40 protein-coding genes (1 of these 40 only partly in view) are annotated in these 43,078 nt (G+C 67.3%); 25 read left to right on the top strand and 15 right to left on the bottom strand.

All coding sequences use genetic code 11. The annotated features are described in order from the left end of the window. Positions 1-204: 204 nt before the first annotated feature. Both SLW55_RS17085 and SLW55_RS17080 read right to left on the bottom strand, forming a co-directional pair. Positions 205-1,308, bottom strand: coding sequence for a dipeptide epimerase (locus tag SLW55_RS17085; protein ID WP_267100224.1), 1,104 nt, complete (start codon positions 1,306-1,308; stop codon positions 205-207). Continuing rightward, positions 1,305-2,699 (bottom strand): SH3 domain-containing protein, encoded by a 1,395-nt coding sequence (locus SLW55_RS17080; RefSeq protein WP_267100223.1) that lies wholly within the window; start codon positions 2,697-2,699, stop codon positions 1,305-1,307. Before SLW55_RS17080 ends, SLW55_RS17085 begins: the two co-directional genes overlap by 4 nt. Positions 2,700-3,041: 342 nt before the next feature. Between SLW55_RS17080 and SLW55_RS17075 the strand changes: the two genes are divergently transcribed. From SLW55_RS17075 to SLW55_RS17005, 15 genes are all read left to right on the top strand, one after another. Continuing rightward, the gene (locus SLW55_RS17075; RefSeq protein WP_295968848.1) at positions 3,042-5,828 is read left to right on the top strand and encodes a TonB-dependent receptor; all 2,787 of its coding nucleotides are present in this window, start codon (positions 3,042-3,044) and stop codon (positions 5,826-5,828) included. An 87-nt stretch (positions 5,829-5,915) separates the two neighbouring features. Then, positions 5,916-6,716: an N-acetylmuramoyl-L-alanine amidase gene (locus SLW55_RS17070; RefSeq protein WP_267105216.1), complete on the top strand. Its 801-nt coding sequence runs from the start codon at positions 5,916-5,918 to the stop codon at positions 6,714-6,716. Between the two features lie 113 nt (positions 6,717-6,829). After that, positions 6,830-7,759, top strand: coding sequence for a hypothetical protein (locus tag SLW55_RS17065; protein WP_295966381.1), 930 nt, complete (start codon positions 6,830-6,832; stop codon positions 7,757-7,759). Between the two features lie 384 nt (positions 7,760-8,143). Then, a complete protein-coding gene (locus SLW55_RS17060; RefSeq protein ID WP_017916394.1) occupies positions 8,144-8,926 on the top strand; it encodes a hypothetical protein in 783 nt (260 codons plus the stop codon). Between the two features lie 154 nt (positions 8,927-9,080). Next, positions 9,081-10,991: a peptidoglycan-binding protein gene (locus SLW55_RS17055; RefSeq protein WP_320745462.1), complete on the top strand. Its 1,911-nt coding sequence runs from the start codon at positions 9,081-9,083 to the stop codon at positions 10,989-10,991. 222 nt (positions 10,992-11,213) lie between these two features. After that, positions 11,214-11,765: a lysozyme inhibitor LprI family protein gene (locus tag SLW55_RS17050; RefSeq protein WP_295961649.1), complete on the top strand. Its 552-nt coding sequence runs from the start codon at positions 11,214-11,216 to the stop codon at positions 11,763-11,765. Between the two features lie 65 nt (positions 11,766-11,830). Beyond that, on the top strand, positions 11,831-13,195 hold the full coding sequence (locus tag SLW55_RS17045; protein WP_320745460.1) for an XVIPCD domain-containing protein: 1,365 nt from the start codon (positions 11,831-11,833) through the stop codon (positions 13,193-13,195). A gap of 196 nt (positions 13,196-13,391) precedes the next feature. After that, positions 13,392-14,081, top strand: coding sequence for a M15 family metallopeptidase (locus tag SLW55_RS17040; RefSeq protein ID WP_152238222.1), 690 nt, complete (start codon positions 13,392-13,394; stop codon positions 14,079-14,081). Between the two features lie 29 nt (positions 14,082-14,110). Then, complete coding sequence (locus SLW55_RS17035) at positions 14,111-14,308, top strand: CPXCG motif-containing cysteine-rich protein (protein WP_010340161.1); 198 nt, start codon at positions 14,111-14,113, stop codon at positions 14,306-14,308. A 79-nt stretch (positions 14,309-14,387) separates the two neighbouring features. Continuing rightward, positions 14,388-14,777 (top strand): membrane protein, encoded by a 390-nt coding sequence (locus SLW55_RS17030; protein WP_017916398.1) that lies wholly within the window; start codon positions 14,388-14,390, stop codon positions 14,775-14,777. A gap of 226 nt (positions 14,778-15,003) precedes the next feature. Further along, positions 15,004-15,381, top strand: coding sequence for a hypothetical protein (locus SLW55_RS17025; RefSeq protein WP_017910738.1), 378 nt, complete (start codon positions 15,004-15,006; stop codon positions 15,379-15,381). Between the two features lie 201 nt (positions 15,382-15,582). Continuing rightward, on the top strand, positions 15,583-16,341 hold the full coding sequence (locus SLW55_RS17020; RefSeq protein WP_320745459.1) for an HAD family hydrolase: 759 nt from the start codon (positions 15,583-15,585) through the stop codon (positions 16,339-16,341). Between the two features lie 147 nt (positions 16,342-16,488). Next, complete coding sequence (locus SLW55_RS17015; RefSeq protein ID WP_320745458.1) at positions 16,489-17,079, top strand: hypothetical protein; 591 nt, start codon at positions 16,489-16,491, stop codon at positions 17,077-17,079. A gap of 391 nt (positions 17,080-17,470) precedes the next feature. Then, entirely contained in the window at positions 17,471-18,832 is a 1,362-nt protein-coding gene (locus SLW55_RS17010; protein WP_320745457.1) for a VOC family protein, read from the top strand. A 265-nt stretch (positions 18,833-19,097) separates the two neighbouring features. Further along, positions 19,098-19,760, top strand: a complete 663-nt coding sequence (locus tag SLW55_RS17005) for an NYN domain-containing protein (protein WP_320745456.1) — start codon at positions 19,098-19,100, stop codon at positions 19,758-19,760. 87 nt (positions 19,761-19,847) lie between these two features. Here the strand turns inward: SLW55_RS17005 and SLW55_RS17000 are convergent, their stop codons facing one another. The 6 genes from SLW55_RS17000 to SLW55_RS16975 all read right to left on the bottom strand — a co-directional run bounded on the left by SLW55_RS17000 (position 19,848) and on the right by SLW55_RS16975 (position 24,727). After that, a complete protein-coding gene (locus SLW55_RS17000) occupies positions 19,848-21,218 on the bottom strand; it encodes a leucyl aminopeptidase family protein (protein WP_148829544.1) in 1,371 nt (456 codons plus the stop codon). 49 nt (positions 21,219-21,267) lie between these two features. Beyond that, a complete protein-coding gene (locus SLW55_RS16995) occupies positions 21,268-21,984 on the bottom strand; it encodes an HAD family hydrolase (RefSeq protein WP_152180542.1) in 717 nt (238 codons plus the stop codon). A 112-nt stretch (positions 21,985-22,096) separates the two neighbouring features. Beyond that, entirely contained in the window at positions 22,097-23,209 is a 1,113-nt protein-coding gene (locus SLW55_RS16990; protein ID WP_267093426.1) for an AI-2E family transporter, read from the bottom strand. A gap of 171 nt (positions 23,210-23,380) precedes the next feature. Beyond that, positions 23,381-23,875, bottom strand: a complete 495-nt coding sequence (locus SLW55_RS16985; protein WP_267082693.1) for a hypothetical protein — start codon at positions 23,873-23,875, stop codon at positions 23,381-23,383. Then, on the bottom strand, positions 23,872-24,348 hold the full coding sequence (locus tag SLW55_RS16980) for a hypothetical protein (RefSeq protein WP_017908931.1): 477 nt from the start codon (positions 24,346-24,348) through the stop codon (positions 23,872-23,874). Before SLW55_RS16980 ends, SLW55_RS16985 begins: the two co-directional genes overlap by 4 nt. 7 nt (positions 24,349-24,355) lie before the next feature. Then, positions 24,356-24,727 (bottom strand): hypothetical protein, encoded by a 372-nt coding sequence (locus tag SLW55_RS16975; protein WP_010340149.1) that lies wholly within the window; start codon positions 24,725-24,727, stop codon positions 24,356-24,358. Positions 24,728-24,900: 173 nt separating this feature from the next. Here SLW55_RS16975 and SLW55_RS16970 point away from each other — a divergent pair, with 173 nt between their 5' ends. Further along, positions 24,901-25,128: a hypothetical protein gene (locus SLW55_RS16970; protein ID WP_043094420.1), complete on the top strand. Its 228-nt coding sequence runs from the start codon at positions 24,901-24,903 to the stop codon at positions 25,126-25,128. Between the two features lie 10 nt (positions 25,129-25,138). Here SLW55_RS16970 and SLW55_RS16965 read toward each other — a convergent pair whose 3' ends face one another. Continuing rightward, entirely contained in the window at positions 25,139-26,572 is a 1,434-nt protein-coding gene (locus SLW55_RS16965; protein WP_267085014.1) for a Do family serine endopeptidase, read from the bottom strand. Positions 26,573-27,066: 494 nt separating this feature from the next. Between SLW55_RS16965 and SLW55_RS16960 the strand changes: the two genes are divergently transcribed. The 3 genes from SLW55_RS16960 to SLW55_RS16950 all read left to right on the top strand — a co-directional run bounded on the left by SLW55_RS16960 (position 27,067) and on the right by SLW55_RS16950 (position 32,134). Next, on the top strand, positions 27,067-30,339 hold the full coding sequence (locus SLW55_RS16960) for an LAGLIDADG family homing endonuclease (protein WP_320745454.1): 3,273 nt from the start codon (positions 27,067-27,069) through the stop codon (positions 30,337-30,339). 190 nt (positions 30,340-30,529) lie between these two features. After that, positions 30,530-31,207 (top strand): hypothetical protein, encoded by a 678-nt coding sequence (locus SLW55_RS16955; RefSeq protein ID WP_148829550.1) that lies wholly within the window; start codon positions 30,530-30,532, stop codon positions 31,205-31,207. Positions 31,208-31,294: 87 nt separating this feature from the next. Beyond that, positions 31,295-32,134 carry an NrdJb gene (locus tag SLW55_RS16950; RefSeq protein ID WP_267097802.1) on the top strand — a complete coding sequence of 280 codons (840 nt, stop codon included), beginning with the start codon at positions 31,295-31,297 and terminating at the stop codon, positions 32,132-32,134. Between the two features lie 45 nt (positions 32,135-32,179). On the opposite strand, the gene SLW55_RS16945 is transcribed toward SLW55_RS16950, so the two are convergent. From SLW55_RS16945 to SLW55_RS16935, 3 genes are read right to left on the bottom strand one after another with little or no spacing between them, the layout of a single operon-like run. Beyond that, the gene (locus SLW55_RS16945; protein ID WP_320745452.1) at positions 32,180-34,171 is read right to left on the bottom strand and encodes a hypothetical protein; all 1,992 of its coding nucleotides are present in this window, start codon (positions 34,169-34,171) and stop codon (positions 32,180-32,182) included. A 59-nt stretch (positions 34,172-34,230) separates the two neighbouring features. After that, positions 34,231-34,623: a hypothetical protein gene (locus SLW55_RS16940; RefSeq protein WP_267095834.1), complete on the bottom strand. Its 393-nt coding sequence runs from the start codon at positions 34,621-34,623 to the stop codon at positions 34,231-34,233. A 58-nt stretch (positions 34,624-34,681) separates the two neighbouring features. Further along, positions 34,682-35,605 carry a hypothetical protein gene (locus tag SLW55_RS16935; protein ID WP_320745450.1) on the bottom strand — a complete coding sequence of 308 codons (924 nt, stop codon included), beginning with the start codon at positions 35,603-35,605 and terminating at the stop codon, positions 34,682-34,684. Between the two features lie 491 nt (positions 35,606-36,096). Between SLW55_RS16935 and SLW55_RS16930 the strand changes: the two genes are divergently transcribed. The 3 genes from SLW55_RS16930 to SLW55_RS16920 all read left to right on the top strand — a co-directional run bounded on the left by SLW55_RS16930 (position 36,097) and on the right by SLW55_RS16920 (position 39,175). Beyond that, positions 36,097-36,711, top strand: a complete 615-nt coding sequence (locus SLW55_RS16930) for a pyridoxamine 5'-phosphate oxidase family protein (protein WP_320745448.1) — start codon at positions 36,097-36,099, stop codon at positions 36,709-36,711. A gap of 236 nt (positions 36,712-36,947) precedes the next feature. After that, positions 36,948-37,553, top strand: a complete 606-nt coding sequence (locus tag SLW55_RS16925) for a CPBP family intramembrane glutamic endopeptidase (protein WP_226978583.1) — start codon at positions 36,948-36,950, stop codon at positions 37,551-37,553. 383 nt (positions 37,554-37,936) lie between these two features. Further along, on the top strand, positions 37,937-39,175 hold the full coding sequence (locus SLW55_RS16920) for an EAL domain-containing protein (protein WP_320745446.1): 1,239 nt from the start codon (positions 37,937-37,939) through the stop codon (positions 39,173-39,175). 82 nt (positions 39,176-39,257) lie between these two features. Here SLW55_RS16920 and SLW55_RS16915 read toward each other — a convergent pair whose 3' ends face one another. Next, the gene (locus SLW55_RS16915) at positions 39,258-39,446 is read right to left on the bottom strand and encodes a hypothetical protein (protein WP_320745445.1); all 189 of its coding nucleotides are present in this window, start codon (positions 39,444-39,446) and stop codon (positions 39,258-39,260) included. Between SLW55_RS16915 and SLW55_RS16910 the strand changes: the two genes are divergently transcribed. From SLW55_RS16910 to SLW55_RS16900, 3 genes are all read left to right on the top strand, one after another. Beyond that, positions 39,445-39,621, top strand: a complete 177-nt coding sequence (locus SLW55_RS16910) for a hypothetical protein (protein ID WP_017916390.1) — start codon at positions 39,445-39,447, stop codon at positions 39,619-39,621. The two genes, SLW55_RS16915 and SLW55_RS16910, sit on opposite strands and share 2 nt — an antisense overlap. Positions 39,622-39,721: 100 nt before the next feature. Beyond that, positions 39,722-40,456: a hypothetical protein gene (locus tag SLW55_RS16905; RefSeq protein ID WP_320745443.1), complete on the top strand. Its 735-nt coding sequence runs from the start codon at positions 39,722-39,724 to the stop codon at positions 40,454-40,456. 245 nt (positions 40,457-40,701) lie between these two features. Continuing rightward, on the top strand, positions 40,702-41,538 hold the full coding sequence (locus tag SLW55_RS16900) for a DUF6348 family protein (RefSeq protein ID WP_320745442.1): 837 nt from the start codon (positions 40,702-40,704) through the stop codon (positions 41,536-41,538). Positions 41,539-41,589: 51 nt separating this feature from the next. Here SLW55_RS16900 and SLW55_RS16895 read toward each other — a convergent pair whose 3' ends face one another. Both SLW55_RS16895 and SLW55_RS16890 read right to left on the bottom strand, forming a co-directional pair. Then, the gene (locus tag SLW55_RS16895) at positions 41,590-42,375 is read right to left on the bottom strand and encodes a lysophospholipid acyltransferase family protein (RefSeq protein ID WP_295930049.1); all 786 of its coding nucleotides are present in this window, start codon (positions 42,373-42,375) and stop codon (positions 41,590-41,592) included. A gap of 344 nt (positions 42,376-42,719) precedes the next feature. Then, positions 42,720-43,078, bottom strand: partial view of a hypothetical protein gene (locus SLW55_RS16890; protein ID WP_267102775.1) — the 3' portion only. The gene runs 187 nt beyond the window's last position; only the last 359 of its 546 coding nucleotides appear in the window; the start codon falls outside the window, past its right edge; its stop codon occupies positions 42,720-42,722.

Genomic DNA, 43,078 nt, shown 5'->3' with positions numbered 1-43,078 from the left:
TCAGTCGCGACGAGTGAAGCCATGACCGATTGCTACAGCAGTCGGGACTGCAGTCCTTCCCACCGTGCACCCGGCAGGCTTCCCGCAAGCCACTGTGGGAGCGACTTCAGTCGCGACGAGTGAAGCCATCCAATGACCGATTGCGACAGCAGTCGGGAATGAAGTCCCTCCCACAATTGCGACAGCCAGCCATGCGCGGCGCCATTACACCGACCGCGGCAACAGCTCCAACCCCTGGATCTCGCGAATCCCCAGTCCCGGCGCATCGCCAATCCGGATCTGCGCCTCGTCGAATTGCACCCCGCCCACCACCGGATCGAACGCCCCCAGCGACGGGCCGTCCAGGTCGACCTTGGTGATGACGTCCGCGCGCGCCACCGCCAGGTGCGCCGCCGCGGCCACGCCGATGCTCGATTCGAGCATGCAGCCGATCATGCATGGCACCCCGCACACCGCGGCGATGTCGGCGATGCGCAGCGCGTTGGACAGGCCGCCGGCCTTGACCAGCTTGATGTTGACGATGTCCGCCGCACGCCGCTGCAGTAGCGCGATCGCCTGCGCCGGCGAGAACACGCTTTCGTCGGCCATCACCGGGGTCTGTACGCGCTCGGTCACGTACTGCAGGCCGTCCACGTCGCCGGCCTTGACCGGCTGCTCCAGCAGTTCCAGCATGACCCCGGCATGTTCCAGTGCGTGCATCGCCTGCACCGCCTGCTTCGGCGTCCAGCCCTGGTTGGCGTCCAGCCGCAATTGCGCGCGATCGCCGACCGCGGCATGGATCGCCTTGACCCTTGCGATGTCCTCGGCGAGATCGGTGCCGATCTTGATCTTCAGCGCCACGAACCCGCGCGCCAGCGCCGACAGCGCGTCGGCCACCATCGTGTCCACGGCATTCACGCTGATGGTGAGGTCGGTGGTCAGCTGCGGTGTGCCACCGCCAAGCAGCTGGTACAGCGGCGCACCATGCAGTTGCGCCCACAGGTCGTGCACGGCGATCTCCATGGCCGCCTTGGCGCTGCTGTTGTGTTCCAGCGCGCCCTGGATCAGGCCGCGCAGGCGCTGCAGGTCGGCGATGTCCTCGCCGATCAGGCGCGGTGCCAGGCAGCGCTCGATCGCCGCGATGATCGCTCCATGGGTGTCGCCGGTGATCGGCGGCGTGGCCGGGGCGCTGCCATGCCCGATCCGGCCATCGTCGGTGTGGACCATGACCACCACGTCCTCGATCGCCTGCACGGTGCGCAGCGCGGTCTTGAACGGGGTCTTCAGCGGCACGCGCAGCATGCCCAGGCGGATCTCGGTGATCTTCATTCGGCGGTCGGCGCGCGCAGGCGCTGGATGCGGGTGATGCGGTCGATGAACGGCGTGCCGTCGCCGAGCAGCAGCGGTTCCAGTGGCGTCACCGACACGCCGTTGAGGCGCACGCGCTGCAGCTGGCCGACGGCGTTGCGGTAGCTGGCGCCGGCCACGTCGTGGATCACCCAGGTCTGGCCGTCTTCGTGGCCGATCACCAGCATCACGTGGCCGGGGATATAGACCAGGTCGCCGACGCGCAGTTGCGCCAGCGCCTGCCGCCGCTGCGGCAGCGGGTCGCTGGCGGTGTAGGGCACCGACATCAGTGCGGGGCTGCGCGCCTGGTCGCCGGTGTTGCGCGGCAACTCGATGCCGAGGCTGCGATGCAGGTCGACGACGAAGCCGCTGCAGTCGCGCGCGTCGTAACTGTTGCCCCAGCCGTAGCGTTCGCCGAGGAACTTGAACGCCTGCTGCAGCAGCATCTGCGGCGTGGCCGGCAGCGGCGCCTCGGCGACGTCGGCGCTGCGCGGTATCAGCGCCGGCACCAGTTGCAGGCGTCCGTCGCGGTCGCGCAGCGGCAGCTGCACCACGTAGGCGGCCAGCGGCGACTGGCCGTTGACCACGTTCTGCGGCGGCCAGTCGCGCAGCAACGGCAGCGCGCTGCCCATGTCCAGTGCCACCTGCGAGGCCGCCGGCAGGTCCGGGGTGAACACGGTGGCCACGCGGGCACCGGTGACCAGCAACCGCGGCGTGCGCTGCGCGTACGCCAGCACGCTGGCGCGGTCGCTCTCGGCCACGCGGTTGCGGGCGATCCAGGCAGCGTAGTTGTTCGCCAGCACGAACAGCCACTGCCCATCGGCGCTGGCATGCAGGATTGCCACCGGGCTGCCTGGATACAGCGCCGATTCCTGGAAGCGGTCGATGTCGCGATCGTCGCGGTCGCTGAACACGCGCTCGGCGGTCGGGAAGCGCCGCAGGTCGGCGCGTTGCACCACCAGCGCGTAACGCGGCTGCACCTGCGCCGGCAGCGCGTCCAGCGCCAGCGCGCTCTGCAGCGCCTGCAATCGCGCGGCGTCCAGTACGCCGCCCTGGCTGTCGTAGAGCGTGCGCGACGGTGGCGCCGACAGCGCCAGGATCTGCGCGCGCACCTGCGCGGCGGGCAGTTGCGTCGGCAGCGCCGTCAGGTCGTGCATCGACGGGTCGTCGCGCAGCAGCCGGGCGTTGAACGCGGCGCGCTGCGTCGCCTCCAGCAGCGGTGCCGACGCCGCCGGCAGCCGCGCGATCCAGTGCGCGGCCTGCAACTGCACCGGCTGTGCCTGCAGCGGCATGGCCTCGGTGGCGCGTGCCGTGGCGATGGCGCCGCTCGCCGCCGCGGCGAGCAACAGGCACAGGCCGCGCATCGTGATCATGGGAACCCACTGTCTGGAAAGAAGGTCGGCGTGTACTACACGCCGACGCCAGGATCTTCGATTCCCGGTTTTTTTCTGTCAAGGCGCTGCGTTGACAGGTTTTGCGAGCGCGTGTTACATCCGACTGCACAGGGGGCGCGTGGCGATGGCGCTGGGGAACGTGCAGGCAGCGCACGGCAGCGCCGCGTCCGCTCGGCAAGATGCAGGAACCCGCAACACGATGGCCGCGTGCCGCGCACGCGCCATCGCCGTGTGCGTGGACGCCAGGGACAGGCGCTCGGCCGTGGCCGCGCCCGCGGCGTTCGCGCCATCCACCCACGCCAGCAGGAGAGCCGCGTGCCCATGCGAATCGTTCGTCGTCCTTTTCCCTTGCGGTCCGTGCGCGTGGCGCTGGCTTCGCTGACGACGCTGGTCGCGGCCTTGCCGGCCGCGGCGCAGGAACAGGCGGCGACGCCGCGCGATCTCGATGCGGTGCTGGTCACCGGCTCGCGCATCGCCCGCGCGCAGGTGGAAGGCCCGGCGCCGGTCACCGTCATCACCGCCGAGGACATCCGCAAGCAGGGCTTCGCCACGGTGTGGGAATCGCTGGGCACGCTGACCCAGTTCAGCGGCAGCACCTTCAACGAGAGCGACCAGACCGGCAGTTCGCCCAACGGCCAGTACCTCAACCTGCGCGGGCTGGGGCCGGGCTACCAGCTGATCCTGCTCAACGGCAAGCGCATGGCCGACTACCCGCAGCCCTACGGCGCCAACGGCACCGCGGTCAGCCTGGGCAGCATTCCGGCGGCGGCGGTGGAACGCATCGAGGTGATGAGCGGCGGCGCCTCGGCCATCTACGGCTCCGATGCGGTCGCCGGCGTGGTCAACATCATCACCAAGCGCGATTTCCAGGGCGACAGCCTGCGCGTGCGCGCCGGCACCACCACCCGCGGTGGCGGCGACAGTGGGCAACTGCAGTGGAGCGGCGGGCGCCGCGGCGACGGCTGGAGCGTCACCTACGCCTTCGAGCGGCTGGATCGCGAACCCATCGTCGCCCGCCAGCGCGACTTCATGGATTCCTACGACGACCATCCGGCCAACAAGGCCGATCCCAGCTCGCCCAACGTGTCGATCTCCGGCGTGTATCTGCGCCGCGGCACCACCTATCTGTGGCCGCAGGCGGGCGCGCTGTCGACCTCGCCGCAGGCGCTGGCCGCGGCCTGCGCCGCCACCAATCCGGCGTTCCGTCCTTACCGCACCAGCGACAGCCTAGCCGCGCCCAACCGCTGCGGCGCGTTCGACTACTACGCCGGGCGCTCGGTGCAGAACGGCTACGGCAAGACCTCGGCCTACCTGGCCGGCGATGCCGAACTCGGCCACGACGTCACCGCCTACGCGCAACTGCTGGCCAACCGCTCGCAGGACAAAAGTTCCAGCCAGACCCACTACTACATCGGCGAAGGCGCGTTCACCGCCTACGATCCGGACCTGGGGCTGGTCACCGCGCAGCGCATCTTCCTGCCGGACGAGGTCGGCGGCATCAAGACCATCGACTACGACGAGCGCACCTGGAACCTCAACGCCGGCGTGCGCGGCAAGGCCTTCGATGGGCGCTTCGACTGGGATGCCAGCGTGTCTCTGTCGCGCTACGACATCACCACGCGGCGCCCGCGCTTCCTCACCAACGCGGTGCGCGATTACTACTTCGGGCCGGTGCTGGGCTATCGGCCGGACGGCACCGAAATCCGCCGTGTGCGCCCGGACCGGTTGTTCGCGCCCGGCAGCCCGGCGTTGTACCAGCAGCTCACCACCGAGGTGACCAGCCGCGGCGAATCGGCCACCGACCAGGCGCAGTTGGTGGTCAGTGGCGACCTGTTCGAGCTGCCGGCGGGCATGGTGCAGATCGCCACCGTGCTGGAAGCCGCGCGGCAGACCTACGACCTGCAGCCCGATCCGCGCACCACTGTCGACTACACCGGCAGCGAGCGCATCTACAACCTTACCCAGACGCCGGGTGGCGGCCCGCGCAAGCGCTACGCCGCCGGCCTGGAACTGCGCGTGCCGATCGCCAGCCGGCTCAGCGCCACCCTGGCCGCGCGCTACGACGCCTACGACGACATCACCGCGGTCGATGGCGCAGCGACCTGGCAGGCCGGACTGGAGTGGCGCCCGTTCGACACGCTGCTGCTGCGCGGCAGCCACGCCACCAGCTTCCGCGCGCCAGACCTGCTGTGGATCTACGCCGGCACCAGCGCCAACAATCCCACCGTGGTCGACGAATACCTGTGCCGCCGCGACGGTCTGGATCCGTTGTCGGCGGCCTGCGCGAGCGCGCACGAATACCAGACCTTCTCCACCCAGGCCTCCAATCCGCTGCTGCGCGAGGAGACCGGCAAGTCGACCACGCTCGGCGCGGTGTGGGATGCGCTGCCGACGCTGTCGCTGAGCGTCGATTACTACCGCATCGAACTCAAGGGCCGGGTCGAAGCCATCTCCAGCGAAACCCTGTTGGAGAACAACGCCAACTGCCTGCTCGGCCGCGACCGCGCCGGCGCCGCGGTGGACACCGCCTCGGCGGCCTGCCGCTTCTACCTGGATGCGGTGACGCGCAGTCCCGGCACCGACCTGACCAGCGAAGGCCAGATCACCGCGTTCAAGACCTTCCCCATCAACCAGTCGCTGATGCGCACCGACGGCATCGACGCCAGCCTGCGCTACGACCTCGATCTCGGTGGCTGGGGCACGCTCGGCCTGCAGGGCGGGCTGACCCGGGTGCTGCGGATGGAGGTGGCGCAGTTCGCCGGCGCGCGCCCGATGGACGTGATGAACGACGTCGACTACCTGGCGTTCCGCACGCGCAGCAACTGGCGTGCGAACTGGAACCGCGGCGACTGGTCGGCCAGCGTGTACGGCTACCGCTACGGCTCGCGGCCCGACTATGCCGAGCGCGGCCGTGTCGCGCCCTACCTGGTGTGGAACCTCGACCTCGCCAAGCAGATCACCGACAAGGCGACCATCGGCCTGAGCGTGCTCAACGTGTTCGACGCGCTGCACCCGCGCGACGACACCTACACCACCTGGCCGTACTTCCCGCGGGTGTACAGCGCGATCGGCCGGCAGTGGTACGTCAACTTCAACTACCGCTTCTGAGGGCGCGCCGGTGAGCGTCGGCGCGTCCCTGCACGACGTCGCCGCGCCGATTGCGTACGCTTGTGCGTCGCCGACCAGGAAGTGTCCATGACCCGTGTTCCCGTGCCGTCCCTGTCCGCCGTGCGCCGGCTGTTGCTGCTGGCCACGCTCGCGTTGCTCGGGGCCTGCGCGCACGCGCCGCAGCGCAATCCGCTGGCCACCTGGGTGCCGTCGCCGAACTACGACGCGCGCCGGCCGATCCTGATCGTCATCCATTACACCGACCAGCACTCGGTGCAGCAGAGCCTGGACACGCTGCGCTCGCACAACAGCAAGGGCAAGGTCAGCGCCCACTACCTGATCGGCCGCGACGGCACGCGCTACCAACTGGTCGCCGACCAGGACCGCGCCTGGCACGGCGGCGCCGGGCGCTGGGGCACCATCACCGACATCAACTCCGCCTCGATCGGCATCGAACTGGACAACGATGGCAAGACCCCGTTCGCACCGCAACAGATCGACAGCCTGCTGGTGCTGCTCGAGGACCTGTGCACGCGCCTGCGCATCCCGCGCACCCAGGTGGTCGGCCACGAGGACTTCGCGCCCTCGCGCAAGGTCGACCCGGGCCCGCTGTTTCCGTGGAAGCGACTGGCCGACGCCGGCTTCGGCCGCTGGCCGGCCGCCGACACGCCGCCGGCGCCCCCCGGCTTCGATCCGTGGCAGGCGCTGGCGCTGATCGGCTATCCGGTCGACGACCGGGCGGCGACCCTGCGCGCCTTCCACCACCACTACCGCGGCAACGACGCCAGCGCCTTCGACGCCGAAGACCTGCGCATCCTGTACGCGCTGACCCAGCCGCTGCTGGCGCGCCCGCAGCCGGTGCCGGCGATGGAGCCGGACGCGCCCTGAGCCGGGGCGCTGCGGCCTGGGCGCCGGTCCCTGCGGCGTGCACGCCTGTCACTTGGCGTCGCCGCGGTTCTTGGTAGCATCGCGCGCCAACGGACTCCAAAGGACGCAGTGCGATGAGGCGAGGAACCACGGCCCTGTGGGCGGCAACCTTCCTGCTGTTGGGCGGGTGCAAGGACAAGGCCGCCGATGCGCCGGCCGCGGCGCAGACCCCGGCGACGGCGAGCGCGCCCGCATCCGCCGCGCCCGCCGACGCGAGCGCCGCGGCGCAGCCGGCCGCCGCCGAGGTGCCGGCGCCGGGCCAGGTGCTGGCCGACATCTACGGCGCCAAGGGCGACGGCTCGGCGTCCTACGCCATCGACAACGGCGCGGTGGCCAGCTTCTGGTACGGCTACCGCTTCGACCTCGGCGGCAAGCAGTACTACACCGGTTTCGCCAACGCCACCGGCGGCAAGTACGCCAAGCCCGGGGACCCGGCCGGCGACCAGGACCTGCCCGACCCGGCCGCGACCGTCAGCATCAGCCAGGCCACCTACGTGCTCGACAGCGCCGGCGGCAAGCCGGCCTGGACCCTGTTCCACGCGCAGCGCTGGGCCGGCGACTTCGGCTCCGACGGCAAGGCCGACACTCTGGACGAGCAGCGCAAGCCGCAGAGCACCGAGACCAAGGATGGCCACCTGCTGCTGGCGCTGCCGACCACCCGCTTTGCCGACGGCATCACCAGTGCCGGCTTCGCGGTGTTCACCTTCGACCCGAACAAGAACGATCTCGGCGACTACAAGGGCTGGGTCTACCTGGGCACGGTCGCCGCCGGCGAGGACAACAGTGCCGCGTGCGACGACCAGGGCACCATGAAATGCGCCACCAGCACCGGCACGCTGAGCTTCGTGCCGCCGGCCAGCGGCAATGTGCCGTCGCTGCGGATCGCCCTGCAGGGCACGGCGGTGGAAGGGCCGGGCAAGGTGCGCACGCTGGGCCCCGCCGACGCCGTCACCTACACCTACGACGCCGCCAAGCAGCACTACACCCCGCCGCTGGACCGCTGAACGGACGGCGCGCGGATGTGACGCGGCGCGCGCGGCAGCGGTGGTTTCGGGCGTAGGACCTGGTTTAAGATGCGCCCCACGGGGCCTGATGATCAGGCGAGTCATTCGCGAGCGGCATGGGATGCTGCACTCGCCCGAAATGCCGGCGTGGATTGCCGGCGTGCGGTTCGCCATGCGCGACCGCCATCACCGCCCCTGCTCGGGGCCGGCGTGCACGTCACCTTGTTCCGTCCGAAGCTGCGCCTGCGGGGAGTGTGCTCTCCGTGCAGCGCGCCGCGTCCGCGTCGTGCGCCGCCTGCGTCACGCCGGCCGCGGTAGCGGGGCGCATCGGAATGTGCAGGTGGGTTCTTCCGGCTTCTTCACCGAATACAGGATGTTCTGGACATGTCGAACGACAACAAGCGCGCCGCTCCCGAAGTGCCACCCGATGCGGGCAGCGTGCTGTACCTGATCTACGGCTGGGACGGCGATGGCGCCGTGTCCTACGAGATCGACAACGGTGCCGTGGTGAATTTCTGGGGCGGCCGGCATTTTGAGCTGGACGGCAAGCAGTACTACACCGGTTTCAGCTACGCCACGCCGGGCCGGTACGGCATCGACGATGCGGAAACCTTCCCGAACCCCGGCGAGGGCGTCTCGCTCGGTGCCGCCACCTTCCAGCTGACCACGCCCGGCGGCGAGCGGCCGTGGATGGTGCTGCATGCGCAGCGTTACGTCGGCAGCTTCGGCGCCTATGCGCGCGCCGATGCGTTCGATACCACCCGCGCGCCGCAGCAGCATGCGCTGGGCGATGGCCGGTTGCTGCTGGCCGTGCCGACCACCCGCTTCGAAAACGGCATCACCGAAGCCGGTTTCGCCATGTTCGTGTTCGATCCGAACCGGCACGACCTCGGCGATTACCGCAGCTGGGTCTACTGCGGCACGGTGGCGGCCGGCGAGGACAACGAAGCGGCCAGCGACCCGGACGGCGTGGTGCCGCACGTGTCCAGCACCGGCGCTCTGGAATTCCAGGCGGTGCCCGGCCAGCCCATGCCGGCGCTGCGGGTGGCGCTGCACGGCACCGCGATCGCCGGTCCCGGCCGCGCGCGCCTGCTCGATGGCAGCGACGTCCTGCAGTACGCCTACGACCCGGACAGCGGCCAGTATCAGCCGACGCCCGTCGCATGACTCCACGGCGCGCGGCGGCGCGCCGGTGACGCAGCACCCGATGTTCCGCAGTACGCAATCGTTCTGTTGACCGCGCACTAACAAGCTCATGGACGAGCTCGGTTGACCCAGGCGGCCGCGATGGCCGTACCTCAACCTCAAGGAGTTACACGAGATGGCACGCGATACCAGCAAGGCAGAGAATCTCGACATCATCGAGCGGGAAGCCAGGCAGCGGCAGATTCCGGTCGACGATTTCATGCGTTTCGCCTACATCGAAACCGGCGGCCGCTTCGACGAGCAGGCCAGCCGCGGTCCCAACAGCGCCAAGGGCCTGTTCCAGTTCACGCCCGGCGCCGCCAGCGCCTACGGCATCCGCGGTCGCGAGCTCGACGCGGTGGCCAACACCGATGCCGCCGCGCGCATGTACCAGGACAACCGCAACAGCCTGACCCGCCAGCACGAGCGCGACGGCCGCGCCTACCTGTCCGGCAACGCGCAGCCCGACGGCCTGGACATGTACATGGCGCACCAGCAGGGCGCCGGCGGCTATCGCTCGATCCAGGCCGCGATCGCCACCGGCCACTTCGAGCTGAAGGGCACCCGCGCCAACATCCTCAACAACGTCCCCGGCGAAAGGGATGCGCAGGGCGCGCGCCAGTTCCAGGCCTACACCGGCACCCCGCTGGCCGACTTCAAGAAGCTGTCCGATCAGGACATGGCCAAGGCCTTCGTGAAGTACTGGGACGCCAAGTACGACCACATCGCGATCCCGGAAAAGGGCATCAAGCCGCTCGCCGAGGGCCAGGCCACCCAGGCGCCCGCGCGCACGCCGGCACCGGCCGGCGGCAAGCAGGGCGGCCACGACGGCATCGCGCTGACCGCCGCCTACGACCTGGGCGTCAAGCACGACGACGTCAAGTACGCGATCAACGTCAAGAGCAGCAAGTACTACCACCCCGGCGTGGACGGCAAGCATCTGTCGCAGGGCTACATCGACTGTTCCGGCTGGGTCACCGAGCTGCAGAACGCGACGATGAACGAGATCAACCGCAAGGCCGGTCGCGACGTGTTCACCCAGAAGGACATGCTGGTGCAGGGCATGACCGGCTCCGGCGAGATCGTCAAGAAGGCCTACGACAGCTCCGGCGTGCTGCTGGAGGGCAAGGACGTGTTCAAGCCCGGCGCGCTGAAGGAAGGCATGGTCATCGGCGTGGATTCGGGCAAGACCGCGCACGAGCACTGGAAGGGCATCGACCACATCATGATGGTCGTGCGCGATCCCAAGAGCGGCGAACTGCTGGTCAGCCAGTCCACCGGCAGCAAGGGCGTCAACACCATGCCGCTGGACGACTACCTGGCCACGCATCAGAACGCCAAGCTGTTCGCCTCCGATCCGCTGGCCAAGGGCCGCGACCTGCTGCAGGACCGCCAGCAGACCCAGGCGCAGACGCAGGGTGCGCAGGAGCCGCGCACGGCGCTGAAGCCGGGCGAGCAGGGCGCCGACGTCAAGGCGATGCAGCAGCGCCTGATCGAACTGGGCGTCAAGGACGACCAGGGCAAGCTGCTCAGCGGCACCGGCTACTACGGCGATCGCACCAAGGAAGTGGTCGCCAACCTGCAACGCGAGAAGGGCCTGGCGGCGACCGGCATCGCCGACAAGGCCACCCTGGAGGCGATCGCCAAGCAGCCGGCGCAGGCCAAGTCCGACGCGGCGGCGCTGGCCGACAACCCGCTGTACAAGCAGGCCATGGACCACCTGCAGAAGCAGGGACCCAACGGCGGCTTCAAGAGCGCCGAAGAGATGCAGCGCGCCGCCGGCCAGGTCGCGTTCGAGGCCAAGGTCAGCGGCATGAACCGCATCGACGACCTGGTGCTCAGCGGCGACCGCCGCGGCCTGATCGCCGTGCAGCGCAATCCCGACAATCCGCACGACGTCAATCGTGCCTACGTGGACAGGCAGCAGGCCGCGGCGGTGCCGCTGGAGCGCAGCCAGCAGCAGCTGGCCGCCGAAACCCAGCGGCAGACGCAGGAGCAGGCGCAGCAGCCGGATCCGCAGCGCGAAAAGACCCAGGCGCCGCGCTGATCGGTCTCGCGGCAACGGCCGCCGTCGCGCGTTGCGCGGCGGTGGTCGTGCGTGGAGATGTCGAGCGCTGCGCAAGACCGCCGCGCATGCGCCGACGCGACATTGCCCAACGCCGGCCAAACACGATCGCCTGCCATCGCGGCGTGCGATGGACAGTGTGCACGACGATCGATTAGAACCTCGCCTTCCCGCTCGCGCAAACGACAAGGACGCATTCCGACCATGGCCATCGCCAAGGCGTTCCAACGCTCTTCCCTGCTGCTGTTGTGCGTGGCCGCCGCCGCGTGCAACGCGCCGTCTTCCACCCCCGGCCAGACGCAGGCACCGGCCGCTCCGGTGGCGGACACTGCGGCCGCCGCGTCCCCTGCCGCCGCGCACGATGCCGGTACCCAGGCCGATGCGGGCGCGGCCACGCCGGCTGCACCGGCTGCGGCGCCCACCCCTTCCACCGCTTCAGGAGATTCCCCCGTGCTGCGACCGTCCTACGACACCTGCATCACCGCCGCCGGCGGCGCGACCCCGGCGATGCTGGACTGCATTTCCGACGAACACGCCTACCAGGACCAGCGCCTCAACACCGCCTACAAGGCGGCGATGGCCAAACTGAGCGAGGCCGAGCAGCACGCGCTGCGCGAGCGGCAGCGCAAGTGGATCGCCGAGCGCGACGAGAAGTGCGTCGCCGATCCGGATGGTGGCCAGGCCGAGCGCGTGGATGCGGCCGAATGCCGGCTGGAAATGACCGCGCACCGCGCCGACGAACTCGAAGCGCACTGACCACCCCTGTATCGAACCCGACGCGCGGCGCTTTCCACGCCGCGCGTCCTGCCAAGGAGAACGCGATGAGCGACAAGGATTGGGAACTGGGCCAGACCTCCAAACACTACGAGACCGGCGGCCGCGGCGCGTCGACCGTGTCCTCCGGCGTCGACGACCCGGGCGGCGTGTCCTACGGCTCGTACCAGATGACCTCGCAGACGACGACCCGTGAGGGCAAGGTCATCAACGGCGGCACCGTCGCCGCGTTCGTCAAGGACAGCAAGTACAGCGACGACTTCGCCGGCCTCAAGCCGGGTTCGGACGCGTTCAGCGCCAAGTGGAAGGAACTGGCCAAGACCGACCCCGGCTTCGGCCAGGAACAGCACGACTACATCAAGCGCACCCACTTCGACAAACTGGTCGACCGGCTCAAGGACAAGGGCATGGACCTGTCCGACCGCGGCCCGGCGGTGCAGGACGCGATGTGGAGCACCGCGGTCCAGTACGGTCCGGGCAGCGACAAGAAGCCGGGCGGGTCCGGCGTGTTCCTGCGCGCCATGGAAGAGAAGTTCGGCAAGCAGGCGGATCTGTCCAAGATTTCCGACAAGGAGATCGTCAGCGCGGTGCAGGACTACAAGGCCGAGCACGTCAAGGAGCTGTTCCCGCGCGTGCACAAGCAGAAGACCCTGGACTCGCTGGAGAACCGCGCCGAGAACGAGAAGGCCGACCTGCTCAAGCTGGCCGACCTCGGCAAGACCGTGGCCAAGCCCGGCGAGCAGCGCGACGGGCACACCGCGCCGAAGCCGCACGACGGCCATCGCGAGCCGGCCGCGCACAATGGCGTGCTGGCGCGCAATGCGCAGGGCGAGGCGGTGAAAGGCCTGCAGGAGAAACTGGCCACGCTCGGCTACCTGGAGGCCAAGGATGCGATCGGCACCTACGGCCCGAAGACCGAAGCGGCGGTGGAGAAGTTCCAGCAGGACCAGCACCTGAAGGGCGTGGACGGCAAGGCCGGCCCGGAGACGCTGGGCGCGATTGACCGCAGCGTGCAGCGGCAGCAGGGCGTGGAGCAGTTGCGGCGCGACAGTCCGCTGTTCGACCAGGCGGTCGCGCAGCTGGAAAAGCAGGGGCGCAACGGTGGCTACGGCGACCGCGAGTCCATGCAGCGTGCGGCCGGGCAGCTGGCGTTCGAGGCCAAGGTCAGCGGCATGTCGCGCATCGACGACCTGGTCGCCAGTACCGATGGCCGCGGCATGATCGCGGTGCAGCGCAATCCGGAGAACGCGCACGACGTGCATCGCGCGTATGTCGACCGTCAGCAGGCGGCGACCGTGCCGCTGGAGCAGAGCCAGCAGCAACTGGCGGCCGAGACCCAGCGCCAGGCGCAGGAGCGGCAGGTGCAGGACCAGCAGCGCACCCAGACCCAGTCGCAAGCCCCCGGGCCCTGAGTCGCGCCGCGCAGGGCGGTCATCGGCACGCGCCGGTGGCTGCCCTGCATTGCGCAGTTCGCATCGCGCGTCGTGGCAGGCGCGCGGCAGGACAGCGGCCGCGGCCATGGCCTATGCTGCACACATGTCGCATGACCGCTTCTGCCGCCACCTTTCTTCGTCGCGCCCCGGGCGCCGGGCTGGCGCACTGCGCGCAGTGGGCCTGACGCTCGCGTTCGCCGTCGTGCCTGCTACGTTCGCGGTGGAACCGACCACCTCGCCGGCGACCACGCCGGAACAGGCGGGACTGGTCGACGTGCACACCCTGGCGCCGGACATCGCGATGGACATCCGCTACGCCGGCCACGACAACTTCACCGGTCGCCCGGTGCCCGGCTACCACGCGCCCAAGTGCTATCTGCTGGCGCCGGTGGCCAAGGCCCTGGCGCAGGTGCAACGCGACCTGCAGGCCAAGGGCTACCGCCTGCAGGTGTTCGACTGCTATCGGCCGCAGCGCTCGGTCCGCGCCTTCGTCGCCTGGGCGCGCGATCCGCAGGATCAGGTCGCCAAGGCGCGCTACTACCCCAAGCTCGACAAGGGCGTGCTGCTCGGCGACTACATCGCCGAACACTCCGGCCACAGCCGTGGCGCCACCGTCGATCTGGGTCTGCTGGACTGCCGCCAGGGCGCTTGCCGCGCAGTGGACATGGGCACCGGCTTCGACTTCTTCGACCCCAGCGCGCACACCGACACGCCGGCCATCGACGCCACCCAGCGCGGGCATCGTCAGCAGCTCCTGAAGGCGATGGCCGCGCGCGGCTTCGTCAACTATCCGATGGAATGGTGGCACTACACCTTCCAGCCCGAGCCCAGCCCCGGCGTCGCCTTCGACGTGCCGGTGCGCTAGCGCCTCCTCGTCTTCGCCACGGACCACCCATGACCGGCACGCACCAGTTCGTCGACCTGCAATGCCCTTACTGCGGCGAATGGATCGACGTCGCCCTGGATCCGTCGGTGGACGTGCAGCAGTACGTGGAGGACTGCCAGGTGTGCTGCAAGCCGATGCTGATGACGGTGCGCTGGGACGAGGACGGCGCGCCGGTGGTGAGCGCGATCGCCGAAAACGCCAGTTGATCCGCGCGCCGGCGCGGTGCCTCGTACGCCGATGCGCGACACCCTCTAGACTTGCGGCCTTGCCGACCGAGGACACCCGATGAACCTGCCGCTGCACTTCGGCCTGCTGGGCTCGCTGGAAGCCGGGCTGATCGCCTTGGCGGTCGGCTTCCTGGTGTATGCGCTGTGGCAATGGCTGGGCCGGCGGCTGGGCTGGTCCGAGGGCCAGCAACTCGGCGGCGCCTGCCTGATCGCGGTGGCGGTGTCGGCCGGGATCGACTGCTGGAACCTGTTCTACACCAGCATCGTGCGCCTGGAGTCGCCGCTGTACGCGCGCATCGCCCTGGCCAGCATCCACGATCCGGACGAACTGGGCTCGCGGGTGGTGCTGGAAGTGGCCGGCGCCCTCTCCGGCGTGGCCCTGGCGTGGGTTGTATTCAGGGCGCGTTCAAGCGAAAACGCCGGCGACGGCGGTCACGAAACGCGCTGAAACAGACGTTTTCTTTCTGCAATCCAAACGTCTTGAATGGTCGCCTTACCGCGTGCTCACCGATCCCTAACCAGCGCGGTAGCGTGCTGCGCGCACGCCGTGGTTAACGAAGCGTTTTGCGGCGAATTTCGACAGGGAATGGATTCAGTCTGAGACCGGCACGGTAGCGCCGTGTTCCGGAATCGACCGGACATGCCACACCGAGAGAGCCAAGGAGAATCCACCCATGAACATTCGCACCCGCACCCCGCTGATCGGTACCGCCGCCCTTCTCGCCGCCGCGCTGGCCCTGCCGGCGTTCGCCCAGGACGCGCAGGCCGATGCCGCCGCGCAGGCGCAGACGCAGTCGTCCACCAGCGCCACCGGCCAGAGCGGGCAGGCCGGCGCGGCCTCCGGCGGCGCCCAGACCTGGGCCGACGTGGACGCCGACAAGGACGGCGCCATCAGCAAGCAGGAGGCGCAGGTCAACGCCGGCCTCAGCCAGATCTTCGCGCAGGCCGACGCCAACCACGACGGCAAGCTGACCCCGGACGAGTACAAGGCCTACGTCGCCAAGCAGCAGGGCGGCGCGGCGACCGGCAGCGACAGCAACGGCGGCCAGTAACCGGAGCGGTACCGACACGGCGGTCGCGCGGCGATGAGGACGCGCGCCGCCTGGCCGGGGCCGACCCTGGTGTACCACGAGCCTCGTGGTGCACGCTGACGCTTCACCACGACGGCGGCCTTGGGCCGCCGTCGCGCGTTGTGCTGCAGGACAGTGCCTGTCGTCTATCGGTCGGCGACCCGCTGCTATGCTTGGCGGATGATGCCGACACCTACCGCCTTGCGTTCCTCTCCCATCGCCCTGGTCGGCTTCGACGGCGACGACACCCTGTGGAAGAGCGAGGACTATTACCGCGACGCCGAGGCCGCGTTCGAAGCCATCCTCGGCCAGTACCTGGACCTGCAGGACGCCGGCACCCTGCAGCATCTGCTGGCGGTGGAGCGCCGCAATCTCAAGGTCTTCGGGTATGGCGTGAAGGGCATGACCCTGTCGATGATCGAGGCGGCGATCGAGCTGACCGAGGCGCGCATTTCCGCGCACGACATCGGGCGCATCGTCGAGATCGGCCGCGCCACCCTGCAGCATCCGGTGGAGGTGATCGCCGGCGTGCGCGAGGCGGTGGCGGCGATCGCCGCCGAGTTCGAGATCGTGCTGATCACCAAGGGCGACCTGTTCCATCAGGAAGCCAAGATCGCGCAGTCCGGCCTGGGCGAGCTGTTCCCGCGTATCGAGGTGGTGTCGGAGAAGGATCCCAAGACCTACGCCAAGGTGCTGTCCGAGTTCGGTATCGGCGCCGAGCGCTTCGTGATGATCGGCAACTCGCTGCGTTCGGACGTGGAGCCGGTGATCGCGCTCGGCGGCTGGGGCATCCACACGCCGTACACCACCACCTGGGCGCACGAGGCCGAGCACGGGCTGTCGGCCGACGAACCGCGCCTGCGCGAAGTGGCCGCGGCCGCGGACTGGCCGCAGGCGGTGGCCGATCTCAACCGGCATGCGCCGAGCCTGCAGCGGGGCTGAGCCGCTCCGCGTCAGGCGGCGTGGCGTACCGGCCTCTGGCCTTGTCGCGTAGGAGGGACTTCAGCCGCGACACCGCCGAGCCTGCGGTGCACATCCCTGCCAGCTTGCCGCGCTGACAGCGCCCACTGCCTCCGGCAGAATCGACGCATGCCTCCGCTTCCGTCTCCTGCCGGTCTGTTCCTGTGCGCTGCTCTGTTGGCTGCCGGCCCGGCGCTGGCGCAGGGGACGGTAGCGCCCGCGCGCGCCCCTGCCTCCGAGAGCGGAGAAACGGTACCGGCGGAGGTGCCCGGCACCGACGATGCCTGGATCGATCGGCAGTTGCTGGACATCGACCGCTACGCCGCGCGCTACCCCGACAGCTTCCTCGACGAGGTCGCGCGCTACGCGCAGATGCCGCGCGGCTATGCCGAGGTGCTGCTGCGCGATCGGCGGTGGCCGCCGCGCGATGTCTATGTCGCCGCGTTCCTGGCCAAGGCCGCGGGACGGCCTTACCGCGAGGTGGTGCGCGCACGCACCGCGGCCGGCGTTCCGGCCGGCTGGGCGGCGGTGGCGAGCGACATGGACGCGCCGCCCGGCTCGCTGGCCTACCGCGCGCTGCGCCATGCCATCGTCGCCAGCTACGACCACTGGGATCGACCGATCGTGCTGGACGCGCTGCTGCGCCGGCAACTGGGCGACCGCGCCGCCCGCGACCGCGCTGCGGCACAGCCCCAGGACGGATCCAAGCGCACGCAATAAGCGCGGGGGAGCACAACGACACAGAGCGGCCGCCTGCACGTTCGCCCATGTCGTTGCGCGAACCTCCCGTGGCCCTGCACGGCATGCAGGCACCGGTATGCACCAACGTCAGCACACACAAGCCCCTCTCCCCCCCGGGAGAGGGGTTGGGGTGAGGGTACGTGCGCGCAGCGCCCCAGGCAGTTTGGTGCACGAGACTGCGCCCGGACCCTCATCCGCCCCTGCGGGGCTCCTTCTCCCGGCGGGAGAAGGAGACAGCGGTGCCGGCCACGCCCGCGCCGCACCGATACGCGCCGCGCATTCATCCGCACTGGCCGCGCCGCCGCCACAGCGCGAGAATAGGCGTTCTGCCGGTCCTGCCGCCGGCGCCACCGCCGTCCCGGACCGCCCGATGACCAATGCCTTCGTTTCGCCCGACGCTATCCGCAGCCTGTTCGCGCAGGCCATGTCCGACATGTACCGCACCGAGGTGCCGCTGTACGGCACGCTGATGGAGCTGGTGGCGCAGGTCAATGCGCAGACCCTGGCCGCGGACCCGGCACTGGAGGCGCAGCTGCAGCGCAACGACGAACGCGCGCGCCTGGACCAGGAGCGGCACGGCGCGATCCGCGTCGGCACCGCCGAGGAACTGGCCACGCTGCGCCGCCTGTTCGCGGTGATGGGCATGGCGCCGGTCGGCTATTACGACCTGTCGGTGGCCGGCGTGCCGGTGCACTCCACCGCGTTCCGCCCGCTGGAGGCGGCGGCGCTGGCGCGCAATCCGTTCCGCGTGTTCACCTCGCTGCTGCGGCTGGAGCTGATCGAAGACCCGGCGCTGCGCGAGCAGGCGGCGCAGATCCTCGCCAAGCGGCGCATCTTCACCGACGGCGCGCTCGCGTTGATCGCGCAGTGCGAACGCGACGGCGGCCTGGCCGACGCCGACGCGCAGCGCTTCGTCGCCGAGGCGCTGGAAACCTTCCGCTGGCACAGCGACGCGACCGTGAGCCTGCCGACCTACCGCGCGCTGAGCGAGGCGCACAAGTTGATCGCCGACGTGGTCAGCTTCCATGGCCCGCACATCAACCACCTGACCCCGCGCACCCTGGACATCGACGCGGCGCAGGCGGAAATGCTGCGCCGGGGCATCGATGCCAAGGCGGTGATCGAAGGCCCGCCGCGTCGCGCCTGCCCGATCCTGCTGCGCCAGACCAGCTTCAAGGCACTGGAGGAAACCGTGCGCTTCCCCGCGGGCGTGGACGGCGCCGAGGCCGGCACCCACACCGCGCGGTTCGGCGAGATCGAGCAGCGCGGCCTGGCCCTGACGCCGAAGGGCCGCGCGCTGTACGACGCGCTGCTGGAACGCGCACGCGCAGCGGACGGCAGCGCCGGTGCCGATTACGCCACGCGCCTGCAGGCGGCCTTCGCCGACTTCCCCGACGACTACGCCACCCTGCGTCGCGAGGGCCTGGGCTACTTCCGCTACGCACTGACCGACGCCGGTCGCGCCGCCGGCGCCGCGGCCCTGGCCGGCAAGCCGGCCGAAGCGCTGATCGCCGACGGCCTGGCCAGCGCCGACCCGATCGTCTATGAGGACTTCCTGCCGGTCAGCGCCGCCGGCATCTTCCAGTCCAACCTCGGCGGCGGCGAACAGCGCGCCTACGCCGCGCACGCCAACCGCGCCGCGTTCGAGCAGGCGCTGGGCGCGACGGTGCACGACGAGTTCGCCATCTACGCCGGTATCGAGCGCGATTCGCTGGAGGCGTTGGCGGGTTGACAGCTGTGTTCCTGTTGTCAACGGCGGTAAGACAAGGACGATGTCCGACGTCGTGGCTACTTGTCTCTGGATGTCCGAGGTTTGGTTGCACCACCAATGATGTCGCCTGATTTGAAACTGCCGGCGTCACTGGTAGGGGTTTCACTTGACGGTACCGTCGATTGGTATCAGTATTTGAACCGAAAACTGGCCGTTTGCAGGTGACATATAAGCGGGGCTTGACCCCCACCTGCATCCGGCCATCTTATTGCCTAGGGAGATGGGCATGCATCGGCGCTTTGCCGTCCTGCTGGATGCGGGATTCGTCAAAAGAAAATTGAAGTCGAGCGGTGAAGTTTCCGCCAACCGCATACAGCAACTTGTAGAGGCAATTCGCAAGCACGAATGCCTTCAGGATTGCCTTCTGCATCGCGTCTACTACTACGACGCTGCGCCACTTGGAAGATCGGTTGAGCAGCCTGTCACTGGCGAGGTCATCGAGTACGACAAGACGCCTGTGTTCCAATCCAACGTGGCCTTGGTGAGGGATGTTGCCAAGCTTCCCCATTTTGCGCTTTGTCAGGGCGAATGCAGCCACGATGGTTGGATGGCAAAGTTCAAGTGGCTGAAGAGCGCGGGGAACTACGATGCCGGGTCTGACACGTTGAAGCTGAAAAGCTCGGACCTGAAACCGGTCATCAAGCAAAAAGGCGTGGACATGCGTATCGGCATGGATATCGCTGCCCTGACTCTAAAAAAGCATGTGGAAGTCATCGTACTTGTCACGGCAGACAGTGACTTCATTCCTGCAATGAAGTTTGCGCGTCGGGAAGGCGCGCAACTCTATTTGTTCAGTCTCGGCCATGGAACAAAAGAGGATGTGGTCGAGAACGCAGATCTTATGATTGTGTCGACAGCTAAATCTCTGATGGACGCGCTGGCGGCATGACCGGTTCCGCGCCTCGGAATTCGAAACGAATGGCGCGAGGTGCTGTCCTCGACAAGATCTAGGTCGCGCGCCGCGCTCCTGCCGGATTTACCCCGCGTAACGCGCCTTCAGCATGGCATACGCCGAACGCAGCGCCAGTGCTTCGCCACCCGCCGGGCGGCCGGGGCGGTCGCTGTCGTTCCAGGCGTACACGTCCAGGTGCGCCCAGGCCTGCCGCGCCGGCACGAAGCGCTCCAGGTACAGGGCGGCGGTGACTGCACCGGCCATGCGCGAGCCGGCGTTGGCCAGGTCGGCGACCGAGCTGGTGAGATAGCGCAGGTAAGGACGCCACAGCGGCATGCGCCAGACCGGGTCGCGGGTGCGCTCGCCGGCGGCGATCCAGGCCTGCGCCAGCGTGTCGTCGTTGCAGAACAATGCCGGCAGATCCGGACCCAGGGCGATGCGCGCCGCGCCGGTCAGCGTGGCGAAATCCAGGATCGCGTCGGGGCGCTGCTCGCCGGCGTAGGCCAGCGCATCGCACAGCACCAGGCGGCCTTCGGCGTCGGTGTTGTCGATCTCCACGCTGGTGCCCTGACGGGTGGCGATCACCTCGCCCGGGCGGAAGGCGTTCGGGCCGACGGCGTTTTCCACCGCCGGCAACAGCACGGTCAGCCGCAGCGGCAGGCGCTGCGCCATCACCAGCCCGGCCAGCGCCAGCGCGTGTGCGGCGCCGCCCATGTCCTTCTTCATGTTGCGCATGCCGTCGGCCGGCTTCAGGTCCAGGCCGCCGGTGTCGAAGCACACGCCCTTGCCGACCAGCGCCACGTGCGGATGCGCCTCTTCGCCCCAGCGCAGCACCAGCAGGCGCGGCGCGCGGTGCGAGGCGCGGCCGACCGCGTGGATCGCCGGGAAGTTCTGCTCCAGCAGCGCGTCGCCGACGATGCTCTCGAACTGTGCGCCGTGTTCCTGCGCGATCGCGCGTGCGGCCTCTTCCAGTTGCTCCGGCCCCATGTGCTCGGTCGGCGTGTTGACCCAGTCGCGCACGCGCAGGCTGGCCGCGATCAGGTCGCACACTTCGGCCTGCGGCGTGGCCAGCAACTGTGCCGGCAGCCGCGGCGGTTGCTTGTAGCGGGCGAAGCGGTAGCTGCCCAGGCCCCAGCCCAGGTGCAGGGTCGCCAGCGTGTCGGCGTCCAGCGCGCTGTCCACGCGCCAGGTGCTGCCGGCCGGCAGCGCGAACGGCGCATGCGCGTAGGCATACGCATCGCCGCGATCGCCAACGCCCAGCACCGCGGCCGCCACGCCGTCGGCACCCGGCAGCAGCAGCACGCTGCCCGGCGCGGCCATGAACTGCTGGGTGTCCATCCACGCCACCCACGCGGGCGATTGCGCCGCGCGCCATTCGGCCAGGTGCTCGCGGTCGAGCACGTACAGCGGCAGCGCATGGGTGGAGGCGTCGGTGAAGCCGGTCGGCAGGGACATCAGCGGATCCTTGGAAGAGGGAGAAGACCGGTGGGCGAGAGGGCGCGGATCAGGCGCGCGCCGCGTCGGCCGGCTGGGTCGCGTCCAGCCAGTCGGCCAGGCCGGTGAGGGTGTCGAAGTGCAGATCGGGTGGGGTCGGCGGATGCCAGGCCTGCGCCTCGCGGTTGATCCAGCAACCGCGCAGGCCGGCCTGCATCGCACCGACCACGTCGATCTCGATGTGGTCGCCCACGTGCAGCACCTGTGCACAGGGCAGGCCCAGGCGCGCGCAGGCGGCGCGGAAGATGCCCGGGTCCGGCTTGGCCGCGCCGTGTTCGCGGGCACTGAGCTGGAAGGCGAAATGGTGGTCCAGGCCGATCGTGGCCAGGTCGGCGTTGCCGTTGCTCAGCGCCACCACCGGCACGCGCGCGGCGATGCGCTCCAGCGCGGCGATGCTGTCCGGGTAGCACTCCACCTGATTGCGCGCGGCATGGAACACCGCATACGCAGGTTCCAGCAACGCTTCATCGGCGCCGCTGTCCTGCAGCGCACGGCGCAGGGTCAGTCGGCGCAGTTCGCTGAGGTCGTGATGCAGGTGCGGATGCGCGGCGAACACTTCTTCGCGCAACTGCCGCATCGCCGCGACCGGGAAGCGCGCGGCGGTGGCCGGGCTGTGCTGCAGCAGCCAGTCGTGCAGCACCTGCTCGATGCGCGCGCCGATCGGCGCGAACGGCCACAGGGTGTCGTCCAGATCCAGCGTGATCGCGCGGACGGGGAAGGAGGGCATGGAAGTCACCGGCGCATTTTACGCCAAGCGCCGCCGCCGCCGCGGGCCGGGCCCGGTAGACAGCACTCGCGCGCTTCCGCCAATCCCCAATCCCGACTCCCCAATCCCGGCCTCACTCCAGCAGCCGCGCCCAACGCTGCATGCCTTCGACCCGCGCCAGCACCATTTTGATGCACACCAGCAGCGGCACCGCCAGCAGCAGGCCGATCATGCCCCACAGCCAGCCGAACAGCATCAGCGCCAGGATCAGCATCAGCGGCGAGATCGCCATGCGCCGGCCGAGCACGATCGGCGTCACCACCTGGCCTTCCAGGGTGTGCAGCGCCAGGTACAGGATCGCCGGCAGCGCCGCGCTCAGCGGTTCGCGGAAGGCGACGAAGCCCATCAGCAGCATCAGCACCGCGCCGATCAGCGGCCCCACGTAGGGCGCGAAATTCAGCAGCGCCACCACCGTGCCCCACAGCAGCGCTTCCTGTGGCGGAATGCCCAGCAGGATCAGAATGCCGGCGAAGATCAGGCCGACCAGCGTATTGATCACGGTGATGGTCAGGACGTAGCGCGAGACCTCGCGTTCGATCGAGCGCAGGATCTCGGTAGTGAATTTCTGTTGCTGGCGGCTGGGCAGCAGCGCGATCGCATGACGCTGCAGGTTCTCGCCGAACACCATGAAGAAGAACGTCAGCAACACCACCGCCAGCGCCGAGGCGGCCACCCGCGGGGTCCGCACCAGTGCCTTGTACGGGTCGTCCATCTGCGTGCGGATCACCTGCACGCGGCGGCCGCTCTCGCCGCCGGCGGCGCGGGCGAAGTTCTCCGCGGCCTGGTTGGCCTGCTGCATCGGCTTGGTCAGGTCGCGCACCTGGGTGGCGAGGTGGCGCAGCTGCGCCGGGGCCTGCTGCGCCCACTCGGCGGCGGGACCGGCCAGTTGCACGGTCAGCGTCGTCGCCACCGCCATGCCCGACAGCAGCACCAGCAGCGCGGCCAGAAAACGCGGCAGGTACAGCCGTTGCAGCATGCGCAGGATCGGGTTGCCGACCAGGGCGAAGAAGGCGGCGAGCAGGATCGGCAGGATCACGTCCTGCGCGGCCCACAGCGTGTAGCAGACTGCCAGGGTGGCCAGCACCACCAGAGAGACCGGTCCGCGCGGGCGCGGAGCGGGCGGCGGCGGCAGGGGGCCGTGCGGAGCGTCGTCGGCGACGACCGCGGGATCGGGAACTGAGCTCATCGGACCTGCGATGCGGTGGCCGCGGCGCGCGCCGCAGTGCACGCGCCGAACGGCGTCGAAAAGGAAGCGAAGTGTAGGCCGGATCGTGGCCGGCGCGATATCAAGGCGGCGTGGCCGCCGCGTGCGCGCGGCGTGGCGGCCCAGGCCAGCCACGCGCCGATCCCAGGAACGTCAGTCCTTGCCCTGGCGCTCGGACAGGTCGGTGGCCGCTTCGGCCGCGGCGGGTTGCCCGGGGCGCGAGGCCATCGGCGGCCGCGGCGGCTGCGGGCGGACAGCGGATGGGGGAACGGGTGCAACGGGAGGCGGGGCCTGGGTGGCGGCATCCACGGCCGCATCCTGTGCGGTGTCCGCCGCTTCCTCGGCATCGTCGGAGGCGCGCTCGGCGTCATCGGACGCGCTCTTGGCGGTGGTGGCGTTGATCAGGCTGGAGAGCGCGCTGAGCATCTGCAGCCAGCGCGCGCCGCCGAGCTTGCCGATCACCGCCGCCGGTTCGGCGCGACCGACCAGGAAGCCGGTGCCAAGGCCTACGATCACGATCCGCCACGGTGTCCAGCCTTCGCGCCAGACCTGCTGCAGGGTCGTCCAGTGCGTGCGCACCTGCTCCTGGCGTCCTTCCAGCACCGCTTCGGCGCGGGCGATGCGGTGCTGCAATTGCCGCAGGGTCATGGCGTGGCCTCGCGCTTGGCGACATCCTCGTCGCCGTCCTCGTCGTCGCCGCCGATGCCCAGCTTGGCCAACTGGCGGCGGGTGGCGTCGAGCTTGCTCATGTCGAAGTAGCGCAGCGCCTGCCAGGCGCCGAGCGCGGTGACCACCAGGCTGAAGGCCGCAGTCGCCGAGATCGACGCCAGCCACGACCAGCCCATGCGCTGCAGCAGGGCGATCATCGCGCCCATCAGCAGCATCCACGCCGACGCGCCGAACGCCACCGACACGGTCAGCCACACCAGCGCCCGCGCCAGGGCGGCACGGGCCAGGGCGAAGTCCGCGGCCACCAGCTTGCGCAGCGCGCGGCCGGTGTCCAGGGTGGCATTGAGTCCTTCGCGCCCGGCCGTGCCGAGCGCGCGGAAGGATTCCTCCAGCGACGGTGCGGCCGCGGCGTCTGCCGCGGCGCCGTCGGTGCGGGCCTGCTCCTCGCTCACGCGCGGCTTACTTGTCGCCGCCGCTGCGCGCCAGCTTGGCGATGATCCAGCCGGTGGCGAAGGCCACGCCGAACGAGGCCAGCGGACGCTCGCGGATCAGCTCGGCAGCGCTGTCGATCAGGTCGCGGCCCTTGTCCAGCAGCACGTCCACCTGCTCCTTCGCCGCCGCGCCGCCGAACTCGGCTGCCGCCAGTCCGGACAGCGCGCTGTCGGACAGCTCGGCCTTGACGTTGGCCTTGCCCAGCTTCAGTTCTTCGCCGGCGGCACCGGCAGCGCCCTTGATCGCATCGCCGGCATAGCTGGCCGCGGACTTCAGGTGCGCGCCGGCTTCGCTCAGGTTGTCCTTGAGGTTCTCGGTATTGGTCGGGCTGGCATTCATGGGCATGTCTCCTCTGGGGTTTGGGGGCCTGCCGTCCGCCGATGCGGACGCTGCGCAGAACGGGCGACACCAATACCATCGGCGGGGTGTACGGGGTGTTAGCTCGTCGCCATAAGCAGTACGCCATAGTGTCGGCGCTCACCGGCGCGCGGCCAAGTCCCGGAGGAACCGCAATGCACGCGTACGGCAACCGGAGCGGCCATGCAGGGGTGGTCGCCTACGACAGCGGCCCGGACTGGATCGTGCTGCGCTTCGCCGACGGCGCCACCTACCGCTACGACCGCCAGCATCCCGGCCTGCTCCAGGTCATGGAGATGCAGCGCCTGGCCGCCGCCGGGCGCGGTCTCACCACCTACTTGAACCAGCACGTGCGCGACGATTACGCCGCGCGCCTGGACTGAGCGTGCCGGCTCACTGCATGACCAGGTCGGCCTGCGCGCCGCCGCGCACCACGCGCAGCACCAGTTGCGCCGGCTTGCGCGCGAAATTGGCGCGGTAGCTGGCCAGGTCGGCGAATTCGCCGACCGAGGCGGCCACCACGATGTCGCCGCTGGCCAGGCCGTTGCGCGCCGCACGGCTGCCCCGCGCCACGTTGCCGATCAGCACGCCGGAGATACCGGACTGGCGCAGCGATTCGGGCAGGTCGGCGAAGGTGGCGCCGCTCAGCCGCGGGTCCAGCGACTCGCCGCTGATCGCGCGCGGCTGTTCCTTGAGCGTGGCCTTGAGCTGCAGCGGCTTGCCGTCGCGGCGCACGTCCAGGGTGACCGTACTGCCCACCGGCTGCAGGCCCTCGTAGTTGTGCAGCGCCTCGGCACTGTCCAGGCGCTCGCCGTTGGCGCCGGTGATCACATCGCCCGGCTGCAGCCCGGCGGCCGCGGCCGCCGAGCCGGCCAGCACCCGCGTCACCAGCGCCCCGCGCGGCGCCGACAGGCCCAGGCCCTGCGCCATCTGCGAGGTCAGGTTCTGCGTCTCGATGCCCAGGGTGCCGCGGATCATCACCCCGTTGTTCTTGATCAACTGGTCGACCACCGCGCGCGCCAGGTTCGACGGGATCGCCAGGCCCAGGCCGATGTTGCCGGCCATGCTGCCCTGCGGGTTGAAGCTGGCGGTGTTGATGCCGACCAGTTCGCCGCGCAGGTCCACCAGTGCGCCGCCGGAGTTGCCGGGGTTGATCGAGGCGTCGGTCTGGATGAAGTTCTGGTAGCCCAGGCCGCGGATGCCGTTGCGGCCCATCGCCGAGACGATGCCGGAGGTGACGGTCTGGGTGAAGCCGAACGGGTTGCCGATGGCCGCGACGAAATCGCCCACGCGCAGCTTGTCGCTGTCGCCCAGGCGGATCTCGGTGAGGTTGTCGGCCTTGATCCGGATCAGCGCGATGTCGGTGTCCGCGTCCGAGCCCATGAACTCGGCCTTGAAGCTGCGCCCGTCGGCCAGGGTCACCTGCACGTCGTCGGCGTTCTCCACCACGTGGTGGTTGGTCAGCACGTAGCCGTTCTTCGCGTCGATGATCACACCCGAACCCAGCGACTCGTTGATGCGCTCCTGCGGGATGTCCGGGAACAGGCGGCGCAGGATCGGGTCGTTGAAGAACGGATTGCGCACCCGCACGACTTGCTTGGTGTTGATGCTCACCACCGCCGGCATCACCTTCTGCAGCATCGGCGCCAGCGACGGCAGCGGCTCGCCGGCCACCGCGGACGGCAGGCGCGCGGCCCCGGACAGCGGCGGCGCCGCGACCGGCGCGGCCTCGGCGCGGTTGTCCAGTTGCGCATTGATGGCGGTGGCGGCGAAACCGCCGAAGGCAGCGGCGGCGGTCAGGGTCAGCAGCGTGGGCAGCGGTCGCATGGGGTCGGTTTCCGGGGAACGCGGGAGACGTGGGGCAGATGGGCGCGCGTGCGCGTAAATCAAGATGAACGCGCGGCGTTTAACCGCCAGTGAAAGCGTTCCGACGCCGCCTGCGCAAGGCCGCCACGGCACCCCGCGTGCACACCCGCTCGATGTCACGTGATCGGCGCGCGACGACGTTGACAGTCGGCCTGCCCGGCGTTAGCGTTCACGCTTGCATTAGCCACTACATGTAGCGGTATCGATTCGGTACGGCACTAGAACTAGGGTTTTCTTCACCAGGACTTCACATCCAGGGGCGCGCTCGGCAGTGCATGACGGGACGGTGACAGGGGACGTCGCGGATTCGGGGAATTTCGGTCGGTCGAGGGCAGGCGCCGCGCGCGCTGCCGCGGCCGTCGCTGCCGTGCAGCGCAAGTGCGATATAGACAAGACACACGGCGGATGACCACCCATCCGCCCCATCGGGACAGGTTCGAGGAGAACACAGCAGAATGAGTACGGTGCGCCTGGAAGTCGTCCAGACCGGATCCAAGCACGACCCCATCCCGATGCAGCCGGCGTCGCAGGACATCTGGGACAAGAAGTATCGGCTCAAGACCAAGCAGGGCGATCCGCTGGATGCCGACATCGACGGCACCTACCTGCGCGTGGCCCGCGCGCTGGCCGACGCCGAGGTCGGCGAGGAGCAGCGCGCCCACTGGTTCGAGCGCTTCGCCTGGGCGCTGCGCCGCGGCGCGATCCCGGCCGGGCGCATCACCTCCAATGCCGGCGCGCAGGAACACAAGCCGGCCACCAGCACCATCAACTGCACCGTGTCGGGCACCATCACCGACTCGATGGACGGCATCCTGGAGAAGGTCCACGAGGCCGGGCTGACCCTCAAGGCCGGCTGCGGCATCGGCTACGAGTTCAGCACGCTGCGCCCGCGCGGCGCGTTCGTGGCCGGCGCCGGCGCCTACACCTCCGGGCCGATGTCGTTCATGGATATCTTCGACAAGATGTGCTTCACCGTGTCCTCGGCCGGCGGCCGCCGCGGCGCGCAGATGGGCACCTTCGACGTGTCCCACCCGGACGTGAAGGACTTCATCCGCGCCAAGCGCGAGGACGGGCGCCTGCGCCAGTTCAACCTGTCGCTGCTGATCACCGACGGCTTCATGCAGGCGGTGGAGCAGGACGCCGACTGGCCGCTGGTGTTCCCGGTGAACCGCAAGGAAGAGGCCGACGTCGACCTGGCCGACGCCAGCGCTGTGGTCTGGCGCGACTGGCCCACCCACAAGGACTACATCGTGCGTGACGACGGCCTGGTCGCGTGCAAGGTGTACGGGCACATCCGCGCCCGCCACCTGTGGGACATGATCATGGTCTCCACCTACGACTACGCCGAGCCGGGTTTCATCCTGATCGACCGCGTCAACGAAATGAACAACAACTGGTGGTGCGAGAACATCCGCGCGACCAACCCGTGTGTGACCGCCGATACCTGGGTGCAGACCGCCGAGGGGCCGCGTCAGGTCGCCGATCTGCTGGGAACGCCGTTCCTGGCGCGGGTCGATGGCGGCGACCATGCCACCGGTGCGGAGGGTTTCTTCAAGACCGCGCACAAGCAGGTGGTACGACTGCAGACGCAGGAAGGTTACGCGCTGCGCCTGACCGCAGACCACCGCGTGCGGCGCGTGGTGCGGCAGACCCGCTGGTCGCTGGACACCCAATGGTGCCAGGCGGACCAACTGGTCGCAGGCGACCGGGTGCTGCTCAACAATCACCGTGCCGGTGCGGAGTGGGGCGGCGCACGCAGCTATGAGGAGGGTTTCCTCCTCGGCATGCTGGTGGGCGATGGCACGCTCAAGCACGAAGCCGCCGTGTTGTCTGTCTGGTCGCAGGCCGCCGCCGTCAATGCGGCGCCGCTGGCACCGGTGGCGCTGATGGACGAAGCCCTGCGCTGCGCGCGCAGCCTGCCGCACCGTGCCGACTTCGCCGGCTGGAGCGAGGTGCGCGACCTTGGCGAGTACCGCCTAAAGTCGGCCGCATTACGCGATCTGGCGCTGGAGCTGGGCCTGCGTCCGGGCGACAAGACGATCACCCCGGCCGTCGAGAAGACCTCCAGCGATTTCCATCGCGGCTTCCTGCGTGGCCTGTTCGACACCGACGGCTCGGTGCAGGGCAGCCAGGAGAAGGGCGTCAGCGTGCGCCTGGCACAGTCCGACCTGGCGCGGCTGGAGGCAGCGCAGCGCATGCTGTTGCGGCTGGGCATCGCCTCGCAGATCTACCGCGACCCGCGCCCCGCCGGCACCGCGTTGCTCCCCGACGGGAACGGCGGCACGCGTGCCTACGCCACCAAGGCGCAGCACGAACTGGTCGTCAGCGGCGACAACCTCGATGCCTTCGCCCAACAGGTGGGCTTTGCCGACACCGCCAAGGCCAACCGCCTCAAGGCGCTGCTGTCCGGCTACCGTCGCCAGTTGAACCGCGAGCGCTTCGTGGCGACCGTGCAGTCGGTGGCCGCCGATGGGATCGAAGACGTCTACGACGTGCAGGTCCCCGGCATCAACACCTTCGACGGCAACGGTCTGCACGCCCACAATTGCGGCGAGCAACCATTGCCGCCCTACGGCGCCTGCCTGCTCGGCTCGATCAACCTCACCACCTTCGTGCGCGAGCCGTTCACCGAGCGCGCCCGCTTCGACTGGGAGGAATACAAGGAAGTGGTGCGGGTGTTCACCCGCATGCTCGACAACGTGGTCGAGGTCAACGGCCTGCCGCTGCAGCAGCAGCGCGACGAGATCATGCGCAAGCGCCGCCACGGCATGGGCTTCCTCGGCCTGGGCTCGACCATGACCATGCTGCGCATGAAGTACGGCAGCGCCGAGTCGTGCGAGTTCACCGAGTCCATCGCCCGCGAGATGGCCGTGGCCGGCTGGGAGACCGCGCTGTCGCTGGCCAAGGAGAAGGGCCCGGCGCCGATCATGCAGGAGACCTTCGAGGTCACCGCGGCGATGCTGCGGCAGCGCCCGGAGATGGTGCGCGATGGCTGGCGCGTCGGTGAGCACATCGAGGGCCGGCTGCTGCACGCCAGGTACAGTCGCTACATGCAGCGCATCGCCGAGGTGGCGCCGGCGCTGGTCGAGGAACTGGCCGAGGTGGGCGCGCGCTTCACCCACCACAGCTCCATCGCCCCCACCGGCACCATTTCGCTGAGTCTGGCCAACAATGCCTCCAACGGCATCGAACCGAGCTTCGCCCACCACTACAGCCGCAACGTGATCCGCGAGGGCAAGAAGAGCAAGGAGAAGGTGGACGTGTTCTCCTTCGAGCTGCTGGCCTACCGCCACCTGGTCAACGCCAAGGCGATGCCGTTCGCCGAGGACGCCGCCGCGCGCCTGCCGGACTACTTCATCGCCGCCGACGACATCCACCCCAAGGAACACGTGGACGTGCAGGCCGCCGCGCAGAAGTGGGTGGACAGCTCCATCTCCAAGACCGCCAACGTCCCCACCGACTATCCCTACGAGCAGTTCAAGGACATCTACCGCTACGCCCACCAGCAGGGGCTGAAGGGCTGCACCACGTTCCGCTTCAACCCGGCCGCCTTCCAGGGCGTGCTGGTGAAGGAAGCGGACCTGGAGAACACCACCTACCGCTTCGAGCTGGAAGACGGCAGCGTGGTCGAGGTCAAGGGCAACGAACAGATCGAATACGACGGCGAGATGCACACCGCCGCCAACCTGTTCGATGCGCTGAAAGAAGGGTATTACGGCAAGTTCTGACGCCGTCCCGTCTCCCCTTCGCGCCGGCGGAGGGGAGGGCGGCGGTGGAAGCCCTGGAGCGCGGCACGCCGTGCTTCCCCAACGCTTCCCCACCGTCCGCCGAATGTCGCCGTTTCCGGCTCCCCGCTTCGCTGCAATCGGTATAGCATCGCCCGCGTGACATAAACACTGACACCCTGAGGAGGGTTTTATGAGCAATGGGAATGGCGTCACGGCGACGCTGACGCAGGTCGCCGAGAACGTGAAAGAAACCGCCACCAACGTCGGCGAGACCATCGCCGCCACCGCCAGCGAGGCCGTTGCCACGGTCAAGCAGACCGCCGAGACCGTGCAGAAGCGCGTGCAGGACCAGGTCGCCAAGACCCGCAAGGCGGTGAAGAAGGCCGAGAAGGCCGTCGCCAAGCGCGCCGAGAAGGCCGGCAAGGCCGTCAAGAAGACCGTCGCCAGCGCGCGCAAGAAGCTGGAAGCGGCCAAGGCCAGCGCCCAGGCCGAAGCGGCCGCGCTGACCAAGGGCGGCAAGAAGACCGCCAAGAAGGCGGCTGCGAAGAAGGCACCGGCGAAGAAGGCCGCTGCCAAGAAGGCCGTTGCGAAGAAGGCTCCGGCCAAGAAAGTGACCGCCAAGAAGGCCGCGCCGAAGAAGGCGGTCAAGAAGGTCGCCGCCAAGAAGGCCGTTGCCAAGAAGGCAGTGAAGAAAGCGGCGAAGAAGGTTGCAGCGAAGAAGACCGTCGCCAAGAAAGCGGTGAAGAAGGTCGCCAAGGCGGTCAAGAAGAGCACCGCCAAGGTCGCCAAGAAGAGCGCCGCCGTGAAGAAGACCGCCGTGCGCAAGGCCGCCGGCAAGAAGGCCGCGGCCACCCGCGCCAAGAAGTAAGCCGTCCCGTCGCACCCTCTCTCCCGTGCGCGGGAGAGAGGCCGGGCCCACGCCCGTCCCGCTCCGCCTTCCAGGAACGCACGCCTCATGGCCATCAAGATCGACCAGAAAATCAAGGGCTACGCCGTCGTCACCCCCGAGGACAAGGCGCGCGACGCCGCCGCCGCGGTGCCCGCTTCGTCGATCGACCGTGCCACCGCCGAGGCCGAAGCGCCGGCGGACAACATCATCCACATGCACGAGCGCATCGAGCGCCCGGACGTGCTGATCGGCAGCACCTACAAGATCAAGTCGCCGTTGGTGGAACACGCCATGTACGTGACCCTCAACGACATCGTGCTCAACGCCGGCACCGAACACGAACTGCGCCGCCCGTTCGAAATCTTCGTCAACTCCAAGTCCATGGAGCATTTCCAGTGGATCGTGGCGCTGACCCGCATCATGTCCGCCGTGTTCCGCAAGGGCGGCGACGTGACCTTCCTGGTCGACGAGATGAAGGCCGTGTTCGACCCCAAGGGCGGCTACTTCAAGGCCGGTGGCGTGTACATGCCGTCGCTGGTCGCCGAACTGGGCAGCATCGTCGAAGAGCACATGAAGTCGATCGGCCTGCTGCACGACCCGGAAATGAGCGACCACCAGCGCGCGCTGATCGCCGAGAAGCGCAAGCAGTACGAAGAGCGCTCAAAAAAAAACAGTGAAGTGAGCAAGGTGGTTCCTTCTCCTGCGGGAGAAGGTGCCCGCAGGGCGGATGAGGGGGCGGTGTCCGCCGACTCCACCGCCGACCACGAAGAGGACATCGCCGTCACCGGCGACGGCGCGAGTTTCCCGCCGTCGGCCACGATGTGCCACAAGTGCAATACCAAGGCGCTCGTCATTATGGATGGGTGTGCGACTTGTTTGAATTGTGGGTATTCGAAGTGCGGGTGAGGCTTAAATTTATTCGGGTGCGAAAAGTTGAATTTTGCCAAATATTCAAAGAGGTTGAATTAGCTTTCCTTCCCAGTCAATTAGCCGATGCTCAACGCCTTCCGTGACATCATTGAAGACGCTTTCTGATTCGTCGAAAGACGCAGCCACAATGCTCTGCAAGCCTGTCTCTGCAGCGAGGCGCAGTAAAAGCTCGCGCTGGCTTTCCCAGCGCATCGAATGCTGGCCGGGCTCATCAAAAAGTATTAGGCCCAGGTGATTTCCTGGCGAATATTTATTTGCTGAAGTCTGATAAAGTCCTAGCAAATAGCTCCAGATCAGTCGAACAAAATCGCTAGCGCTAGAATCAGCTTTAATATCAGTTTTGGACTGCTTACTCAGTATCTCACGCAGCTCAATCTGAGCAAGGCCAGGCACTAAGGAGTCGCGGTTGATTTGTATTTCTGAAATGTTTGAGACACTCTCATAACCAAATGATCCGGCATTTGCACGAAAGTTCTTTTCAAAGATAGAAATTTTTTGTTCATCAGCCTCGGTGTATTGCTTGGATGGCAGATTGCGCCGTGCGAGCTGGTTGGCTGCAAGTCTGTCCGAAATACTCTTCAGGACACTCGACTGACGCACTGCGTCACTTTCTAATTTCTGTAAGCGTTCAACCTCTATCTCAATTTTTACTTGTCTGCGCAAGTTGGCTTTTGATTGCGATGCTGACGAACCAAGATCATTTCGAAGCGCGATCATGTGGTCGCGCTTCGATGCCAGCTGAGCAGCAAGCCCCGCGATTGTTGCCGATGACTCTTTGATGCCCTCTGTAACTCCAGAAATCTGTCGTTGAAGCATCCTGCTTTGGCTCTCCAAATAACCGATGTTAGTTTGGAGGTCCATCTGGGGGCCGGTCAGAGTTTCTCCTAATAGGCTGTCCTCAACAGACTGATGGCATGTTGGGCAAATGCCTGTGGCCAGTTCTATCGCTTGACTGGCTCCCAATTCCTGCAATTTTTGAGCGGCTTTGTTCCTGTCCAAATCATTTTTGGCCTCCCTTAAGAGCTCTTCATACTCTGCCAAAGATGCTCGCTGAAGCGACAAGTTTGAAGTCGCTCTCTCATGCATCACGCTTAGAGATTGTATTTCCTGCTCGGTCGCTTCTAGTTCTTTGAGGTGATTGAGGTTGTTAGAATCTGTGGAAGAATCTGATTTTCTGCGTAGCTCTTGGTGCTCAGTAAGAAGCTTTGCAATGTAATCGGCTAAGAAAATGGTGCCAGACTCAATGGTTCGGAAGAGTCTGACTTGTTCGGGATTGAATGTTGCCTTAGGTTGAGGGGGGACGTCTGCCAAGACAAAGCCTAGTGTCGCTGCTTCTCGTTGAAGCTCATCTAGGGTTCTTCGCCAATTATGATCAATGGTAACGGCTTCGGCGTTCAGCCGGTTCCGCAATGAGATCGTTTCAAAAACACCAAGGCCCAGTATATACTCGGCTACGCGTGCGCGCGCATCACGAATTCCATAGAGCGGGATGTTTGCAATGTAATCAGTCCATCCACGCTTCTGTTCTACGGCGTGAGCTGCAAAAATTGTCTGAATGTAGAGTTTTACCTCTGGTCCATTGGTCGTAGCTACTTTCGGAAGATCAATTTTTAGAAATCTTTCAAGAAAATAAAAGAAACCCTCGCCTTTTTGGGCGCTACCAGGGTCATGAAGGTAAGTGGGCGTGGTATTTTCGAAGGAGAGCGCTTCTGTCAGAACTGCGGCGTGAACAATTTCGACTAGTTTGCTATCGCGGTTATTATCGCGAATCGCTCTCCGCAGGGTGGCAATATCGCCATCACGATTCTCGATCTCAACCAGTATCTCAGAAGAAATTATCTCTATCTTTTCTCCTTGATGATCGAAGTAGTCTCGAACCGCATAAGGAAGTACTTGAGCCCCCTTTCCTCCCACTAGTTCTTCCATGCCAATGGAGTAGAGAAGTGAATTGAAGAATGTGCTCTTCCCGCTTGAGTTTCCTCCGCGTATAACTGTTAATTGGCGGGAAAACAAGAAGGCGAATCCAAAGAGCCCTTTCTGAGTCTGAATCTGTAGTCGTAATGCTCTAATGATCACTTCGCATCCCATCCCTTGGCCACTTCATCAACCATGCTTTCACTGATGTTTTTTCCAATTTCTTTAAGGAGTTCTTTCTCGGACTCCAAGACGCCAGGCTTTTCCATGATCGATTTCGCAAAAATTTTACCCATGTCACTTAGCTCATACCCACTTCTAGCTGCGATTACAAGACCTTCAGCGGTCGCATATCGTAAAGCGATAGCTAGGGCGGGATCGAAGCCCCACGCGGGTACATTGAGGCTCTTCGATCTCGCAGCTTGAGACAGGCGCTGTCCACGTTCTGGAGCCTTAAATGCCCAGTTAAAAAGATGCAGCTTTGTCAGGCTGCATCTGTTCGCGCGTGATGCTATGTGGAGTACCAAGATCAGCTGTGCGATCTTGTACATAGGGCGGTGCTCCGGAAGAATCGGAGTCGGCCGGCGGCGAAAGTGCAGGCGAGTTGGTTCATTCATAGTCGAGTGTACAAATTGCGAGCCAACGAGCAACCATGTATCTCGCCACGGCATCCGCCGTAGTCTCGGTCATCTCAGAGCCAATACCCATAAGCCGCTTCTCAAGATCTTGGCGAAGCTTGATGGTTAGGTCTTCAGGGGTGCCAGTCCAAGTCATTGCTTGCTCTTGGACGCGATGTTCGAATTCGCTAATTAGTCTAGCAAGTTTGAAATAGAGCGTCGGAGCATTCTTTTCGATTCGTCGAAAATAACCATCTGATTCTAAAAAGCTGTCGAGAGTTATTTGATGTAGTTTTGCAACTGTCGACGCATGGTTCAGAGTGTTAGCCTTCGGTGCGAGCCTGGCTTTGCTCTTCCTTAGGACGTTCTTTTCATAGACTTCTTGCAATTCTTCCAACGCGGCAAGAGCAGCTGGTCCCGTGCCGAAATCTAAACCCTCTCCTGCCGCGGACCGGATTTCGTTGATCTCTAAAAGATAGTAGTCTGCATCATGAAGTTGGATGGTGAAGTCGTCCGTGAGAAAAGGTAAACCCCAGGATCGAACCTCTTTCTCTTTGGCTCGAGCATGCATAATCAAGGCGTTGTCGCCAATCTCTGGGGTGACTAGGCGCCATACAGAAATCTTTGTGTCCCCGAAAATTCTGCTTAGTTGGCTTTGGTATGTTTTTAATTTATTTAGATCTGTTGTGATTTTGTCACGCTGGTGCTCATAGAGCTCCTTTCGCGTGTAGTGATTATCAGGGCAGTAACATTGAAAGGCATGTCCAGTAGAAGAGCAGTAGCCTTCAAGTCCGAAGTCCCCGGGAGACGCCGGAATGTGTTGATATCCGTCCGTAGAGTACTTCTTTTTAAAAACCTGCTGGCAAAGCGTTTCCCAGCTTGCGCCGTCGAAAGTGCCTACGCTGGTCTTAAGCATGCCGAAATCCAATCAGCCATATTTCCGTCCTGCTCGTTTAAAGGCCCTTTGGGCAACCCTCTGAACGAGTTTAGCCACAATGGGGTAACTCTTGCAATCTGAATAGCGAAGCATCCTTCTTATAAATCTCAAGGCTGCCTCTATTGCGTAGACAATCAGTTGCGTTTCATCGGAGATTGTTGACAACCATCTTGGGTTGAGGTGATTACTAAGCTCGTTGCATCAAATCACGCAGCCGGGCTTGGCAGCCCGATCACTCAGGCGCACCAGCGCCCATCTTCGATGCCAGGCGTTTTTTTGCCCGGCATTCTCGTGGGCGATAGCTCGCATGTGTAATGGCAGGCGGTACGCGGAGGCCGCAAGGCCTGCCTGTCCCTGAGTCTAGCTACTGGGGTCAGAGTAGAATGTTGGACCCCGCCTCCATTCCTGACAGGGGCGTGCAGAGATGGATCATCGCGGCCGCCACGCGAGCATATGGATAGCATGCCAATATGGACTCTCGTATCACCACTCCCGACGCCCTCGAAGCCCTATATGCCCAACCAGTCGAGCGCGCCGTACGCAAACAAATCGACCATCTGAATGCCGACTACCAAGCGTTCGTGCAAGCATCGCCGTTCGTAGTGCTGGCCTCGGCCGGCGTCGAGGGCCTAGACTGCTCACCGCGTGGCGATACGCCGGGATTCGTGCAGATGCTGGATGCACGCACGCTGGCGCTGCCGGATCGGCCGGGCAACAACCGCATCGATACCCTGCGCAACCTGCTGCAGGATCCGCGGCTGTCGTTGCTGTTCCTGATTCCCGGTATCGGCGAGACCTTGCGCGTGAATGGCCGTGCGGAGATCCGGGTCGATCCGGAGCTGTTGGTGCGGTTCGCGGTCGGCGAGCGTTTGCCGCGCAGCGTGATCGTGGTGCACATCGAGGCGGTGTACTTCCACTGCGCCAAGGCGATCGTGCGCTCGCAGCTGTGGGACCCAGCGCGGCACCTGCCGCGCGATCGCCTGCCCAGCCCCGGCACCATGCACGCGCATCTGGCCGATGGCGCGTTCGACGCCGAGACCTACGACCGGGAACTGCCGCAGCGCACCCGGGACGCGCTGTACTAGCTTGACTGGATTGGTATGCGCGCCGTGCCGCGCGCATAACGCCGCGCCGGGTTGAACTGCACGCCGCCGCATGACGCCGCCACCGATGTCCCCGGTCATGCCACCCTGCTACGGTACGCCCCTGGTGGGAAGCGGCGACGACGCCGTTCCGGCGCGCAGCGAACGACAGGGGGGTGTGGATGCAGGGACGTGGGGAACCGTCAGGCGGTTGGGGTGAACTACTGCTGGTCACGGCAGTGGCGTTCGGGTTGCCGATCTACTGGAGTGCGCTGGCGGTGCTGGCGCCGGTGGCGGCGCCTGCGTTCTCCGACGCGAGCCTGTGGGGCATGGTGTTCTACGAGCTGCTGGTCTTGGCGCTGTTGCTGCCGACGCTGTGGTTCCGTGGCTGGACGGCGCAGGTGCTGGGGCTGCAGTGGCAGGCGCGCGACATCGGCGTGGGCCTGGCGCTGTTGGCCGCCTGCGTGGTGGCGACCTATCCGTTGAACCTGTTGAACGACAGCGTGGCGGCCGAGGTGAATCCGTCGATGGACGCGATGGTGGCCGGGCCGCTGTCGGCCGGCGTGGTGGTGCTGGTCTCGCTGCTCAATCCGATCTTCGAGGAAGTGTTCGTCTGCGCCTACGTGATCCGCGCGCTGGAGCGGCGGCACAGCCCGGCGTTCGCGGTGAACGTGAGCGTGGCGATCCGCGCGTCGTACCACCTCTATCAGGGGCCGGTCGGCACCATCGCCATCGTGGTGATAGGGCTGATCCTGGGCTGGTGGGTGGCGCGCACCGGGCGGCTGTGGCCGGCGATCGTGGCGCATGCCGCGCTGGATTTGCTGGGATTGATGGTCTACGTCTGATGCGCTGGGCGCGCGCGCCGGCAGGGTGACGTGCACCGGCTGGTCGCAGCGTCGGCATGCGCGAGCCCGGCCGCCCATTCCATCGACGACACGGCGTCGGCCACCATGCCTGATCACTCCAGCGCCGGTGGTCGCCCGCCCGTTGGCTGGATTCGCGGCGGCGGACTCACCGAAGCGGTCGCTGCCGTAGACAGCTTGATTCCTGAACGGGCCTGCGCTTTCGCTGCTGTATGTCACGCTTTAGAGTCGAACAACAAGGACGTGTCGCCCGCTGGACAACGGGGGAAGGTCCGGGTTCCCGCTGCTCGATCACCTCGCCCACGGCGCAGCGCCGTGCGCGGCGCGCGCAGCGCGGGTCGCAACGCTTTCAGGGGAGAAGCGGGATGGCGTCGACCGAGGATCTGCCAGAACCTCATCCGTTGTTCGAGCTGCTGTCGGGCGAGATCAGCGACCGCGAACTGCGTCGCTGCCTGCGCGTGGTGCGCCTGCACCTGGGCATGGACGTGGCGTTCCTGTCGCGCTTCCGGGAAACCGACCGCGTGCTGGATCACGTGGACGGGCCGCCCGACGGGCCGATCCACGAAGGCCAGATCCTGCCGTTCGCCGACGGCTACTGCATGGGCGTGGTCCGCGGCGAGTTGCCGCAGCTCATTCCGGATACCTCATTGGTGCCGGCGGCGCAGTGCATCCCGGCGACGTGGCAGATCCCGATCGGCGCGCACATGAGCGTGCCGATCCAGGTGGGCGGGCGGATCTACGGCACGCTGTGCTGTTTCAGCTTCCTGCCCAGGCACGACCTGGGCGAGCGCGACATCGGCATGTTGCGTGCGTTCGCCGAGATCTTCGCGCTGCGCCTGCACGAGGTGGAGGCGCACAAGCTGGAACGGCAGGCGATGATCGACGAGATCGACGGCGCGCTGGCGGCGGGTGCGCCGCGCATCGTGTTCCAGCCGGTGTTCGCGCTGCAGGGGCTGCTCCTGCATGGATTCGAGTGCCTGTCGCGTTTCGACGTCGTGCCGCAACGTGGGCCTGCGCAGTGGTTCCAGCAGGCCGAACTGGCCGGTGTCGGCATTCGCCTGGAGCTGCACGTGCTGGCCAAGGCGCTGGCGTATCTGAGGCGCTTCCCGCCGCAGTACCGGCTCAGCGTGAACATGTCGCCGGAACTGATCATGTCCGCGTCCCTGGCGGGGCTGCTCGGCGACGACACCGAGGTGACGCGCCTGACCCTGGAGATCACCGAGCACGCCATCGTGCGCAACTACCAGGCGCTGGCGCAGGCGCTGGCACCGCTGCGCGAGCGCGGCGCGCAGGTGGCGGTGGACGATGCCGGTGCCGGCTACGCCAGCATGCGCCACATCCTGCAGTTGCAGCCGGACGTCATCAAGCTCGACATGAGCATCACCCAGTGCATCCATTCCGACCGCAGCCGCCGCGCGCTGGCCAAGGGGCTGACCAACTTCGCCCACGAGATCGGCACGCGGGTGGTGGCCGAAGGTGTGGAGACGGCGCAGGAACTGGACGCGCTGCGCGAGCTGCAGGTCGATCTGGTGCAGGGGTATTTCCTGTCACGGCCGCTGTCGGAGGATGCGGCGCTGGCCCTGGCGCTGTCCGACGCCGGCTGAGCCGCGGTTCGTCCTTGCAGGCGCGGCGCGATCGATCGAAAGCTTCGCCGATGCAGGCCTGCGGCCGATCACGCGGCGTCCTCTACCACGGCACCACGCGGCCCAGGTAATCCAGGTAGTGCAGGCCGCCGCGGCCATGGGCGGCATCGATGGTGTGGAGCAGGGACGGGATGCTGTCGTCGATGGACAGGCGCGCCTGCGGCCTGCCCATGTCGGTGCGCACCCAGCCGGGCGGCTCGGACTTGATCGCATTGGTGCCGGCCTCGTTCATGGCGGCGCAGCCCGACATGCTGCGCGAGCCTGCTTGCACGTTCGCGCTGCCGGTGGTCACCGAGCCCATCACCGTATCGATGTTGTGGCATCCGCGCCTGGAGCACGATGCTGCGCATCGCTGGCTCCGCGGCCTGTTTCTGTCCGAGTTCCGCTCGCGCGTGCCGCTGCGCTGAGTCGCACAGGCCGTTGCTGTCGGGATGCGACATCGGTACTGGTCCGCCGCCGCGGCGATGCCGCACACTTGCCGGCTCTGATCGAAGGCAGGAACAGGCGATGGCACGGCGATACGGATGGAGCGCGATGCTGGTGGGGCTGGTGGCGTTCGCCGCGGCGGCGGCCGGCCCCGCACCCGGCGAATACAGCACCAAGGAAGGCTGGGGCAGCATGCGGGTCATCGAGAAGGGCGGCGCGCTCCAGTTCGACCTGTTGTCGGTCGGCGCCAACGGCCACACCTGCTCGCTGTCGGGCACGCTGCAGGGCGACAAGGCGGAGGTGAACGATGCCGGCGACGTGCCGTGCAAGCTCGCCTTCAAGCCGGTGCCGGGCGGGTTCAACGTGGCCGCGCTGACCGAGGAAAGCTGCCGCGACTATTGCGGCATGCGCGCCAGCTTCGAGGGCGACTACCTGCAGTTGCCGGCCGGCTGCACCGCCGCGGCCAGCAGCCGGCGGCGCGAGGCGTATCTGCAGGACTATCGCGGCAAGCGCTACGACAAGGCGCTGGCCGGCATGCAGGCGTTCGCAGGCGAGTGTGGCGGCTTCCTCAACTGGCTCGATCGCGACCGCTTCGCCAACGACCGCGCCATCACGTTGCTGCGCCTGGGCCGGCCGCAGGAATGCCTGGCGACGCTGGACGGCACCCTGGCCGGCCGCAGCCACGACGAGGCCTCGTTCCAGGCGGAACTGGAAAAGCAGAGCACCATGCTGCCGCCCAGCGACTGGGACGCCTACCTGCCGATCGCCAAGTCCACTTGGTTCAACCGCAAGCTGTGCGAGGCGGCCAGGCGCTGACAGACGCTGTGTCGGTGCGGCGCGCCGATGGCCGCTGCACCGGGGGCCGTCCGCCGCTGCGAGACGCGGCGCGGTGGCCGTGGATGTGCTGCGGTTGGCGTGCGACGCGAGAGACGCCAAGGCCCCTGGCGCCGTTCCATGGCCCGCTGGTCGCCGGGGCGGCGTGGCGTCGCCGGTTGCCGTGGCCGCGGGCGACTGCGCATACTTCCGGCGATCAATGGCGCGTTGGACGCCCTGGAGCAAGGATGATCGATCGACTGCGACGCCTGTTGTCCCGCACCTCGCCACGCGGGGCCGATACCACCCACGAGGCTGCAGCGCCGGAGCCCGCGCCCGAGGCGCAGCCGCGCCATGCACTGCAGCAGCTCTTGCTGCAGGTGCTGCAGCGCGAGGGGCATGCGGCGACCCTGCACGACGAGGTGGTCGTGCTCGGCAACGGCCTGCAACTGCTCACCGAATTGGTGGATCTGGCCGAGCTGCGCAAGGGCGTGCGCACGGCCAGCTGCATTCGCGTGCATCACCGCAGCCTGTTCCCCGACGGGATCGTCGAGTTCCAGCATTCCATCGGCGAGGACACCGACGCGAGCCTGGCTTCGGGCTTCACAACCTGGGCGCGCACCGATCTGGTGGCGCTGTCGGAGGCGGTGGCCGCGCCGGCCGATGCGCGCTGCATGACGTTGCAGATGGAGTTCCCCGCCTCGGCCACGACCGAGTCGGCGCTGCGGCGCACGGTGGTGCTGGGGCCGGTGGCGCACATGAATGGCGACGCCGCGCGGGCCGCGGCGGGCGAGGACACCGAACACGCGTTCTGCCCGTGCTGCCTGTTCACCAACAGCCTGGACGCCTTGATGCCGTTGCTGCAGCGGGATCAGCGCATGCTCGGCATCCGCCTGTTCGCCTCGCGCGACGCCGACGGCGAGGTGGCGGCCGATTGCCGGGTCAACGGCGAGGACTTTCCCGACGGCGTGGCCTGCCTGCGCCGTTACGCCGAGACCTGGCCGGCGCTGGGCGCTATGGAATTCCGCAAGCAGTACGCGGTGGTGCGCCTGCCGGAGCCGGTGGCACCGGACACCGCGCACTGACGCGTCATCGTGCGCTGCCCAAGCGCGCGCCCAGTGTTGGGTAGTGGCGGCCTACGAGGCCGCAGCGGCATCCGCCGGCGCGCTGGGCAGCGCCGACGCCACGATGCCGTGCAACTGCGCAGCCAGCGCCTTGCGGTCGCTGCCCGGCGCCACAGCGATCGGCGCGTGGAAGGTCACCCTGACCACCGCACCGGACAGGCGCAGGAAGTGCGCGACGTGCGCACCGGCCTGCATCTCGCCGTAGAAAGCGTAGGCATCGCGATCGCCGCCTTGCGCGATGGGGTGCCCGTCGACGCTGCGCACGTCCAGCGTGAACGGCTGCAGCGTCCAGCACCGCGCGTTGGGGTCGGCACTGAGGAACAGCGAGAACAGGCTGGACTTGAACGGCGCCACCCGCTCGCCGGAGGAGGTGGTGCCCTCGGCGAACAGCACCACGTCGTGATCCGGGCGAAGTTGCGCCGCCACGGCGGCGGCCACCGCGGCCGCATCCTGGCGGCGCCGGCTGATGAACACGGTCTGCGCCAGCGCGCCGATGTGGCGCATGCCCGGCCAGCGTTCCATATCGTTCTTGGCGATGAAGCGCGCGCGCAGCAGGCTGCCCAGCACCACGATGTCGAAGTGGGAGATGTGGTTGCCGACGAACAGCGTCCCGCCCGCGTCGCGCGGCGTGCCCACCACCTCGACGCGAATGCCCAACGCGCGCCGCAGGCAGCCGAACCACAGCCGCGGCAGCACGAACGCGGCGCGGCCGCGGGTGAAGCGCATCAGCAGCCACTGCGGGGGGATCAGCAGCACGCTGGCCGCGATGCAGACGGCGAGTCGGACGATGGCGCGCACGCGGCCAGTCGGGGCGTCTGCAGCATGTCGAGGCGAAGCGGAAGGCATCGGGATCGCAGGTGAGGACACGGTCGGCACGCGCGGCGGCGCGCCCGCGGCGATGGTAGCCGAGGCGTGTGTACTTCAGCATCCACGGGTGACCTGCTTGCGGTCCGGCGTGCTGTTTGCTCCGCGCGTCGCGGCTGAAGCCGCTCCCACAGGAACCGGCGAGGTGCTGGCTGGGGGCACTGTGGGAGTGACTTCAGTCCCGACTGCTTCCAGGGACGGATGGCTGGCCTGCTTCGTTCGTCGCGGCTGGAGCCGCTCCTGCGAGTCAACCGCGCTCACCGAGCCATGGCAAGTGACTAGCGGTGCGCCGATGCCGCGCTTGCAGAGTCTGCTGGGGTCGCCGGCTCAGCGCGCGCTGTCGCCTGTGTGCAGTCCGCACGCTGTGAGATGGCGAACGACGTCAGCGTCCAGTCATGCATGGATGCTTCCTCAACGCCGTAGATCCACGATTGGCGCAGGCCGTCGATGCAGCTGGCGATGGCGATGCTGTCGCCGGGCGCGCCTTGGTCGGGCAGCGGCAGCGCTACCGGCGCCTGGGTCGGCACGCCGTGCAGCGCACGTGCGTAGGTCAGCATCAGCGGGCCGAGTCGCTCCAGGTTCTGGGCCCGCGCCGGGCCGGCGTCCGATGGCCGATGCTGCGCCAGCCAATCGCGCA

Source organism: Xanthomonas sp. LF06-19 (assembly GCF_034105425.1).
Classification (GTDB): Bacteria; Pseudomonadota; Gammaproteobacteria; order Xanthomonadales; family Xanthomonadaceae; genus Xanthomonas_A; species Xanthomonas_A sontii.
The sequence above is the reverse complement of the archived record's forward strand: the minus strand, read 5'-3'. Positions and strand labels throughout refer to the sequence as shown.

Coding starts and splice junctions, on each gene's coding strand:
- SLW55_RS17085 (WP_267100224.1), bottom strand. CDS start 1,308: ATGAAGATCACCGAGATCCGCCTGGGCATGCTGCGCGTGCCGCTGAAG.
- SLW55_RS16930 (WP_320745448.1), top strand. CDS start 36,097: ATGGACTCTCGTATCACCACTCCCGACGCCCTCGAAGCCCTATATGCC.
- SLW55_RS17065 (WP_295966381.1), top strand. CDS start 6,830: ATGAGGCGAGGAACCACGGCCCTGTGGGCGGCAACCTTCCTGCTGTTG.
- SLW55_RS16905 (WP_320745443.1), top strand. CDS start 39,722: ATGGCACGGCGATACGGATGGAGCGCGATGCTGGTGGGGCTGGTGGCG.
- SLW55_RS16915 (WP_320745445.1), bottom strand. CDS start 39,446: ATGAACGAGGCCGGCACCAATGCGATCAAGTCCGAGCCGCCCGGCTGG.
- SLW55_RS16995 (WP_152180542.1), bottom strand. CDS start 21,984: ATGCCCTCCTTCCCCGTCCGCGCGATCACGCTGGATCTGGACGACACC.
- SLW55_RS16970 (WP_043094420.1), top strand. CDS start 24,901: ATGCACGCGTACGGCAACCGGAGCGGCCATGCAGGGGTGGTCGCCTAC.
- SLW55_RS16950 (WP_267097802.1), top strand. CDS start 31,295: ATGGCCATCAAGATCGACCAGAAAATCAAGGGCTACGCCGTCGTCACC.
- SLW55_RS16940 (WP_267095834.1), bottom strand. CDS start 34,623: ATGTACAAGATCGCACAGCTGATCTTGGTACTCCACATAGCATCACGC.
- SLW55_RS16990 (WP_267093426.1), bottom strand. CDS start 23,209: ATGAGCTCAGTTCCCGATCCCGCGGTCGTCGCCGACGACGCTCCGCAC.
- SLW55_RS17020 (WP_320745459.1), top strand. CDS start 15,583: ATGCCGACACCTACCGCCTTGCGTTCCTCTCCCATCGCCCTGGTCGGC.
- SLW55_RS16955 (WP_148829550.1), top strand. CDS start 30,530: ATGAGCAATGGGAATGGCGTCACGGCGACGCTGACGCAGGTCGCCGAG.
- SLW55_RS17030 (WP_017916398.1), top strand. CDS start 14,388: ATGAACCTGCCGCTGCACTTCGGCCTGCTGGGCTCGCTGGAAGCCGGG.
- SLW55_RS17060 (WP_017916394.1), top strand. CDS start 8,144: ATGTCGAACGACAACAAGCGCGCCGCTCCCGAAGTGCCACCCGATGCG.
- SLW55_RS17045 (WP_320745460.1), top strand. CDS start 11,831: ATGAGCGACAAGGATTGGGAACTGGGCCAGACCTCCAAACACTACGAG.
- SLW55_RS16985 (WP_267082693.1), bottom strand. CDS start 23,875: ATGACCCTGCGGCAATTGCAGCACCGCATCGCCCGCGCCGAAGCGGTG.
- SLW55_RS16910 (WP_017916390.1), top strand. CDS start 39,445: ATGGCGGCGCAGCCCGACATGCTGCGCGAGCCTGCTTGCACGTTCGCG.
- SLW55_RS17055 (WP_320745462.1), top strand. CDS start 9,081: ATGGCACGCGATACCAGCAAGGCAGAGAATCTCGACATCATCGAGCGG.
- SLW55_RS17035 (WP_010340161.1), top strand. CDS start 14,111: ATGACCGGCACGCACCAGTTCGTCGACCTGCAATGCCCTTACTGCGGC.
- SLW55_RS16920 (WP_320745446.1), top strand. CDS start 37,937: ATGGCGTCGACCGAGGATCTGCCAGAACCTCATCCGTTGTTCGAGCTG.
- SLW55_RS17010 (WP_320745457.1), top strand. CDS start 17,471: ATGACCAATGCCTTCGTTTCGCCCGACGCTATCCGCAGCCTGTTCGCG.
- SLW55_RS16965 (WP_267085014.1), bottom strand. CDS start 26,572: ATGCGACCGCTGCCCACGCTGCTGACCCTGACCGCCGCCGCTGCCTTC.
- SLW55_RS16960 (WP_320745454.1), top strand. CDS start 27,067: ATGAGTACGGTGCGCCTGGAAGTCGTCCAGACCGGATCCAAGCACGAC.
- SLW55_RS17015 (WP_320745458.1), top strand. CDS start 16,489: ATGCCTCCGCTTCCGTCTCCTGCCGGTCTGTTCCTGTGCGCTGCTCTG.
- SLW55_RS16900 (WP_320745442.1), top strand. CDS start 40,702: ATGATCGATCGACTGCGACGCCTGTTGTCCCGCACCTCGCCACGCGGG.
- SLW55_RS17050 (WP_295961649.1), top strand. CDS start 11,214: ATGGCCATCGCCAAGGCGTTCCAACGCTCTTCCCTGCTGCTGTTGTGC.
- SLW55_RS17025 (WP_017910738.1), top strand. CDS start 15,004: ATGAACATTCGCACCCGCACCCCGCTGATCGGTACCGCCGCCCTTCTC.
- SLW55_RS17070 (WP_267105216.1), top strand. CDS start 5,916: ATGACCCGTGTTCCCGTGCCGTCCCTGTCCGCCGTGCGCCGGCTGTTG.
- SLW55_RS16935 (WP_320745450.1), bottom strand. CDS start 35,605: ATGCTTAAGACCAGCGTAGGCACTTTCGACGGCGCAAGCTGGGAAACG.
- SLW55_RS17005 (WP_320745456.1), top strand. CDS start 19,098: ATGCATCGGCGCTTTGCCGTCCTGCTGGATGCGGGATTCGTCAAAAGA.
- SLW55_RS17075 (WP_295968848.1), top strand. CDS start 3,042: ATGCGAATCGTTCGTCGTCCTTTTCCCTTGCGGTCCGTGCGCGTGGCG.
- SLW55_RS16975 (WP_010340149.1), bottom strand. CDS start 24,727: ATGAATGCCAGCCCGACCAATACCGAGAACCTCAAGGACAACCTGAGC.
- SLW55_RS17080 (WP_267100223.1), bottom strand. CDS start 2,699: ATGATCACGATGCGCGGCCTGTGCCTGTTGCTCGCCGCGGCGGCGAGC.
- SLW55_RS17000 (WP_148829544.1), bottom strand. CDS start 21,218: ATGTCCCTGCCGACCGGCTTCACCGACGCCTCCACCCATGCGCTGCCG.